Consider the following 57671-nt stretch of genomic DNA (forward strand, 5'->3'; position numbering starts at 1 on the left):
TCACTTTGGGCGACAGGTACTGACTGATAAAGCTTTCATCTTTAAAGTTCTGCATGGCAAAATGCAGCGTTTCAAGCCAAGGGCTGCCCGCAATATCCGGAAACCATTCTTTGTCTTCTGCAGTGGGCTCCTCACAAATACGCCGCAAATCGGTAAACATGGCAAAGCCAAGTGCATAAGGGTTGATGCCGGAATAATGCGGACTGTTGTATGATGGTTGACTGACCACATTAGTGTGGGTGTGTAAAAACTCCAGAATAAAGCGCTCAGTCACTTTCCCTTCATCAAATAGGTGTTGCAAAATGGTGTAGTGCCAGAAGGTCGCCCAGCCTTCGTTCATCACCTGCGTTTGCTTTTGTGGATAGAAATACTGCGATATTTTACGCACAATGCGAACCAGTTCACGTTGCCATGATTTCAATAGAGGGGCATTTTTTTCAATGAAGTAGAGAATGTTTTCTTGTGGCTCTGAAGGAAAGTGCTGTCTTTGTGAACTATCCACACTCGGCTTAGTTGGGATGGTGCGCCACAACTGGTTGACTTGAGATTGCAGATAATCTTCGCGCTCTTGCTGCCTTTTCTGCTCTTCTTCCATCGAAATTTTTTGTGGTCGCTTGTAGCGATCGACACCGTAATTCATCAGAGCATGGCAGGAATCCAGAGTATCTTCTACTTCGCTGATACCATATTTTTCCTCACAACGGCTGACGTACTCTTTAGCAAAGAGTAAATAATCAATAATAGACGATGCATCGGTCCAGGTTTTAAACAGATAATTACTTTTAAAAAATGAGTTATGGCCGTAACTGGCATGCGCCATGACCAAGGCTTGCATGGTGATGGTATTTTCCTCCATCAGATAAGCAATGCAGGGGTTGGAGTTAATGACAATTTCATAAGCCAGCCCCATGTAGCCACGTTTATAATTTTGTTCTGTCTGAATAAATTTCTTACCATACGACCAATGATAGTAGCCCAGCGGCATGCCAATACTGGAATAGGCATCCATCATTTGTTCTGCAGTGATCACTTCGATTTGGTTTGGATAGGTATCGAGCTGATAGTATTCAGCAACTCTACGGATCTCTTGATGATAAGCATCCAACAACTCGAAGGTCCAATCCGGGCCATCAGATAGCGGCGTGATTTTCGAGCGAGCTTTGGCCATTACAGTACCTCCAGCAAGCGTTATGCAGCCTGTTTTTTAAAGAGTTCACGGAACACTGGGTAAATATCAGCGACTTCTTGGATCGGTTGAATGGCAAAATGATCAAACTCAGCTAAAAGACTTTCGTATTGCTGCCATAAACTCTGATGTGCTCTGGGGCTGATTTCGATGTATGCATAATAACGCACCAAGGGCAGTAACTGACTCCTCAGAAGCTGCGCGCACAACGGGCTATCATCGGTCCAGTTATCACCATCGGATGCTTGAGCGGCGTAGATGTTCCATTGCTCAGGATCATAGCGATCCGCGATTATGCTCTGCATCAGCTTTAACGCACTCGAGACGATGGTGCCACCGGTCTCTTGCGAATAAAAGAATTCCTGCTCATCGACCTCTTTAGCTTGGGTATGATGGCGGATATAAACTACATCGACGTTTTTGTAGCTACGACGAAGAAACATATATAACAATATATAAAATCGCTTCGCCATTTCTTTGGTCGCTTGGTCCATCGAGCCAGATACATCCATTAAACAAAACATCACTGCTTTGCTGGTTGGCTCTGGCCGTTTTTGATAATTGCGATAGCGCAGGTCGAAAGTGTCGATAAAAGGGACGGCGGTGATGCGTTGCTTCAGCTGTTTTATTTGATCCTGAATGAGCAAAAGTCGGTGCTGATCTGGCACAGGGGCTTGCTGCAATAGCGCGAGTTCCTGCTCCAGCTCAGCCAGCTCACGTCGCTTGCCTGCTGACATCGCTATACGGCGAGCTAGAGAGCCGCGTAGGGAGCGAACAATATCAATATTGCTCGGCACCCCTTCAGCACGATAGCCGGCTCTGACTTGCTTGTATTGTACTAGTTTGTCTAGCTGGTTTTTCTTTAGGTTAGGTAGTTCTAAATCTTCAAACAACAAGTCGAGGTATTCGTCTTTCGAAATAGAAAAAACAAAGTCATCAGAGCCTTCGCCATCAGCACTGGCATCTCCCTTACCACTGCCCTGGCCTGTTCCTCCATCAGGGCGTTTTATGCGATCGCCCGGGCTGAATTGGTCGTTGCCAGGGTGGACAATATCCCGGCGACCGCCTTTGCCATGATGAAACATTGGTTCACTAATGTCTTTACTCGGAATGGTGATGCTTTCTCCGCTATCAACATCGGTGACACTTCGTTTACTCACGGCATCAGACACTGCTTTTTTGATTTGTTGCTTATAGCGCCGCAGAAAGCGCTGCCGATTGACAGCACTTTTGTTTTTGCCATTCAGCCGACGATCGATAAAATGCACCATACTGCCTCCAGACCGAGATTACTGCGACTTACGAACGCGTAAATACCACTCGGATAATAAGCGCACTTGTTTACGGGTGTAGCCTTTCTCCATCATGCGATTGACAAAATCATCATGTTTTTTCTGATCTTCGGTCGAGGTTTTGGCATTAAATGAAATCACAGGTAGCAGTTCTTCTGTGCTGGAGAACATTTTTTTCTCAATGACGGTTCGCAACTTTTCATAACTGGTCCAGACTGGGTTTTTACCATTGTTTTTTGCTTTGGCCCGCAAAACAAAATTGACGATCTCGTTACGGAAATCTTTTGGATTACTAATACCCGCTGGTTTTTCTATTTTCTCCAACTCTGAGTTTAGGGCAGAGCGGTCAAACAACTGCCCGGTCTCTGGATCACGGTACTCCTGATCCTGGATCCAAAAGTCGGCATAAATGACGTAGCGATCAAAGATATTCTGGCCATACTCTGAGTACGACTCTAAATAAGCGGTTTGAATTTCTTTGCCAATAAACTCAACATATTTAGGCGTCAGATAACCCTTTAAATGCTCAAGCAATCGTTCTGCCATTTCGGCTGGGAATTGCTCTCGTTCTATTTGTTGCTCCAACACATAAAACAAATGCACTGGGTTGGCTGCCACTTCGCTGGAATCAAAGTTGAATACGCGCGATAAAATCTTAAAGGCAAATCGAGTGGAAAGCCCAGTCATGCCCTCGTCTACACCAGCGTAATCACGGTATTCCTGATAGGATTTTGCTTTGGGATCGGTGTCTTTTAAGCTCTCACCGTCATAGACCCGCATTTTGGAGTAGATGCTGGAATTTTCGGGCGATTTTAACCGGGATAGCACCACGAACTGGGCTAAACTGGATAAGGTGCCAGGCGCACAAGGCGCTTCTTTTAGTTCGGAGTGCTCGATCAGTTTATGATAGATGTTCTGCTCTTCTGAGACGCGTAAACAATAAGGGACTTTGACAATATAAACCCGGTCTAAAAAGGCTTCGTTATTTTTGTTGTTCTTAAAGGTTTGCCATTCAGATTCATTGCTATGCGCTAAAATCATGCCATCAAAAGGCAATGCGGCTAGTCCTTCGGTTCCATTGTAATTTCCTTCCTGGGTCGCGGTCAGAAGGGGATGCAACACCTTAATAGGTGCCTTGAACATCTCTACAAACTCCATCAGGCCTTGATTGGAACGACAGAGGGCGCCGGAATAGCTGTAAGCATCAGGATCATTTTGGGCGTAATGTTCCAATTTACGAATATCTACCTTGCCGACTAAAGCAGAGATGTCTTGGTTGTTTTCATCACCCGGTTCAGTTTTGGCAATGGCAATTTGATTCAGAATGGAAGGTGTGCGTTTGACTACCCGGAACTCACTAATATCGCCATTGAACTCATGCAGTCGTTTACTGGCCCATGGTGACATAATGGTCGAGAGGTACCGTTTGGGGATGCCATATTCCTCACTTAAAATTTGTCCATCCTCTTCAACATTAAATAAACACAGTGGATGGTCATAAACTGGTGAGCCTTTCAGATAATAAATAGGCACTTGCTGCATCAGGAATTTCAACTTTTCTGCCAGTGATGATTTCCCACCACCGACAGGACCCAATAAATAGAGTATTTGTTTTTTCTCTTCCAGCCCTTGAGCGGAATGTTTCAGATACGCCACAATTTGTTCAATGGCATCCTCCATACCATAAAACTCAGAAAACGCTGGGTAGCGATGGATCACGCGGTTAGAGAATAAGCGACTTAACTGAGGATCATTTGCGGTATCAATGAGTTCTGGTTCACCGATGGCCATAAGCAGCCGTTCTGCAGCACTGGCAAAACAACTTTTATCGGTTTTGCACAGTGACAAAAACTCCTGAATACTAAATTCTTCCTCTTTAGTCGCTTCGTATCTGGACTTGTAGTGCTCAACAATGCTCATATGCACCTCCGATCAGCTCACGAAAAAGGTCAACACATCCTACTTAAGGTTAGACAGTAAAAATTGAGTTCGCTCAAAAATCTCAGAAAATTATGCAGATAATCTGCAGCCATTCTGTCCTTTTGGTATGGGATCCTATACGCAGGCTGAAAACGATGGATCAAAAAAGCCCGACTCATGAGTCGGGCTTTTTTCAGAAGACGCGGGTATTAAGCGCTAAAGTTTTTGCTGGCAAAGTCCCAGTTTACTAAGGCCCAGAATGCATCGAGGTAAGTTGGGCGAGCATTGCGGTAGTCGATGTAGTAGGCATGCTCCCACAAGTCGACGGTCAGCACTGGCGTTAGGCCTGTGTGGGCCAAAGGCGTGTCGGCATTGCTGGTATTCACGATATCCAGACTGCCATCGGCTTTCTTCACCAACCAGGTCCAGCTAGAGCCAAAGTTGTTGACGGCTTTATCATTAAAGGCCGCTTTAAAGTCAGCGAAAGAACCCCATTTGGCGTTAATGGCATCAGCTAAAGCGCCAGAGGCTTCACCGCCACCATTCGGGCTTAAACAATGCCAGTAGAACGTATGGTTCCAGACTTGAGCCGCATTGTTAAAAACACCACCTTCAGAGGAACGCACGATTTCTTCCAGAGACTTTCCTGCATAATCAGTGCCTTCAATCAGGCCATTTAACTTCACGACATAGGTGTTGTGGTGTTTGCCATAGTGGTACTCTAAAGTCTCTTCAGAGATATGTGGGGCAAGCGCATTTTTTGCATAAGGTAATGCCGGTAGTTCAAAAGCCATTTTTTTTCTCCATTCGCGTTGTTAACGTTGTCTGCACCAGTTAGACTACAATACCCGAGTAAAATACTCAAGTTTTAGCCGCAGCCAAATTTTAGCTGAGGGTTGCGCGTTAAACACCAAGCTATACTTGATGATGATGCTGGGTTCTGTTTACCAAGATTGGGTCATTGTACGGAAAAACAAGGGGCTACCCGATGAATTCCTCTGCGCTTCGAGGTACAATGACACCATTATTCACATGCATTAGAGGCCGTAACCATGGACACCATTGATAGAATTAAACAGCAAATTGCTGAAAACTCGATCCTTTTATACATGAAGGGATCACCAAAATTGCCTAGCTGTGGTTTTTCTGCTCAAGCAGTGCAAGCGCTAATCAGCTGTGGTGAACAGTTTGCTTTTGTTGATATTTTGCAAAACCCGGATATACGCGCTGAGCTGCCTGCTTATGCTAATTGGCCGACATTTCCACAATTGTGGGTGGATGGTGAGTTGGTTGGTGGGTGCGATATTATCCTTGAGATGTTCCAGCGTGGCGAGTTACAACCTTTAATCAAAGAAACTGCGGCGAAGTACAGCCAGGGTGAAGCGGCTGCTGAATAACCAGCTTTTCACCGGCTGTAGGTTGTTATGAGTAAAAAAACCGCCTCGGCGGTTTTTTTATTGGGAGATGCTTGCTGAACTGTCAACCCGGTTGTCATCAGATGGCTCGGTTGCCTGAGCCAGGGGCCAGCCTCCTAAATCCTGCCATTGGTTGATGATGTAGCAGAACAGCTCAGCTGTTCGTTCGGTATCGTAAAGTGCGCTATGGGCTTCGTTGTTGTCAAAGTCGATACCAGCTTGCTTGCAGGCTTTAGCCAGCACGGTTTGTCCCAATGCCAGTGCGGAAAGGCTGGTCGTATCGAATGAAACAAAAGCATGAAATGGGTTTCGTTTGAGGTTGATCCGAGCGACAGCTGCATTGAAAAAGCTTTGATCAAAAGCGGCGTTATGCGCCACAATCACTGAGCGTTGGCAACCGGCTGCTTTTTGCGCCTTCCGCACCGCTTTGCAAATTTCAGTGATGGCTTCACGTTCTGTCACAGCTCCACGCAATGGATGGTAGGGGTCGATGCCATTGAAGGCCAGTGCGCTGGCTTCGAGGTTGGCGCCTTCAAAAGGCTCGACATGAAAATGCAAGGTTTCCATCGGATGGATGCGTCCTGCTTCATCCATGGTCAACAAGGTGGCCGCAATCTCCAGCATGGCGTCAGTTTGCGGATTAAAGCCAGCGGTTTCGATATCAATCACTACGGGATAGTAGCCTCGAAATCGTTGTGATAGTAAAGAAGTTGCCTGAGTCATAATGCTGCCTGCTATGCTGAATAGATGTATTATGCCAAAAAATGCAGCTTGGGTCTTGTCTCGGCACAGTGTTTGCTAGGTTTTTACACAATAGTAGGTTAAACAGGATAAGCGGTTATGTGGCGTACACTGATCTTCGGTAGTTTGCTGGTGTTAAGCCATTCGGTGTGGGCGAGTCAAAGCTATGTGCGGCAATATTCTGCCGCCTTAGAACAATCTGACTGGCAATTGCGCCACAATTCACCTCTGCGCTGTGAAATAAGCCATCCGATCCCTGGTTTTGGCGAAGCGGTCTTTCATAGTGAAGCAGGCAAAGAACTCAATTTATGGTTCGAGTTGAAAATGCTGCGCTTGCCCGATGGATACGATTTGGCCGAGGTGTTGTCGATCCCGCCACGTTGGCGTCCGGGGGAGCAAGCTCGAGCGATTGCCAGCATGCGTTTATTAAAACAATTCAATGGTGATTTACCAAAGCAAGCTGCGTGGAATATGTTGCATGAATTGGAGCGGGGCTATCAACCTACCTTTTATTTTTCTGATTGGCATCAGCCGGAAGATAAAGTGGTTGCTAGCTTAAATCCGGTGCAGTTCCCGGCTATTTATCAACAATTCAATCAATGCATTTCGATGTTGTTGCCTTATCGCTTCGAAGACATCGCTTTTACCGTGTTGAGTTATGAGGTAGGTGGGGACCAATTGACTCGTGAGTCTCGGCGTCGCCTGGCGGCCATTGCTGAGTACTTAAAGTATGACGATGCGATTGAGCAAGTACAAATTCAAGGATATACCGATAGTTACGGTGGCCGCTGGATGAATGAGCAGTTATCGGTGCAACGAGCGGAGAAAGTGAAACGGTTTTTTGTCGATGCAGGGCTGGCAGAAAACCGAATCGATGTGGATGGTTTTGGTCAACGTCGTCATGTCGCGCCCAACCAAACTATTCAAGGAAGGGCCACGAACCGTCGGGTGGTAGTGCAGATGACACGGCCTTAACTTTCTGGCGCCAATACCATCAAATCAACTTGCTGCCAGTCTTGTTGCGATGAAATAATGACTCGGATACGGTGTGGCGCTTGGATAAATTGCATTTCTAATTGGCCATAACGTGTCGTCTCATAGGTTGGGCTACCAAATGCCTGCCGATACAGCTGGGCCAGTTCAGCCTGATCGTGCTGACTAAAATAACTTAAAATAGCGGGCAGTTTATCGTCAAGGCGAGCAAACTCGCGGGCATCGTCTGCTTGTGGCCACTCGCTAAAGTCGATAGTGGCATAAGCTGGCTGTGTGGCGAAAAAAAACACAGCGGTAAGGAAGGCGTATTTCATTTTAGACATGGGTTAGTCCTTGAATATTCTTACGAGGGTTAGCTTACACCATGATTTCAAATGGCGATATAGCGCTCATACAACTGCATGGCTGCCAATATTTTATCACCGGTAAAAGGCTTTACGATAAAGGTAGCTGCGCCACAACGAATACTTTCTTTGACGTTTTCCAAGGTGCTGACACCACTGACCATGACAATAAAACAGTCTGGTTTCAGTGCTTTAAATTTTTTTAATAACTCAAGTCCTGAGGCATCTGGCAACTCTATATCTAAAAACACAATAGAGGGCATTTGCAGACTAAATAAATCCATGGCTGCGGATGCTTTATTGGCATTAAAAAAAGTAAATTTTCGTGGCTTAAGATTCGTTGTGTTGTAGATGGCCATGATGTTGTTACGAAGCAATTGCCGGGTGTAGTCCACATCATCGACCAGCAAGATTTTACGCTCACTCATGGCTGGCCTCCTGAATATGGTGCAGTAGCTGTTCAGTAGCTGCAGTTAGTGCTGCATCGGTTTGACCGTCTTGGATCGCGCGCTGTACCTGATCGGCGGCTTCGCTAAGCTCTGGGAAACCGAAGCTCCCTGCCGTCCCTTTCAGTTGATGGCTCAGGCGTTGCAGTTCAGACCAGTCTTTGGAGTGATTGGCTTGCTCAAGCTGGTGTCGAGCTAAAACTAAACCCTGTAAGAACTGTTGCTGTAAATCGTGGCTTATCACTAATTCAACGGTTGGTCGGTGAGTCTCTTTTTGAAGCAGCTGTTGTAAGGTTTGCTCGTTAAGTGGCTTTTTTAAAACGGTGGTAAATCCTGCAGTAGCCACGTCATCAGCAGACATAGCGATAATAGGCCGGTCATAACCGAGCTGTCTCAGTAGGGTCATGGCCTGAATGCCATCACACTTTGGCATATGAATATCCATCAGCAGAAGATCGTATTCATAGCTCAGTGCGAGGCTAACGGCCTCTTCACCATCGCAAGCTGGAGCGACAATTGCTCCCATACTTTCGCATTGCAGCTGCAGTAACTGACGAAGGAAGTCATCATCTTCTGCCAGGATCAGACGAACCGGTTCGGTCACAGGATACCCCTCTATCAAGCAAGTCATAAGCCATGGAGCACTAACTTTTACCATCTTGCGATAATTTGATACAGGAAACAAGCGCTTAGTTTGACTGCCTGGTAAGGTAACGTTCCGCGCATAGGGCTTGGTGCCAATCAAGAGGCAATGGAGAAGGCTCTGCTACCAGTTCACAGGCTAAGGCTTCTGCCAACAAAGGTGCAAAAAGTAAGCCTCGGGCACCCAAGCCGGTTAACACATAGCAATACTGTTTTTGCTCTAGCCAACGACCGAACAAGGGCAAGCGATCGGGCACGGTAGCGCGAACGCCTGTTCTTGCTTCCCTGACCTTGCTGTGCTCTATCCAACGGGGCTGCTGCAAGCTTTGCTCTACTAACCGAAGGTTATCGTCGTTGTCTTGGTCGAATATGGCCTCATCAGAGCGGCTGCGATCAAACGTAGCTCCGACGGCGTGCAAGCCTTGCCAGGCTGGCGTCAGATAGCCTTTATGGCAGAGTACCGTTTTGAGTGGGGCAAGTGCAGCTTGTTCAATGTAGCTGACTTGGCCACGGATCCCAGTGATAGGAAGCGGCTGGCCAGTGAGCAACTGATTGGTTTGATGCCCGAGCGTCAGGACCAAATTAGATGCGGTAATGCCAGGTTGCCCGGGCGCTTTGATGGACCAGAGGCCTTGCTCTGCATGCAGCTGTTGAACTGGCCAGTTTAAATGAAGGGTAAAATTAGCTTGCTGCTGTAAAAAGTCGCCAGCTGCTTGACAAAACTGCTGCGGGCTAAGCCAACCGCCAGCAGGATATAAGATAGCAGGAAAGGGTAGTTCAACTCCTGCCTGACGTGACGCTTGTTGTGGTGTTAGTGTTTGCACCAGTTTGTCTGGCCAATGGCTGGCTATTTTACCATGGCGTTTGAGCAATTGAGGGGTACAGGCCTGGTGCTGAACACCGCACCAATCATGGGCAAAAGAAAAGGGCTGCTTCGGGTAGTAACTACGTGCGAATTGAAAAGCAGCGGCTTGGATCAAGCTTGGCTTTGACGGTTCAGCATGCAAGTTGGGGTATAAGGCACCTTGTCGATTCTTGGATGCGCCTGCCGCCAATTCTGCATCGGCGCAGAGCAATGTCACCTTACAGCCTTTTCTCAATAAAGCCTGACTCAGACAAACGGCAGCTAAACCACCACCAATGATAGTGATGTCTTGCCGAACAACCTGCTTGTGCTGGTTGTTGTTGCGCTCTGCATGGGGTTCGCTATTCATGCTGGTTTCAGTCACAGCATCGGTTGCTTGCTCTTGCCATACCGCCGTTATCATCTCGCGTTTTCGGCCAAACCCTTTGACTTTTTGAACACTAAAACCGGCTGCTTGTAAGCCTCTCTTGACAAGACCTGCCGCGGTAAAGGTGGCAACGGTTGTCCCTTTTTTACTGTGTTTGGCGAGTTGTTGAAACAGCTCAGGTTGCCACATGTCTGGGTTTTTGCTCGGGGCAAAACCATCCAAAAACCAGGCATCTATGGCGACATGCGCATCGCGTTGCGGCAAGCTTTCCAGTACATCACCAAACCATAAATCCAAGACTACTTGGCCGTCATCAAATGTTAGCCGGTGACAGCCTGAGGTGGCTACCGGATAATCACGCAGTAATGCTTGGCACTCTCCATCAAATCCAGCTAAGCTACTCAATGCTTGGGTTAAATCTGTTTGGCTTAACGGGAATTTTTCAAAGCTGGTAAAGTATAAACGCTGGCATCTTGCTTCAGGATGCTGTTGGCGAAATTGCCGAAAACGTTGCCATGCCAGCAGAAAGTTGCTGCCAGTCCCAAAACCAGTCTCGCCGATATGAAAGAAGGTAGCGCTATGTTGTTGCCAGCGCTCTGGCAAGTGATTGTGCTTTAGAAAAACAAAGTCGGTCTCGGCCAGGCCGCCATCATTGGAAAAATAGACATCATCAAACTGCTTAGCAATTGGAGTCCCTTGTTCATTAAAATAAATCGAAGCGTGCTGAACCGTTTTCATGCCGACCTTTTATAAAATAGACTTGTAGTTTGATAACATAGACTCCAAAATAGCAGTCAGAGTACAAGTGTTCGCTGAAAGCTGACCACTTGGGCGGTAAAAATTTGTAGAATGTGACAAATTATAAAGCAATCAGGGTCGGTACTGCGAGTACCGAAACAGGAGTTTACATGAAAAGAGCAGTTATCACCGGTATGGGCATCGTTTCAAGCATTGGCAACAATCAGCAAGAAGTGCTGGCGTCATTGCAGGCTGGCCGTTCTGGTATCACTTTCTCGCAAGAATTTGCCGATATGGGCCTGCGTTCGCAAGTATGGGGCGATTTAAAGATTGACCCGTCCAGCATGATTGATCGCAAAGCCATGCGTTTTATGGCTGATGCTGCAGCCTATGCATATATTGCCATGCAAGAAGCGATGGATGATGCCGGGCTGAGCGCTGAGCAGATCTCTGATCCTCGCATTGGTTTGGTGGCTGGCTCTGGCGGCGCATCGTCCAAAACGCAAACCGAGGCTGCAGATACCTTACGGGAAAAAGGCGTCAAGCGGGTTGGGCCTTATGCCGTGCCTAAAACGATGTCGAGCACCTGCTCTGCCTGCTTAGCGACTCCATTTAAAATCAAAGGCGTAAATTATTCTATTAGTTCGGCTTGTGCTACCAGTGCTCATTGTATTGGTCACGCGGTCGAGCTGATCCAGCTGGGTAAGCAAGATGTGGTGTTCGCTGGTGGTGGTGAAGAGCTGCATTGGACATTAGCCATGGAGTTTGATGCCATGGGTGCGTTATCAACCAAGTACAACGAGACGCCGGAAAAAGCCTCTCGCACCTATGATGCCAACCGTGATGGATTCGTCATCAGTGGCGGTGGTGGCATGGTAGTAGTGGAAGAGCTGGAGCATGCCTTAGCGCGAGGTGCCAATATCATTGCTGAAATTGTTGGCTACGGCGCAACATCTGATGGCTTTGATATGGTCGCCCCAAGTGGCGAAGGAGCGGTGCGTTGCATGCAAATGGCAATGCAGGATTTAAAAGGCCCGGTCGATTATGTCAATACGCATGGGACCAGTACCCCTGTTGGTGATGTCAAAGAATTGGCTGCTATTCAACAGGTGTTTGCTGGCCAATCTCCGGCTATCAGTGCAACTAAAGCCATGACCGGCCACTCGTTGGGTGCGGCCGGTGTGCATGAAGCGATCTACTCCTTATTGATGCTAAAGCACCAGTTTGTCGCTCCATCCATCAACATTGACCAGTTGGATGAGGCTGCAGCAGGCCTCAATATTATTACCAAAGCGACAGAGCAGCCTTTAACAACGGTGATGTCGAACAGTTTTGGCTTTGGCGGTACCAATGCCACTCTGGTGATGAAGCGTTATCAAGGGTAAACTAAGCACTAGCGTGATAGATAAAAACCATCGCTAAAGCGGTGGTTTTTTTATGCAAGAAACCAGGGCCTGTTGACCTTTGCTGTTTATATTTTGTTCGATCTGGCGGTGCTTTGATCGCGAAACGAGGAGCGTAGTTTAGTGATTCTAAATAAGTGACGAGTGACAAAGAGCAGAGCGTCGCCAGACGAACCCTTCGGGCAGCGCTTGGCTGGCATTTCTACTGCGTTAAAGCTTGTTTCATGTAGAATAACTACACCTTACAACCTTTGCCTTGCATAAATACCAGCCAACCAGCTGCAAAAACAAACAGCAAAGGTCAACAGACCCTAGTGATACTTAACAAGGACCGGATCTGCATGAAAATTTATGCCGATGAAAATATGCCCTATGCGCAGCAGTTCTTCGCTGACTTTGGTGAGGTGCGGCTTTTTGCCGGTCGGGAATTGACTGCAGAGCAATTAAGCGATGCTGATGTTTTACTGGTGCGATCCATTACCCAGGTCAGCGCTGCTTTGCTCACACAAGCGAAGCAATTGCGCTTTGTTGGCACCGCCACCATCGGCACCGATCATATTGATCAGGCGTATTTAGCGGAACACTCTGTTGCTTTTAGCAGTGCTCCGGGCTGCAATGCCCGGGCGGTGGTTGAATACATTGTGAGTGCTCTCTTCACTTTAGCGGAGCGTTATCAATGGCAGTTGCGTGACAAAGTGATTGGTATTGTTGGGGTTGGCAATATTGGCCGACGCCTCGTCGACGTATTCAGTGCGCTGGGTTGTCAACTGCTGTTGTGCGATCCATTACGTGCTGAAACAGAGCCCGACTTTCCGCATTGCCCGTTCGAGCAACTTGTGCAACAGGCCGATGTGTTGAGCTTTCATGTGCCACAATGCCAGCAAGGACCTTATGCCACCCGGCATCTGATCAATCAACAGACATTGGTTCAGTTGAAACCAGATTGTGCCTTGCTCAATGCCTGTCGCGGCAATGTGTTTGATAATCAAGCGCTGTTGAATGAAGCGCAAGCTGGCCGTCTGCGGCCACTGGTGCTCGATGTATGGGAGCAGGAGCCTGATATCTTGTTGCCTTTATTGCCCTATGTCGATATCGCCACAGCCCATATTGCCGGTCATAGTGTGGAAGGGAAAGCGCGTGGTACTGAAATGCTCTATCAGCAGCTTTGCCAGTTGTTGGGCGAGCCTGTGGTGCATAGTATCGACGCGTTTTGTCCGCCTGCGGCGGTGAGTGCCATCGAAATTCATCGTGATTTTGGGCTTCCAGATGTCCAAAATCTATTTAAATTAGTATATGATGTGCGACGGGATGATGCATTGTTGCGTCATTATATTGAAACGCAAGGATTTGACTGGCTTCGAAAGCATTACCCGCCTCGACGGGAATGCAGCACGGTACGGGTGTTAGGAGACCAGCTGCCAGACTGGCTTTATGATTTAGGCTTTAGCCGTCCATAACGAATAAGAGGAAGAGAACATGGCTCAGCAGTACAATGTTGCCGTTTTGGGTGCTACCGGCCTGGTTGGCCAGCACCTTATCGAGCTTCTGGAACAACGTGACTTTCCAGTCAATGAATTATTTCCCCTGGCCAGCAGCCGTTCTGCCGGTACCAGCGTTAATTTTCGCGGTAAGAAAGTCAAGGTATTGAATGTTGAAACCTTTGACTGGACTCAAGCTCAGATTGGTTTGTTTTCAGCCGGTGGCAGTGTATCTGCACTCTATGCACCTAAAGCAGCTGAGGCCGGTTGTGTGGTGATCGACAATACCTCGCATTATCGGTATGAGCCAGATATTCCTCTGGTGGTGCCTGAAGTGAATGCGGCAGCACTGGCTGATTTTCGTAATCGCAATATTATTGCCAATCCGAATTGTTCCACCATTCAGATGTTGGTGGCTTTAAAGCCGATTTATGATGCGGTTGGCATCAGCCGTATCAATGTGGCTACCTACCAATCGGTTAGCGGCGCTGGGCAGCAAGCGGTGGAAGCATTGGCCAAAGAAACGGCGCAGTTAATGAATGGCCGCCCATTAGAAGAAGCAGGCGCCTTTAGCCGCCAAATCGCTTTTAATGTGATTCCGCAAATTGATGTGTTTATGGATAACGATTACACCAAAGAAGAGATGAAAATGCACTGGGAAACCCAGAAAATCTTTGGTGATGACAGTATTGCAGTAAATGCAACCGCTGTACGGGTGCCTGCTTTTTATGGCCATGCCGAAGCCGTGCATATTGAAACGCGGATGCCGCTGGATGCTGATCAGGCTAAAGCCTTACTTGCTAATGCTCCGGGTGTGGTATTGCTGGAAAATAATGCCGACTTCCCGACTCAGGTCAGCCATGCTGCGGGTCACGATGACGTCTTTGTTGGCCGTGTGCGGAAAGATTTATCGCATGAGCTAGGGTTGAATCTGTGGGTCGTTGCCGACAATATTCGCAAAGGCGCTGCTACCAACAGCATCCAGATTGCAGAGCATTTGATCCGGGATTATTTATAATTTTCGGTCACTCACTCCTGTGCCGATAAAAAACCGACATGACGTCGGTTTTTTTATGTGCTCAAGATAGGTGCTGCGGTATGCTTGCTGGTGCAAAGTAAAGTTCTGATTTATAGTGCCGTTATAAAGCTAGCGGGCTTACGAATGTTGGCTGCGAAATGACAAGCGAGTAGCAAGTTATTTAATGGAACATTTTTTGCATTGTTTTATTTGCATTAGTTTAATGGAACACCTTTTGCGTGATGTATACATATAATGTCATGCTAGCATCACTTACGAACAATTCGAAATCATAGGATCACGGCTGGATAAAGCGGATCCGCTCACATTCGTGCAAAGACCGGTTGGATTAGGACACATACATGCAAAGTTGGCGAATTATCATTCTCATTTGTCTTGTCAATTTATCGTCAGTGGCGTTTGCCAGCGACACCGGTACTCCTATTCGTGGTCCGAAAGCCTTGGATCAGCAAAGCCGCATTCAGCAGTTAGGTCCTATTACTCCAACCGATACGCTGTGGCGTCTGGCTCAGCAAGTTCGCCCTGAGTCGGGTGTTGATATGTATCAGGTGATGTATGCCTTATATCTGAAGAACCCAGACGCATTTTTAGATAATAACTTTAATCACTTACGCACCGGCGCTATGCTGGAGGTGCCATCCATTCGTGAGATGCGGGCGGTCGATCCTACCGAGGCAAGACAAAAATCAACTGCTGATGATCAAAGCTGGGCCCGCCGTACTCAGGCTATTCGGGCAGAAGCTGAGCAAACGCCAGCGGTAGTTAGCCAAGAGTTGCAACAAAGCATTGATCGTATTGAGCAGGAGCAACAGCAACAGTTGCAGCAGCTGCGTTATCGCTTTGGAGAGTCCATGATGCTGGTAGAAGGCATCATGGAAGAAAACATGAGCATCAAATCAACTTTGGATGCTGTGCAACAACAACTAGACCTGTTGAAACAACAGCTGGAGCAGGATGCTGCTGTTCAGCAACAATTGGAAGCTTTGGTGCGGGAGCAAGGCGAGTGGGTCGCACAGCAACAAGCCTTGATGGATGCCAGAGCAGAGCAGGGTTTTTCCGCTTTCTGGCAACAGCTTGCCGCTAGCCCCGCATTTTGGGCTGTAGCGGCATCAGTGCCTGCGCTGGCCTTACTGTTAGCACTGTTATTTTGGGTCAAGCGCCGCAGTAAGCGTGCGGAAAAAACCATTGAAGACGCTACAGCTGAGCCAAGTGGCTCCGCGCATTATCAATCGCCTTTACCAGATGTGGATGAAAGTAGCGATCTGGATGATTCGTTATTTAGCCTCGATGACTCGTTGCTGGATGATGCTTTTAATGATGATGTTGATGATAGCCCAGTCGATTTAAGTGATGACTTGTTGGACGATGACGTCTTACTGGATGACAGCTCAGCCGGTGATGACAATTTGTTTGATGAAGATGACAGCTTGCTTAGTGATGATTCGTTGCTTGATGCAGAGTCACTGTTGACTGATGATGATCAGCCTGATGCCTCTTCGGATGATGAGGCTGAAACCGCGGATGCAGATAAAGCGTTCGATCCAGATAATATTTTATCAGGCAATGATTTGGATTCTTTGTTTGCGGAAGCTGATGATTTGGATGACACGCTGGACCAAGCCGATGACAATGATCCTTTTGCTGAAGATGAGTTGTTGGAAGAGATTGAACTTGATATCCCAGATGATGAGTTGCCTGATGATCAAACAATCACTAAAGAGGATGATTTCAGCGATTGGGCCGATGATGTGGTTGATGAAGATACAGACCTCAATGCTGCAGAAGAAGGCGATACGAAGAATAGAAGCCAGTCTGAACCAGAGTCTGATGATACTGAATTAGAAGCGAGTGAGGGAGGCCAGTCTGCCTCGCAGCAATCCGAAGCTGATGAAGAGCGATTTGATAGCTCAGAGTTGGATGCCTTTGCTGAGTCGTTGGTTGATGAGTCTCTAAGTGATGATGACGAGATAGCTCAAGATATATCGCTTGAGCAGGGTGATGAGGATGTGCGACAAGAGCTGCAGCCAGATCAGTCCTCTGTAACTAATGACGACATGGACGATGCTGATATTGATGCATTGTTTGATGCGCCGGCTACCGATGAAGGTGCAAATGATAGTGAAGTTTTATCTGTAACCAATGATGAGATGGACGATGCTGATATTGATGCATTGTTTGATGCACCCGTTACCGATGAAGACGCGGATGACGAACTTTTATCAGAAGATGATGATGTAGCTGCCGGAACGGCAGAGACTGAGCAAAAAATAGAAGCCGCAGCAGAGGCTGAGTATTTAAATGATTATGCGGATTTGGAAGATGAATTTCCTGCCGATGATAGTGCCGATGCTGATGCAGAGCAGGGCCCGGATTTAGTTGATCAGGATGATGAATCCGTTGCACCATTATCAGCTGCGGCCCGCTCGGTAGAAAACCCCAGTGAAGTGCTGGATGACTACCCTGAACTTGAACTCAATGAACAGGATGAACTGCTAAATGACGAGAGGGTTGATGATACGGATGCGCCAGACGAAACCAGTGCTGTTGAGTTAAATGAAGCTGACGATATTGAGCTAAGCGACACCGATGCTGCTGAGCTGGATGAAACTGATGATAGTGAGTCAAGCGATGCTGAGCATGAAAGTACTGAACTAGAGAATACTGATTTTGATGAGCTATTGTCTGAGCTCGAAACCATGGCGCAGCGAGTGGCGACTCATGATGCAGATGTTGACAGTACCTCTGCCGACACTGGACCTGATGCTGACAAACTGGTTGCTGATGATGAGTTTCAGGATATTGATCAGTTATTGGCACAGGCATCTGAAAAATCACCGGATGAGCGACAAGACTTCACCATGGATGTCGATGTTTCAGATTATCAGGATATGCTGACGTCAGATTCTTCACCAGCCGATCATGACAATGAGTATGCGGCTCAGCTTGATCTCATTCGAGCGTACTACGAAATCGACGATCAGGAGAGTGCAGAACAGGCTATTAAAGCGATCTTAGCTTCTGATGCCCCGGATGCAATCAAAGACGAGGTGACACAGTTGCAACAAGCCCGGCAAGACGATGAACCGACATAATTTTGCTGAACCATCGCGATCAGGTGCCTGAAACTCGCATCTTACGCATGCTTGGGTATATAATTCTCCTCAACGTTTGACATCAGCCTGCTGCCATTATGGTGCAGGCTGATTTTTTAATGAATGCAATCTGAGGTGTAGATGCGTATTGCGCTTGGAATAGAATACGATGGGTCTGGTTTTTTTGGCTGGCAACGCCAACGTGAAGTCGCGACCATACAGCAGCATGTAGAACAAGCCTTATCGCAAGTCGCTGCTGAGCCTATTTCGACGCAATGTGCAGGCAGAACCGATGCTGGGGTACACGCAACCGGTCAAGTAGTTCACTTTGATACCGATGCACATCGTGACATGCGTGGCTGGGTGATGGGGGCCAACAGTAACCTGCCTGCAGGTATTGCCGTTAGGTGGGCTCAGCTTGCGTCTGATGACTTTCATGCCCGTTTTTCAGCGACCGCCCGGCGTTATCGCTACATAGTTTTGAATCAACCCTTTCGGCCTGCCATTCTTGGTGGAGGGCTGAGCCATTACCATATGCCGCTTGATGCTGAGCGCATGCATGCAGCCGGGCAATGTTTATTAGGTGAGCATGACTTCAGTGCCTTTCGTGCAGTTCACTGCCAGTCAAACAGTCCAAACCGACATCTACTTGAGTTAAAGGTGCAGCGATTGCAGAACTATGTCATTTTGGATATCAAAGCCAATGCCTTCCTGCATCATATGGTTCGTAATATTATGGGCTCTTTGCTTGAGGTCGGGATGGGCAAGCAGCCGATTGAGTGGGTCGCCGAGCTTTTGGCTGGTCGTGATCGCACCAAAGCAGCCGCAACCGCAAAGGCCGGAGGCCTGTATTTGGTGGCGGTGGACTACCCTGCAGAGTTCGCATTACCAACCTCAGCAGTGGGGCCGCTGTTTTTACCCGAACAACTGGACTGACTACTAAGACCAGTTTTTTATATTACCATGCGCCGTTTTTGTGCTTTAATAGCTACCGTTTTCTTGAATTTCGGTGCATTTAACACCAATTAGCCAGGCTTTCCTGCACTGCACAGCCGAATAGGAATCTATATGAGTTGGTTAGAAAAGATCCTTCCCCGAACGTCAACGTCGTCACGTCGTAATATTCCTGAGGGCGTGTGGACCAAATGCACGGCCTGCGATGCCGTTTTATACAAAGCGGATCTGGACCGTCAGCTAGGTGTCTGTCCCAAGTGTGATCATCACATGCGTGTCAGTGCCCGTGATCGCTTAACGATGTTTTTGGATGCGAACACAGGAACTGAGCTAGCGGCGGACATGGAACCCCAAGACATTCTAAAGTTTAAAGACAGCAAACGTTATAAAGATCGAATTGTTGCCGCACAAAAGCAAACCGACGAAAAAGATGCCATGCTGGTGATGCATGGCCAGTTAAAAGGCATGCCAGTGGTTGCCTCTGCCTTTGAGTTTAATTTTATGGGTGGCTCCATGGCATCTGTTGTTGGTGCTAAATTTGTTAAAGGCGTTGAATATGCTATCGAGCACCGGGTGCCTTACATTTGTTTCTCCGCCAGTGGTGGCGCCCGTATGCAAGAGGCATTATTGTCTTTGATGCAAATGGCCAAAACCAGTGCAGCCCTGGCAAAACTAAGTGAGCAAGGCTTGCCATATGTATCAGTGATGACCGACCCTACCATGGGCGGCGTGTCGGCAAGTCTGGCCATGTTAGGTGATATCAATATTGGTGAGCCTAAAGCGTTGATTGGTTTTGCTGGCCCTCGGGTGATTGAGCAGACCGTGCGGGAAAAATTACCGGAAGGATTCCAGCGTAGTGAGTTCCTGTTGGATCATGGTGCCATCGATATGATTGTTGACCGCCGTGAAATGCGCGATACAATTGCCCGATTAGTCGCTAAGTTTATGCAGCTGCCTGCTCCAGAACAAGAGTGAATCAGCTGCTCAGGGTACTCTACCTACTATTATGACCATTGACCTTCCTATCAGCAGCCAATCGTGCCAGACACTGGATGATTGGCTGTGCTATATCGAGCAAAGCCATCCTCAACATCAGATAGAACTTGGTTTAGACCGGGTGCTTCAGGTCGCTCGTAGAGCTGACTTGCAGCAACTGCCGGGCCAGGTTGTGTTGATTGCTGGCACCAATGGTAAAGGCACTACCGCACGTTGCATGGAGCAGCTGTTGCTGGACTCAGGACGCAGTGTTGCGGTCTATAGCTCACCTCATCTTGTACATTTTCGCGAGCGTTTACGTATAAATCAGCAGGATGTTGCTGATGAAAAGTGGGTCGAGGCCTTTGCCTTTGTCGAGCAGCTTCGAGAAAGCATCGATCTCACTTACTTTGAGTTCACGACCTTGGCCGCCTTTTATTTGATTAAAACACTTCAGCCGGATCTAGCGCTGGTTGAAGTCGGGTTAGGTGGTCGTTTGGATGCCACCAATATTGTGACACCTGATCTGAGCGTATTAACCACCATCGACTTGGATCATCAGGACTGGCTTGGTAGCGACCGTGAAGCCATTGGTCGGGAAAAGGCTGGGATATTTCGCGCCAATCAGGTTGCCGTGGTGGCTGAACAGAATGTTCCAGCCAGTGTATTTGCAGTTGCCAGCGAAAAAAACAGTCAGTTACTTTGTGCTGGCAGGGATTACAGCTGGCAGCAAGCTGAACACAGTTGGCAATGTGTGCTGGGACCCGAGGTGTTATCTGAGCTGCCATTGGTGCAACTGCCCTTGCAAAATTGTGCCACTGCTTTGATGGCACTGCAGCAGCTGCAATTATTACCCGCTCAAGAAGTCGTTCGTCGGTCGTTGGCTCAAGTGCAATTGGCAGGGCGTATGCAATGGTTGCAACATCAACCGGCTATTCTACTCGATGTCGCTCACAACCCTCAGTCGATTGCTTACTTAGCTCAACAGTTGGCAACAATGAAATCCAGGTTCCGTCACATCCATGCGGTCTGTGGTATGCTGCAGGATAAAATCAAACCTGACGCATTAGCTGCATTGCAATCTTTGGTTGAGCATTGGCATCTGGTTAGCTTGCCAGCGCCCCGTGGTGCGACTGCGCACCAATTGCAGGCTGTCGTCCCCCAAGGGCAGCAAGTTAGCCTGTATAACGATGTGCTCAGTGGCTATCGGCACGCGGAATCTGTCGTATCAGACGATGACTTATTGCTGGTATTTGGCTCTTTTGTTACTGTGTCAGCGGTATTAGCATATACATCACCACCGGAGGCGAAATGACCCGTGCTTTTAAGCAGCGCTTACTTGGCGCCTGTATTTTAATGATTGCAGCCGTTGTGTTTCTGCCAGACTTACTGGATGGAGATAAACAGGTGCTAAAGGATGATTTCGAACAGATCCCGGCTCGACCAGAGTTTGCTGGTGTACAAGAGCAGCACGTGTTTGATAGTGAGGTCGTGCAACAGCGTCGCGCCGAGGCCATGGCTGAACAAAGCTCAGATGAGCTACCGTTGGATGCAGCGTCATCTTCAGATGAAGCAGAGACTTTGCCATCACAGGATTATGCCCAGGTGACGCTCAATGGTGACCGTGCCGAGATAGAAAGCTCGTCGCCTCCAACCGATACTGCCAATAGAGGCAACCCCGCCTTAACGGAGCAAGCGTGGACGATTCGGGTCGGTAGTTTTGGACAAGCCAGCAATGCGGATGCATTGGTTAAAAAGTTGCAAGAGGCTGGCTTTCGAACCTATACCCGCCAAATCACCAACAGTAGTGGTGTGCAGTTGACCAGTGTATTTGTTGGCCCGGATCTACGCCGCAGTGAGCTAGAGCAGCAAGTAGCTGCTTTACGTGAGTTGACTGGGGTAGAACAACTCCGTGTTAGTAGTTATCAGCCACTGGAAAATAATTAGGCAATATCTGCTGATTTTGGTAGAATGCGCGCCTTGAACGGGTATCCAGTGGTATTTCATGGTTTGGATTGATTTTGTCATACTGGCGATCATTGCACTGTCGACTGTGATCAGTCTGGTGCGTGGTTTTGTCAAAGAAGCCATCTCCCTGATCGTCTGGATTCTGGCTTTTTTTATCGCCAGTTATTATTACCCCTATCTGGCTGCCTTCTTTACCACCCTGGATGATGAAATCCTTCGCAATGCACTCGCCATTGCTATTCTGTTTGTCTGCTCGCTGATCCTCGGCGCTCTGGTCAACTTTTTAATTAGTAAGCTGGTACAATCCACCGGCCTAAGCGGTACTGATCGCGTGTTAGGGCTTATTTTTGGTGCCTTAAGAGGCGTATTACTGGTGAGCGCGATCCTGTTTTTTGTCGATGCCTTCACTGGTATTGCTACCACCGAATGGTGGCAGGCATCCCGGTTAATTCCAGAATTCAAATTTATCATCGAATGGTTCTTCGATTACTTGCAGAACCATTCAAGTTTTATGCAACAGCCCTAATATCTTTTTGCTGTGGTATTAGTTTAAGGCGAGGAAAAATCAATGTGTGGTATTGTTGGTATTGTTGGTAAGTATCCGGTTAATCAGGCGCTGTATGATGGCCTGACCGTATTGCAACACCGGGGACAGGATGCTGCTGGTATCGTGACGGTCGATCACAACACGCTTCGCTTACGAAAAGCCAATGGCTTGGTCAAAGATGTATTCCATACTCGCCATATGCTGCGGCTGTCAGGCAATATTGGTATTGGCCATGTGCGTTACCCTACAGCTGGCTCATCCAGCATCGCTGAAGCACAACCCTTTTATGTGAACAGCCCCTTTGGTATTGCCATGGCCCATAACGGCAATATGACCAACTCTGAGCAACTGACAGAAGATATTTTTAAGCATGCTCGCCGTCACGTGAACACCACGTCTGACTCTGAAATTCTGCTCAATGTGTTTGCTAATGAGTTGCAACTAAACAATAAGCTATCACTTGATGCGGAAGATATTTTTGCTGCCGTCACCACACTGCATCGTAAGGTACGTGGTGGCTATGCCGTAGTGTCCTTAATCATTGGTCACGGTCTGGTGGCATTCCGCGATCCGAATGGCATTCGTCCATTGGTGATAGGTAAACGTGAAACGGAAGCTGGCACCGAGTATATGGTCGCATCGGAAAGTGTAGCCCTGGATACCGATGGGTTTAAAGTCATGCGCGACGTGTATCCTGGCGAAGCGATATACATTACCGAAGAGGGTGAGTTATTTAGTCAGCAATGCGCTGAAAATCCTGGCTACAGCCCTTGTATTTTTGAGTATGTGTATTTCGCGCGGCCAGACTCTACCATCGATAATGTTTCTGTCTATGCATCACGCGTTGCTATGGGTACCCGCCTGGGTGAAAAAATTAAACGGGAATGGTCGCATCTGGATATTGATGTAGTGATCCCGATCCCGGAAACCAGCAATGATGCCGCTTTGCAAATTGCTCAGGAGTTGGGTTTACCGTATCGGCAAGGTTTTGTGAAAAACCGTTACATCGGTCGTACTTTTATTATGCCGGGACAGGTAGAGCGGAAAAAGTCGGTACGCCGAAAGTTAAACGCCATTACGCAAGAATTTAAAGGTAAAAATATCTTACTGGTTGATGACTCTATTGTTCGTGGAACTACCTCACAGCAGATCATCGAGATGGCACGCGAAGCAGGAGCTAAAAAGGTCTACTTTGCTTCAGCAGCACCTGAGGTTCGTTTCCCTAATGTGTATGGCATCGATATGCCATCGGCAAACGAATTGATTGCGCATGGCCATGATGTGGATAGCATCTGTGAAAACATTGGCGCGGATGGTCTGATTTTCCAATCATTGGACGATCTGATTGCAGCCGTTCGCTCTGAAAACCCAGAAATTAAGCGCTTTGAAACCTCGGTGTTTGATGGTGTCTACGTGACCAATGATATCGATCAGGACTATCTGAATCGATTGGATCAGCTCCGCAGTGACGGAGCCAAAAATCGCAACGCAGCGATGGCGATGGCGACCAATCTGGAGACCTATAACGAAGACGATTGAGCTTCTGTTTCACAGTAAAAAAGCCGCTGATGCGGCTTTTTTACTGTGTCAGAAATGGTTAGTGAGTAAAGGCCGGGCCAAAGCCTGAACTCCACAAAATCGCCGTCGTGGTAAGCACACAAACCAGCAGTATTAAACCACAAGTGACCACGGAACTGGCATAAATAAAGCCTCGCTCTTCTGGAATATGCATGAGGATGGGCACTCCAACATACAACAGATAAACCGAGTAGGCCAAGCCGACTAAACCAACAGACATGACAAACCACAGCTCAGGATACAGAGCAGCAAAACCGACCATAAACAATGGCGTCGATGTATAAGCAGCGAGTTCCAACGTTTGGGTATAGGTCGGCTCAGAGCCGAAGGTATGTGCCATCCAGTGCGCCAGAAACGCCAGGACGAATACACCAGCGATTAAAGCAGCATACATGGCAACTGATAGCATCAGAGCACTATCTGCGGTGAGTTTGATGGTATCGCCAACACCAATGCTCCAACCAATATGCACCGCAGAGTAGTACGCGCAAATTGATGGGATCAGTGCCACAATCAGTATATGGGCTAGACTATAACGAAAACTTTCATGACGTTGGTCAATGGTATGCCACTCTTCTTTCGGGTGGGCATACAGTCCCCATAAATGGTTAAGTATCATAATTATTATCCTTAGGTACAACTTACCACTGCATTGCAGAGGCCAGCCTCCGCAGAACTATACCGAAATAAATACTTGGTATATGTCAGTTATGGCCAAATTTAGTGCTAGCGTCAAGTGGTGTTGCATAAAATTTGATCCGGATCAGGTTTAAACCTGTGAAACTCGTATCTTGCAGTGACTTGGGTATAATGTAATGCTTTGTTCCAGGGTAAACGGAAACGCATGTTGCAGTCTGAATATCAGTCGTTATTAGTCCCGATCCAGCGGTTCCTTGCGTGCCCCACACCGGCCGCCTGGATTAAACGCGCGCAAGATCCGCAGCAGCTCGAAGTGCTGTTAACAGATCATTTGGTGTGTGAGTTAAAAGCAGCGCAAAGTGCCATGTATCTGATCCGTAAATATGCGGTTGATGGGCAAAGTGGCGAAGCGTTGTTGCAGTGGCTCAAGCCGTATGAAGATTTTACCTATCGTCAGCAGGGAGATTGGCGTGCTCTTGCCGATATTAAACTGAAAAAATCCATGTTGCCTAAGGCCAACTCACAGTATGGCCAGGAGTTGATCGATAAAATGGTGTTGCTAATCAAAGAAGAGCTGCATCACTTTTATCAGGTATTGGAAATGATGCAGCTGCAGGGCATTCAGTACCAAAAAATCACCTCAAGCCGCTATGCCAGGGGACTGTTGCGACACGTTAGTACCTACGAGCCTGCAGCATTAATTGATAAGCTGATTTGTGGCGCCTACATTGAAGCCCGTTCCTGCGAACGTTTTGCTCAGTTAGCACCACACCTGCCTGCTGCATTAGCAGATTTTTATTGCTCACTACTGCGTTCTGAAGCCCGTCATTACCAGGATTACCTGCAATTAGCCCAACAGATCGCAGGGCATGATATTAGTGAAAGAGTGACTTGGTTCGGGCAGGTTGAAGCTGAGTTGATTTTATCGGCAGATGAAGACTTTAAGTTTCATAGTGGCGTACCAGCCTGAGCTTAAGTGAATGGCAGATTGCGCGATAGCAGTAAGCTTTGTTATGGATTGTTTGAAAAATAACCAGTGTTCGGTTAAGCTTAGCTTAAGCATCGACGGACTATGATGCTGTTAAACGCTTCGATAGGTGAAGGAGACACACCATGAATGTATTACCACAGTCAGAACAACCATCCAGTACCACCACCCCTGAACAGGATTTCTACCTGCAGCCCAGAGTTCACTTTGGTGAAGCGCCTTGCTTATTAGCGGGCAATAAACCATTTGCGGAACGCCCCGAGCTGGAACCCACAGCGGTGCTTGGCTACAACTAAACTATTGGCATCTTTTGCCCGGTCTGGGAACTAAGCTTCATTTTCAACCAAGGGTTGAAAATGAAGCTGCCAGTCATCGGCACTGACGGCTAAATAGCTGCTTTGCTGATACCAGTCGCCAAGGACATAGCGCCTGGCGTTTTGTTGCCCGATAGTCAGTTCATGCACAGCCGGTCGATGGGTATGGCCATGGATCAAGTGACGCACCCCTGCGACTGCCATCACACGCTCTACTTCGGAGGGCGTGACATCCATAATGGTGTTTTGCTGGTTTTGCATCATATTGGCTTTGTGGCTAGCGCTCTTTTTGCGAGCTTTAGCAGCCAGATGCTGTCGAAACCACAACGGCATGGCCAGCATTAGGTTCTGCCACCAGCGTTGATCCCACCAACGGCGGAACTTCTGATAAGCCACATCGAGCGTGCACAAGCTGTCGCCATGCATAATGAGGGTAGGTGTGCCATACAAATTGATGACTTGATGCGCTGGCAGCAAAGTCATACCGGCACGTTTGGCATAGGCATCGCGCAGTAAGAAATCACGATTGCCATGAATAAAGTATATGGGGAGCTGGTGGCTCAGTTGCTCTAACGCAACTGCTACTTGCTCAAGCAACGGCTCTGGGTTGTCATCGCCTATCCACACCTCAAACAAATCGCCCAGAATGTACAGCGCTTCAGCCTGATTGGCTTGCTGCTGTATAAACTGCAAAAAAGCGCTGGTGATGTCGGGTCGTTCAGCGCTTAGATGCAAATCAGCGATAAACAGCGTATGCGCTTTAGTCATTCAGCTCAACACGTTCGATGATGACAGCTTCAGTGGGTACGTCAGCATGACCGGCGTAACGTCCGGTTTTGACGGCAGCGATTTTTTCCATGACATCGAGTCCTTCGGTCACTTTACCAAACACACAATAGCCCCAGCCCTGGCTATTCTCAGCACGAAAATCGAGGAAGTCGTTTTCCGCCAGATTGATAAAAAACTGGCAGGTGGCAGAGTGCGGATCAGAAGTGCGGGCCATCGCGATAGTGCCGATACCATTGTGCTCTTTGTTGTTGGCTTCATTCTTAATAGCTGCTTTGGTAGGCTTTTGTTCCATGTCGGCAGTAAAGCCACCACCTTGAATCATGAAGCCTGGGATCACCCGATGAAAAATAGTGCCATCAAAGAAACCTTCTTTGGCATAATTTAAAAAGTTTTCCACCGTAGCCGGGGCTTTATCGGCAAACAATTCCAGTTTGATAATGCCAAAATTGGTGTGCAAGCTAACCATAACAGACTCCTGAAATACTAAAATAAAAAATCTATTGTAACTTTTTTCTGGTGATAAGCACAGACAACAGCATAAGTTGTGTGGTGAGCACAGGAAATGCATATAGCGCTACAGGCTACGGCAATGATAGACTATCGCTTATTAGTTCCCTTGACAGGCTGGAGTCGCGAGTGCAGATCTTTAATACCCTAAGCAGAAAAAAAGAAACCTTCGAACCTTTAATTCCGGGCAAGGTGGGCCTTTATGTATGTGGGATTACGATCTACGACTACTGCCATATTGGTCATGCCCGTACTTATGTCGCTTTTGACGTGATGAACCGTTATTTACGTTTCTCTGGTTATGACGTGACCTATGTTCGTAATATCACTGATGTGGATGATAAAATCATTAAGCGTGCTGCTGAAAACAACGAAAGCTGTGAAGCGTTAACGGCTCGTTTCACCACAGCCATGCATGAAGATTTTGCTGCTCTTGGGTTGTTGCCCGCGGATATTGAGCCGACGGTAACCGGCCATATGGCAGCAATTATTGACTTAGTGCAGACCTTGCTGGACAAAGGCTATGCTTATGTCAGCAAGGATGGTGATGTGTTATTTGATGTCAGCCGTTATGAAGCCTATGGGGCTTTAAGTCAGCAAAATCTTGATATGCTGCAAGCAGGTGCCAGAGTCGATATCAACGACAACAAAGATGATCCGTTGGATTTCGTGTTATGGAAAATGGCCAAGCCACAGGAACCGAGCTGGGATTCTCCGTGGGGCAAAGGACGACCAGGCTGGCATATTGAGTGCTCCGCCATGAGTGCCTGCCATTTAGGGACGCATTTTGATATTCATGGTGGTGGTTCTGATTTGCAGTTTCCGCATCATGAAAATGAGATCGCACAATCCACCTGTGCTCATGGTACCAAGTATGCCAATACCTGGATCCACACTGGCATGGTGCAGGTCGATAAAGAAAAAATGTCGAAGTCACTGGGTAATTTCTTCACCGTGCGTGAAGTATTGGCGAAATACAATGCAGAATCTGTTCGCTACTTTCTGATGTCGAGCCATTACCGTAGCCAGTTGAATTATTCTACCGACAACCTTGAGCAGGCGCATGCTGCACTGAGTCGCTTGTACACCACTTTGCGTGATGTTCCGCCAGCTGATGAAGTGGCGTTAGAGGACGAACTAAGCCAAAGTTATGTGGAACGTTTTCAACAAGCGATGGATGATGACTTCAATACCCCGGAAGCAATGCCGGTATTATTTGACGTGGCACGGGAGATTAACCGTAATAAAGATAGTGATGCTGCCAAAGCGCAGCAGCTAAGCTCTTTACTGCATTTACTGGGTGGTGTGCTTGGTATTTTGCAGGGTGATGCAGAGCAGTTTATTCAGGCTGGCACTAGTGGCCAGGCGGGCGATGATGCTGCTGAAATTGAAGCATTGATTGCGGCTCGTAATGAAGCCCGGGCCAATAAAGATTGGCCAGCGGCTGATGCGGCCCGTGAGCAGCTGACTGCGAAAGGCATTATTGTGGAAGATAAAAACGGCATCACCAGCTGGCGCCGTAGCTAAAAAGCAGCTCTTCAGACAGAAGCCTCTGGTTCTCCATAGGCTTTTTTTATCGCATTTTTTATGGGGATGCGCTCTGACAGCACAATTTTTCTTTTAGTGCTATACTCCTGATCTTACTTAAAAAAAACAAAAGAAGGTTAGGCCATGCGCAACAATCAACCTGTCACTTCTCAGGAACGTACCTTTCCAAGCACTCAAAAATTAATTTCATCTACCGACCTCAAAGGTACGATTAAATTCTGCAATGATGCCTTTGTCGATATTAGTGGCTTCAGCCGGGAGGAGTTAATTGGCCAACCACACAATACAGTCCGGCATCCGGATATGCCTCCTGCCGCCTATGAAAATATGTGGTCCTATTTAAAACAGGGCAAACCATGGATGGGTCTGGTAAAAAATCGTTGCAAAAATGGTGACTTTTACTGGGTGAATGCCTACGTTACCCCAGTGCATCAACATGGCAAAGTGGTGGGGTATGAGTCGGTACGCGTGTGCCCGGATCGAGTGGATGTGGAGCGAGCTGAAGCGTTGTACCAACGAATGAGGGACGGTCACGCATCGGTTCCGTTGACAGCAAAAATACTCCAGTTGATAAAAGTCAGCTGGTTCCCTGTCACTTTATTAGGTATCGCTGCAGTACTCTGGCAGTTGGCGTCATTACCAGCAGCATCGGTGTTTTTAGCGTTAAGTACGCTACTGAGCTATCTGTATGCGCAATGGCAAGCAGGTCAGACTTTACAGCAACTCGAAGCGCTGTTGCCACATGCCTTTCGCGATCCATTAGCCATGAAATCTTACAGTGATGCATCGGGGACACAAGCTTCATTTCAGGTGGCTATTCAGGCCGAACAAGCGCATTTAACAACGGTACTGACCCGAATTGAAGAAGCCTCCAGCCGGGTCTCTGATTTTTCTAATGAGGCAAAGCAGGCTTCGGAACAAGCAACAGAGCAGATTGATCGCCAGCAGCAGGAAACAGAACAAGTGGCGACTGCGATGAATGAAATGACGACCACCATTGCTGAAGTGTCGGTGCATGTACAAGAAACGGCTTCACAGGCTGATGATGCGGATAAGTTAGCTCAGTCAGGCTTACAAATTGCCAAAGAAACCCGTACCGCTATTGTCCATTTACAGCAATCGGTCGATCAGATCAGCAACTCCGTGCAAGATCTGGCGACGCAAACTGGCAGTATTGCCAAAGCGGCACAAATTATTGAACAAATTGCTGATCAAACCAATTTGTTGGCATTGAATGCTGCAATAGAAGCTGCGCGCGCCGGTGAGCAAGGGCGGGGTTTTGCGGTGGTTGCCGATGAGGTCCGTCAATTGGCGGCTCGAACGACCGAGTCGACCAAAGATATCCATGGCATTATCACTGAGTTGACCAAAAAAGCAGAATCGGCAGTGAGCGTGGCTGAAGCCGGGCAGCGTGATGCCGAGCAGGGTGTTTTGAAAGTGGCCGATGCGGAAAAAATGCTCGATGGTATTAGTCAGGCCATCAATAGCATTGCTGCCATGGCGCTGCAAATGGCGACCGCAGTTGAAGAGCAGTCGCACGTCGCGGATGATATTAACCGGCAGGTGGTCAATATCTCAGAGCTGGCTCAAGATAGTTCTGGTAAAGGACAGCAGGCGGCGAAGAGTGTGTATCGCTTGCAAGATACGGCCAATGATTTAAAAGACCTGGTGCAGCGATTTAGTCGGGCGAAGTAGAGATATCATGTAAGTACGTTGTGCCTCCGTGCTGATGAAAGGCACGGAGGTAAAAGCGAGTTTGTTAGTTATCGTGATAGCGCTCACAGGCTTCTAACGTATTTTCAATCAGGCAAGCCACGGTCATTGGTCCTACGCCGCCGGGCACGGGGGTAATGTAAGAGGCATGCTGAACTGCTTCTGCAAAACCAACGTCACCTACCAATTTGCCCGATTCAAGGCGGTTGATGCCTACATCAACTACCAAGGCTCCCTTTTTTATCCAGTCACCGGGTATAAAGTCGGGTTTGCCAACGGCAACCACCAATAAATCCGCCTGACGCACATGGTACTCTAAATCGCGGGTGAAACGGTGACAAATGGTGGTAGTGCAACCTGCCAGCAGTAGCTCTAATGCCATGGGCCGACCAACGATGTTGGATGCACCAACGACCACAGCATGCAGGCCTTTAATATCTTGTCCTGTACTTTCCAGTAGCGCAATGATGCCTTTGGGGGTGCACGGTCGGAGTGCCGGCATGCGTTGAGCCAGTCGGCCAATATTATAGGGATGAAAACCATCGACATCTTTATGCGGATGAATTCGTTCCAGAATAACTGAGGCATCTAAACCAGCAGGCAAGGGCAATTGCACCAAAATACCATCGACTTGTGGATCTTGGTTGAGAGTATCAATTAAATCCAATAATTGCGTTTCGGTACTGTCGATTGGTAAGTCATAAGAAAATGATTGAAAGCCGACTTCCTCGCAACTTTTGCGTTTGCTGCCCACGTAGACTTGTGAGGCTGGATCTTGTCCTACCAACACGACGGCTAAACCCGGAGTGCGCTTTCCTTGTTGCAGGCGCAACTGCACTTTTTCAGCAACCTTGGCTTTAATAGCTTGGGCAACGGCTTTACCATCGATCAATTGGGCAGACATAGAAACTCTCTCAGGGGACGAATGGCAATATTTTCTCATAGCCAGCGGCTTAAGGCTAGTTGCAGATCCAACGTTAGTAGCCAAAATAATCTGAGCTTTCACAGGCTCGGCAAGTTGTGAGGATAGACTTGGTATAAATAAGCAGCAATCAAGAAGGGGATTGAAAAAAAGGTTTGACGATACCCGACCTTAGCGTTAATATTCCGCCCCGTTGCAGCGATGCAGCACAGTGTCGGTGATTGGCGCAGCTTGGTAGCGCACTTGGTTTGGGTCCAAGGGGTCGCAGGTTCAAATCCTGCATCACCGACCATTTATTTCTACCCGTGTAGGCGTTTGACATGTGCGCCCGTAGCTCAGTTGGATAGAGCAACGGCCTTCTAAGCCGTGGGTCATAGGTTCGAATCCTATCGGGCGCGCCATTCAGGTGCAGGTAACAGGTTTTATTGTGGTGGTTGTAGCTCAGTTGGTAGAGCCCCGGATTGTGATTCCGGTTGTCGTGGGTTCGAGCCCCATCATCCACCCCAACTTTCCAAAATGTCGGTGATTGGCGCAGCTTGGTAGCGCACTTGGTTTGGGTCCAAGGGGTCGCAGGTTCAAATCCTGCATCACCGACCATTTCTCCCTACTAATTTTTTGAATAGTAATTCTTAGTTTTGTGCTTTGTAGCACGGCGCTGGATTGCGGATCTTTTTCCGGAACACGCTGTGAACCCATCCGTGGGCGCTCTTGACACGCCGTCCGGGCGTGTCAGGTTTCCGGAAAAAGTCCATCCATCCATCCAGGCCTTAACCTTATGCAGCCAGTTTCTGACACAAACGCAGCAAGGTCTCCAGCGCTACACCACTGGTTTTTACCGGGTGGTACGCCAGCCCAATCCTACGTGTTAACCCCGTCATATTAATCGGCCGCAGCAATACATCCTGTCGCTGGCGCAATTGCTCAAAATCCGGTACCAAAGCGCAGGCAACGCCTGCGGATACCAAACCCAATGCGTACTCGATGGTCTGAATGTCGGCCCGGATATCCGGCTCAATGCCTTGACGAACCAACGCCGGATACAGCCGCTGCCAGGCCTCACAGGGGGTGCGCTTAATCAAGGCCAATTGGTGAAAGTCCTGCAATTCAATCATTGGTTTTAATGCCAGTGGGTATCCTGCTGGCAGTGCCAGTTGAAATTGATCGTGGTACATGGGCTGAAACTGTTCACCACTTTTCAGTAACTCTTCGGTAATGATGCGGGCGTCGCAGCTGTCATCCGGCTCCACCAATTGCAATTCAAGTCCCGGCAGCTGCACACTGAACTGACGTAACAGATCACTCATTCGTTCGACTCCAAGTGCCCGCACCAGCCCTAAACGAAAGCGAATTTTATCCACTGGCTCGGTAAAAGAGCGCTGCAATGCCTGAAACTGACTGAGTAAGCGACAGGCATGTCCATACAGCCGCTCACCATCCTCGGTTGGGGTGACTCCTTTAGGCAGACGTTTAAACAGCGTGACATCCAGTTGCTGTTCCAATTGGCGGATAGCAGCTGACAGCGATGGCTGAGCAATAAAGCACTGACGAGATGCTGCGCTAACACTGCCTTGTTCATACACCGCAACAAAGTACTTCAAATGGCGTATATCCATAGTTTAAATCTATACCTGCTACAGGATTAATATATTTTAACTTTACACTAAGGCTGGCTAATCTGGCTATAGAGTAAGTTATGTTTGTTCACCCTGAGGATAACCGCGCCATGAGTAAACCCGTTTTTAACTGGCAAGACCCATTCAATCTATCGGATATGCTGACAGAAGAGGAGCGGATGATCCGCGACAGCGCGCATCAATATTGTCAGGATCAATTGATGCCACGTATTTTACAGGCCAATCGTCATGAGCATTTTGATCGCCAGATCATGAGTGAACTGGGAGAGTTAGGTCTGCTTGGCGCGACATTGCCCGAGGAATATGGCTGCGCTGGTGTTAATCATGTTTGCTATGGTTTGGTTGCGCGCGAAGTTGAGCGGGTTGACAGTGGTTATCGCAGTGCCATGAGTGTGCAGTCCTCGTTGGTGATGCATCCTATTCATGCCTACGGTACCGAAGCACAACGCCAGAAATACCTGCCGAAACTGGCCACCGGTGAGTGGGTGGGTTGTTTTGGTTTAACTGAGCCGGATGCCGGCTCTGATCCTGCCAGCATGCGTACTACCGCGAAAAAAGTCGCCGGTGGTTATGTGCTGAATGGTAGCAAGATGTGGATCACCAATTCGCCCATCGCGGATGTATTCGTGGTCTGGGCCAAGCTCGAAGGCGAGATCCGAGGCTTTGTGCTGGATAAAGGCATGAAGGGGCTGACGGCACCAAAAATTGAAGGCAAGTTTTCACTGCGCGCTTCGATTACAGGCGAGATTGTGATGGATCAGGTTGAAGTGCCTGAAGATGCATTATTACCCAATGTCAGTGGGTTAAAAGGGCCTTTTGGTTGTTTGAACAAAGCTCGCTACGGCATCGGCTGGGGTGCATTGGGAGCTGCTGAGTTTTGCTGGCATGCCGCCCGCCAATACACGCTGGACCGCATCCAATTTAATCGACCACTGGCTGCAACTCAATTGGTACAGAAAAAACTAGCTGATATGCAAACCGACATCAGCCTTGGTTTGCTGGGTTGTCTGCAAGCTGGTCGAATGATGGATGCTGGTGTGCTGGCGCCAGAGACCATTTCGCTGATTAAGCGCAACTCTTGTGGCAAGGCACTGGAGATTGCCCGCATCGCTCGTGATATGCATGGTGGTAATGGGATAGCTGACGAATATCATGTTATCCGGCATGTGATGAATTTAGAAGCGGTCAATACTTACGAAGGCACTCATGATGTTCATGCCTTGATCCTTGGGCGGGCTCAGACTGGTTTACAAGCCTTTAGTTAATCAGCTGATACCGCTTGGAGCTATCTGACGGATTGCTTCGGGCTGATTTTGGCAGGAGTACGCATGGCTGTTCAACAACACCCTTGGTTCATCGGTTTTCTGCAGCAGATCAGAGACGGACAATTACCAGAGACGGCAACCGGGCTGGATGGTTTAACCGCTGCGCAGTTGTTTGACTTGTTTGAAACGCAGTGGCAGAGCCGTTTATTGGATTTACGCTCGCGTTTGATGCAAGCCAAAGGCCAAAGCTTTTATACCATTGGCAGCAGTGGTCATGAAGCCAATGCTGCTGTTGCGGCAGCTTTACGCCCAACTGATCCTGCTTTTTTACATTATCGAAGTGGCGCCTTTTTTCTGCAACGAAGCAAGCAAGTGCCGGGGCAAACGCCTTTGCACGATATGCTATTGTCCTTTGCGGCGTCATCAGATGACCCGATCTCAGGTGGTCGTCATAAGGTGCTCGGCAGTCTGGCGCTAAACGTACCGCCACAAACCAGTACCATTGCCTCGCATTTACCTAAAGCCGTCGGCACTGCTTTTGCCATCGCGCTTAGTCAGCGTTTGCATTTTGAGGGGCAGTGGCCAGCCGATAGCATTGCCTATTGTAGCTTTGGTGATGCCTCGCTCAATCACTCCACTGCGCAGGGGGCTTTGAATGCGGCAAGCTGGACGGCATTTCAGCAGGTGCCTTTGCCGATGCTGTTTGTTTGTGAAGATAATGGCCTCGGTATCTCTACCCCAACACCGGTGGGCTGGGTGCAACAAAGCTTAACGCAACGCCCTGAACTAAAATACTTTGTCGCTGATAGCCGTGATATCGCTGGTTGTTATCGGGTGGCCTGTGAGGCTGCCAACTATGTGCGGCGTAAGCGTAAGCCTGCGGTATTGCATTTGGCGACAGTGCGTTTGTTTGGCCATGCCGGTTCGGATGCGGAAGTGGCCTATCGTAAAAAAGAGCGTATTGCCGATGAACTTGCACTGGATCCGTTGGCCTTTATCACCGCTCAGGTGCTGCAACAGGGCTTGATGTCAGCGTATCAGCTAGCCGATTGGTTGGAGCAACTCGACAGCCAGATAGAGCGGATCGCCGATGTGGCGGCAAGCCGGCCGAAATTAACCTCAGCAGCCGCCGTGATGGCCTCGATTGCGCCGGTACGACCGGTAAGCCCTGCTCCAGCTTTGCTGAGTGAGGGGGAGCGTACAGAGCTGTTCTCATTCGACAAACACAACCTGAATAAACCCCAGCATCTGGCGAAACTTCTGAACTGGACTTTGCATGATCTGATGGCGCAATACCGCCACATCGTGATGTGCGGTGAAGATGTGGCGAAAAAGGGTGGGGTCTATAATGTCAGCCAGCATCTGGTGCATGCCTTTGGTTACAATCGCGTGATCAATACCTTGCTGGATGAGCAAAGTATTCTTGGTTTGGCGATTGGCTTGGCGCAGCAGGGGTTTATTGCCATGCCGGAAATCCAGTTTTTGGCCTATGTACACAATGCGGAAGATCAGATCCGTGGAGAAGCCGCTACCTTGCCATTTTTCTCCAACGGCCAGTATCACAATGGCATGGTGATCCGCATTGCAGGGTTAGCCTATCAAAAAGGCTTCGGTGGCCACTTTCATAATGACAATTCTTTTGCCGTGTTTCGAGATATTCCGGGACTTATTTTGTTATGTCCTTCGCACGGTGAGGATGCGGCTTTGTTACTGCGTCAGGCCGTGCAGCTAGCGCATCAGCAAAAGCGACTGGTGATTTTTTTAGAGCCTATTGCTTTGTATATGACACGGGATTTGCTGACTGCTGGTGATGGCGGCTGGCTGCGGGACTACCCGACGCCAGACTGCAGTGTGCCGGCTTTGGGCGAGCCTGCTGTCTATGGTGACAGTGATGAGCTATGCATTATCAGTTATGCCAATGGCTATTATTTGTCGTGTCAGGCTGAAGCTGAGTTACGTCAGCAAGGGGTTCAGATCCGCTTGATTGATTTACGCTGCCTGATCCCTTTGCATATCGACGCTATTATAACTGCGATAGGCTCATGTCAAAAAGTGCTGATTGTCGATGAGTGCCGCCGCCGAGGCTCCGTCAGTGAAGAGCTGTTTACCTTACTGCATGAAACCAAACCCAATACCTTCCAGGTAGAGCGGATCACAGCAGAAGATAGTTTTATTCCGCTGGGAGCCGCAGCCTATCAGGTGTTGCCGTCAGCTGAGCAGATCAAACAACAGGTACTGAGCATGCTAAACCGTCAGCCACAGGAGCAACAGGCATGAAAAAAACGGCTGTGCTGGTCTGTCCTGGGCGGGGCACTTACAATAAATCAGAACTTGGCAGCATCCAACGGCTGCATAATGATAAAGCGGCGACTTTACAGCAGTTTGATCAAGCACGCACAGCGCTTGGGCTTGCTAAGGTCAGCGAACTGGATCAGCAGCCACACTATTCCAGTCGTGTGCATCAGCAGGCTGAAAACGCGGCAGGGTTGATCTTTGCGGCCGGAGTACTGGATTATCAGAGCATTGATGTCGAAAAGTACGATATTGTGGCGATCACAGGTAACTCGATGGGTTGGTATACGGCGTTATGTTGTGCTGGCAGTTGGCAACCTAAAGCCGCCATGCAGCACGTCAGTCATATGGCTCGGCTAACTGCAAACGCAGCAGGAGCTCAGTGTATCTACCCGGTAGTTAATGCAGAATGGCAGCCAGATGCAGCCAAACAACAAGCGGTTAGGGCGGTGTTAGCAAAGTATCCGGGAGAACTATTCCCGTCCATTCAATTTGGTGGTTATGCTGTGCTGGCTGGAACCGAAGCCGCCGTACATGCTGCGGTTCAGCAATTGCCGAAAGTAGATGATCGCTTCCCGATGATACTACCTGGTCATGCTGGTTTTCATTCACCGTTGATGCAAGAGGCCGCTCAGCAAGCATTGCTCGATATACCTTCGCAAGCATTCAACCGACCTCAGCAACCACTGATCGATGGCTGCGGTCATATCTGGCAGCCATTTTCAACGACTGCTGAGGCATTGCAGCGCTATACCTTAGATAGACAAGTGCAAGGGCATTTTGATTTTTCGCTGGCGCTGGAGGTGGCTATGAAAGAGTTTGCACCCGATCATGTTATTTTGCTCGGGCCGGGTTCAGGGCTGGGTGGCGCAGTAGCGCAAACGTTGATCCGCTTAAATTGGCAGGGCATAGATTCAAAACAAGATTTTGTGCAGCAGCAAGCATCCAATCAGCCATTGGTGCTATCGATGGCAATACCTGAGCAGCGAGCCTTGCTACTCCTCTAACAGGATGTTGGCTAAAGTATTTAATTCTGTAATTTTATTACAGAATTATTATGCGTATTGTCAAGTCATTCCGCTTAAAAATTAACCAGTTAATTTATTTGCCTGAATAAATATCTGTTTATTATGGATATTTTTTCTTGTTATTTTGTCTATAAGCTGTTCATTTTCTGTCAGCCACTGGAGCTAAGTTACAATTTTTGCTATCATGCCCTCGGTTTAAAGAACGGAGGAGATATGTTGAACCCATCCTGGCGTCGCATAGTGCTAAAAGTAGGTAGCGCTTTAATTGCGCCAGACCACCAAGCTGGTTGTAGTGAAAAATACCTTGGTCCTATCGCTGATTATATTCGTAAATGCCGTGAGCAAGGCATTGAAGTTATTCTTGTTTCTTCTGGCAGCGTAGCTGCAGGTCGACATCATTTCAATTTTAACCATCATCGTGTACCGATTGCCTTAAAACGGGCGATGGCAGCGGTTGGCCAAAATCAAATGATGAATTTCTGGTCAAATTGTTTCGACTTCCCGTGTGCTCAGGTCTTGCTGACTCATGGCGACTTGAGTGATCGGGTTCGTCATGTCAATGTGCGCAATACCTTAAGACGTTTGCTTGATCATCAGATTTTACCCATTGTGAATGAGAACGACACCATCGCAACGGAAGAAATTAAAGTAGGTGACAATGACAACCTGGCCGCTATGGTAGCGACGGTTGCTGACGCAGATGCTCTGATCATTTGTTCGGATATTACCGGGCTGTTTACAGCGGATCCTAATAAAGATCCATCAGCTAAGCTGATTCCGGAAGTGCGGACCATTGATGAGAGCATTTATAAACTGGCCGGTGGATCCAGTTCGAGTGTCGGTACCGGTGGTATGCGTACCAAAATACAGGCGGCTGAAAAAGCCACAGCTCATGGTGTAGATACCCTGATTGTGGATGGTCACCAACAGGATACTTTTACCCGGCTATTAGAGGGGTATAACCCAGGTACCATTTTATATGGTCACAAAGACCCCATGTCAGGCAAAAAACACTGGGTTCGTCACACCCTGCGGGCCAAAGGTGAAATATGGGTTGATGATGGCTGTGTCAAAGCATTACGCAATCAAGGCGCTTCACTACTGTGTAGTGGTATTGTAGATGTTCGCGGTGAGTTTGAGCCGGGCGATGCTGTTATTGTCCGCTGTGGTCTGGGCAAAGTATCCATCGCCAAAGGCGTCAGCCGCTATAGTGCCCGTGAACTGTTTACCATCAAAGGCCAGCAAACGAGTGAGATCGTAGAAAGCTTGGGCGACAGTGCGCCTGGTAACGCTTACGAAGTAATTCACCGTGATGAAATGACTTTATTGGAGAGATTATGAGTACCCTTAGCGCGGCGCAATTAGCCGCTCAGGCTGCCAAAGCAGCCAAAGCTGTCGCCCATTTGTCGACAGAACAAAAGAATTATGTGTTGCAAAGCATGGCCAACGCCATTCGCTCAGCAACCCCTGCTATTTTAACCGCCAATGCTGCTGAACTGGACATCGCGAAAACGAATGATACCAGCCCGGCGATGCTGGATCGTTTAACATTAAATCCTGAGCGGATCGAAGCCATGGCTGCTGCCATCGAACAAATTATTCATTTACCAGATCCGGTTGGCAGCAAACGCTTTATTGAAGAGCGTCCTAATGGCATTCGCATTGAAAAACGCCGCATTCCATTAGGTGTGATTTGCATGATTTATGAAGCCCGGCCCAATGTCACGGCCGATGCTGGCGCCTTGTGCTTTAAATCCGGTAATGCTGTTATCTTGCGTTGTGGTCGTGAGGCCATTCAAACCAGTATGGCGATTGCTAAAGCCATGCATCAGGCCTTGGCTGAGCATAATTTACCGGAAGATGTGGTCACCATTGTGCCCGATCCAGATCGTCAGTTAATGCTTGATTTAATTCAGCAAGATCAATTCATTGACTTGGTGATCCCTCGTGGCGGCGAAGGGCTTATCCGCTTTGTCACCGAGCATAGCCGGGTACCCGTGATCCAGCACTTTAAAGGCGTTTGTCATTTATACATTGATCAAAGTGCTGATCTCAATATGGCCTTAGAGTTACTGGTGAATGGTAAAGTACAGCGCCCCGGTGTATGTAATGCTTTAGAGGGCTTATTGGTCAACAAACATCAGGCTGCTGATTTCCTGCCGATGGTTGCAGCCGCTTTTGCCAAACATCAGGTGAAAGTGCATGCCTGTGATCGTAGTATCAGCTATTTTGAAGGTGCTGAGCCGATTGCTGAGCAGGATTTTGGCCAGGAATATCTGGCGCCTGAGATTGCCATTCGGGTGGTGGATGATTTAGACGCTGCTATGGCGCATATTGATCAGTTTGGTAGCTACCACACTGAGGTGATCTGTACGCAGGATCAAGCCAGCGCCGATACCTTTATCAATCAGGTGGATGCGGCTGTGGTCATGCACAACGCTTCGTCACGCTTCTCAGACGGCGGTGAGTTGGGCTTAGGTGCTGAAATTGGCATCTCAACTAGCAAACTGCACGCATACGGCCCGATGGGCTTAGAAGCCCTGACCACCGAGCGCTTTGTCGTCACTGGCCAGGGCCAGACGCGTTAAGTAGTCAAAAACTTTATTTCGTTGTAAAGCCACCTTCGGGTGGCTTTCTTTTTCAAGGCATTATGCACATGAATAGGGTTCCGTGAATGAAACTCATGCTAGGGGCTCGACGTGGAGATTTTCGCCCGCTATAATGCCGCGTCCTATTTAACTACAAGTCTGTTGAGCTGCGGCTCTGGCGAGAATCAGGCTCGATTATTTCGGCGTTCTTTAAGCGCCTGAATTTGATTTTGAGGTAACAAGATGCAAGTTTCTGTGGAAACCACCCAAGGGTTAGAGCGCCGCTTAACCATTACAGTACCGGCCGAGGCCATTCAGTCTGAAGTTAAAAACCGTTTGCGTGATCTGGCCAGGCGTCAGCGTATTGATGGTTTTCGTCCAGGCAAAGCACCTATTTCGATTATTCAAAAACGTTATGGTCAAGCTGTGTTGCAGGAGGTCGCTTCTGAGCAAATGCAGCGTCACTTCTACGAAGCTATTGTTGCAGAAAAGCTAACCCCAGCGGGCTCACCGTCTTTTGCTCCTGAGGCACTAGAGGATGGTAAAGACCTGCAGTTTGCGGCGACCTTCGAAGTGTACCCTGAGGTCGAAGTTCAGGCGCTGGATAAAGTAGAAATTAGCAAGCCGGTCGTTGAAATCAGCGATAAAGATCTGGATAAAATGCTGGATACGCTGCGTAAGCAACACGCGAGCTGGGCTGAGAAGAAAGGCAAGGCGGCTAAGAAAGACCGTATTACCATGGATTTTGTGGGTAGTATCGATGGTGAAGAGTTTGAAGGTGGTAAAGCGACCGATTTCGCGCTGGAACTGGGCCAGGGTAAAATGATCCCTGGCTTTGAAGATGGCCTGATTGGCAAAAAAGCCGGTGAAGAGACGACGCTTGATGTTACTTTCCCAGATGATTACCATGCAGAAAACCTGAAAGGTAAAGCGGCTAGCTTTGCCGTTACCGTTAAACTGGTTGAAAAACAAGTGCTGCCTGAACTGAATGACGAGTTTGCAGCACTGTTCGGTTTAGCTGAAGCAACGGTTGATGCACTGAAAGTTGAAGTACGCAAAAACATGGAACGTGAGCTGAAGCAAACGGTTCGTGGCAAAGTAAAAGAGCAGGTTATTAAAGGCCTGCTGGCGAATAACGAAGTTGACGTGCCTTCTTCACTGGTAGCTGGCGAAGTTGAGGTTTTGCGTAAGCAAGCGATGCAGCGTTTTGGCAAGAACATGGATCCATCTCAGCTTCCTGAATTACCGGCTTCTTTGTTTGAAGAGCAGGCTAAAGATCGCGTAAAAGTCGGTTTGTTGCTGGGTGAAATCATCAAAGTAAACGAGCTGAAAGTGGATGAAAAGCGTGTCCAAGAGCTGATTGAAGATGTGGCTTCTGCCTATGAAGATCCACAAGAAGTAGTGCAGTACTACAACAGCAATCAAGAGATGTTGCAAAGCATGCGCAATGTAGCGTTAGAAGATCAAGCCATTGAGTTTGTCTTGAGTAAAGCGACGGTAACTGAAGAAGCCGCTAAGTTCGATGACATCATGAACCCTCAGCAGGCGGCCAATTAATTTCCATTCTGAAACCTTGTTTCGGATGGCCACTTAGCATTGACTTCTGTGGGTAAGGCAGTTTTAATGGCTCGGACATTTTGTTCGGGCCATTTTATTTTCAGGCGGACTACCGCCAGTCGTTAGGATACTATCTATGTCGTTACAGAGCACTCAGCATCAGGATTTGATCAACGCTTTAGTCCCCATTGTCATCGAGCAGACCGCCAAGGGCGAGCGCTCATTTGATATTTATTCCCGTTTACTGAAAGAACGCGTGATCTTTTTAACCGGGCCGGTTGAAGATTACATGGCAAACCTGATCTGCGCTCAACTGTTATTCCTTGAGTCTGAGAATCCAGAAAAAGATATTTATATCTACATCAATTCGCCTGGTGGTTCTGTCACTGCAGGCATGTCTATTTATGATACCATGCAGTACATCAAGCCTGATATTGCCACTGTATGCATGGGGCAAGCGGCCAGTATGGGGGCTTTCCTGTTATCTGGTGGCGCCAAAGGCAAACGGTTTTGTTTGCCTAATGCCCGGGTCATGATCCACCAGCCTTTAGGTGGTTTCCAAGGCCAAGCCACCGATATAGAGATCCATGCCCGTGAGATCCTCAGTATAAAAGAGAAGTTAAATCGATTAATGGCTGAACATACCGGCCAAACGTATGAAAAAATCTGCCATGATACCGAGCGGGATAACTTTTTAACCGCACAAACTGCTTTGGATTACGGGTTGGTGGATTCAATTTTGACGCGAAGAGACGCGAAATAATAGCGTTTATTTGCTATTGTATTAAGAAGCAAGGTGTTCAATATGTTGTTGAGCACGAGGTGGAAGAGGAAGTTACATGTCTGATAACCGTACTGACGGTGACAAAGGCGGTAAATTGTTGTACTGCTCATTTTGTGGCAAATCACAACATGAAGTGCGCAAGCTGATCGCTGGCCCGCAGGTCTATATCTGCGATGAATGCGTGGATTTGTGCAATGATATTATCCGGGAAGAAATCAAAGACATTTCACCCAAGCGTGAAGCAGATAAGCTGCCTACGCCCCATGAAATTCGCACCAATTTAGATGATTATGTCATTGGTCAGGATCATGCCAAAAAGGTATTAGCTGTTGCTGTGTATAACCATTACAAGCGATTACGCAGTGCTAACAGCAAGCAAGAGGTTGAACTTAGCAAAAGTAATATTTTGCTGATTGGCCCAACCGGTAGCGGTAAAACTCTACTGGCAGAAACCTTGGCCCGCTTGCTGGATGTGCCTTTTACCATGGCCGATGCCACCACTTTAACGGAAGCTGGCTACGTGGGTGAAGACGTAGAAAACATCATCCAGAAGCTGCTGCAAAAATGCGATTACGATGTCGAAAAGGCACAACGTGGCATTGTCTATATCGACGAAATCGACAAGATTTCGCGCAAATCTGATAACCCATCCATCACACGTGATGTGTCGGGGGAGGGCGTGCAGCAGGCATTGTTAAAGCTGATAGAAGGGACCATTGCATCGGTTCCGCCACAAGGCGGTCGTAAGCATCCGCAGCAGGAGTTCCTGCAGGTTGATACGTCGAAGATCCTGTTTATCTGTGGTGGTGCTTTTGCTGGCCTCGATAAGGTGATTGAACAGCGTTCAGCCAAGGGCTCAGGCATTGGTTTTGGTGCGGAAGTGAAAAGTAAAGAAAGTACCCGCAGCATTACGGAGTCCTTTAAGGACGTTGAACCGGAGGATTTGGTGAAATACGGCTTGATCCCGGAGTTCATCGGTCGTTTGCCGGTCGTGGCTACGTTGACTGAGTTGGATCTGGACGCATTGGTGCAGATATTAAGCTTGCCTAAAAATGCTCTGGTGAAACAGTTTGGCTCCTTATTTGAAATGGAAGGGGTAGAGCTGGAGTTCCGGGACGATGCTCTGAAAGCCATTGCCAATAAAGCGATGGAGCGGAAAACCGGCGCTCGTGGTCTGCGTTCCATTGTCGAAGGGGTATTATTGGATACTATGTACGACTTACCGTCGATGGATGATGTCAGTAAAGTGGTGATTGATGATACCGTTATTCGTGGTGAATCTGATCCAATCCTTATTTACGAACATAAAGATCCAGCAGTGGCTGAATCGCACTAGATAGTCTACACCATGGTTATAAGCTATGGTTTAGCTCGGGCAGCATTCAGGCTGCCCGATTTATTTTTACCATCAGTTAAAAATAAAAGCAGTCTCTGGCAATTGAAGTTCCGACAACCGGCCCCATATCATCTAATATCCGTTTGCATCTACATGCACTTAATTCGAGAGAGAATCAATGACAGAAGAACACATTGAACGTCGTCATATGCCGGTATTGGCCCTGCGCGATGTGGTGGTTTATCCGCATATGGTGATCCCATTGTTTGTCGGCCGTGCTAAATCCATAAAATGCCTGGATGCCGCGATGGACAACGACAAGCAAATTTTTCTGGTGGCACAAAAAGATGCGGCGCTGGATGATCCAAAAGCGGACGACTTATACAGCATTGGCACCGTGGCTACTATCCTGCAGCTGTTAAAATTACCGGATGGTACCGTCAAAGTGCTGGTTGAAGGCAGTCAGCGTGGCCGCTTGCATCAGTTTACGGAAACGGAAGATAGCTTTGCCGCCGATGTTGATATGATTGAATCGGTGGAAGTGGATAGCCGTGAGCAGGAAGTATTTTTACGCTCTGCCATTAATCAGTTTGAAGGCTACATTAAACTGAATAAAAAAATACCACCTGAGGTACTGACCGCGCTAACGGGTATTGATGATGCGGCTCGATTGGCTGACACCATGGCTGCTCATATGCCACTGAAAGTTGAAGACAAGCAAAAAGTGCTTGAAATCACCGATGTGACCGAGCGGCTGGAATACCTGATGGCGATGATGGAAAACGAAATTGACATCTTGCAGGTTGAGCGTCGTATTCGCAGCCGGGTGAAAAAGCAAATGGAAAAAAGCCAGCGCGAGTACTATCTGAATGAGCAAATGAAAGCCATTCAGAAAGAACTTGGTGAGCTGGAAGATACGCCGGATGAGTTTGAAGCTTTAAGCAAAAAAATTGAGCAGGCAAAAATGCCTGTTGAAGCAGCTGATAAAGCGAAAGCAGAATTGCAGAAGCTGAAAATGATGTCACCTATGTCAGCGGAAGCTACCGTGGTGCGAAGCTACATTGAGTGGTTAACCAATGTACCGTGGAAAAGCCGTAGCAAGGTGAAGAAAGATTTAGCAGCGGCGGAAAACATCTTAAATGCTGACCATTATGGTCTGGAGAAAGTCAAAGAACGCATTATTGAATACCTCGCCGTGCAGCAGCGGGTGAATAAATTAAAAGGGCCTATCTTGTGTCTGGTTGGCCCGCCTGGGGTGGGTAAAACCTCATTGGGTCAGTCTATTGCCAAAGCTACCGGCCGTAAGTACATGCGTATGGCTTTGGGCGGTGTTCGTGATGAAGCCGAAATTCGTGGTCATCGCCGAACTTACATTGGCTCTATGCCGGGTAAGATTATCCAAAAAATGTCTAAGGTAGGCGTGCGTAACCCGCTGTTCTTATTAGATGAAATTGATAAGATGGCGTCTGATTTTCGTGGTGATCCATCCTCCGCCTTGCTTGAGGTGTTGGATCCAGAGCAGAACACCAGCTTCAGTGATCATTATTTAGAAGTTGATTACGATTTATCGGACGTGATGTTTGTGGCGACATCAAATAGCTTAAATATTCCAGCACCCTTGTTGGATAGAATGGAAGTGATCCGCTTGTCGGGCTACACCGAGGATGAAAAGCTCAATATTGCTAAGCAACATTTGATCTCGAAGCAAGTCAGTCGCAATGGTTTAAAGCCAGAAGAAATTGATATCACGGATGAAGCTATTGTCGGCATTATTCGTTACTACACTCGTGAAGCCGGAGTTCGTAGTCTGGAGCGGGAAATCTCTAAACTATGCCGTAAAGCAGTAAAAGAAATTTTATTGCATAAAGACACCAAAAAAGTGGTGATTAATCAGAAAAACTTAGAAACCTTCCTTGGGGTTCAACGTTTTGATTATGGTAAAGCGGATGACAGCAATCGTATCGGTCAAGTCACCGGCTTAGCATGGACTGAAGTCGGTGGTGATTTGCTGACCATTGAGGCGGCTGCAGTAGTTGGCAAAGGTAAGTTGACCTACACCGGCTCTTTGGGTGATGTGATGAAAGAGTCAATTCAGGCTGCAATGACGGTTGTTCGCAGCCGTGCTGAGATTTTACGCATCAATGATGACTTTTATGAGACGCGTGATATCCATGTGCATGTACCGGAAGGTGCGACGCCGAAAGACGGGCCAAGTGCAGGGATTGGCATGGTCACGGCCCTGGTCTCCAGTTTAACGGGTAATCCGGTGCGGGCTGATGTCGCCATGACAGGTGAAATTACCTTGCGTGGTGAAGTATTGCCTATTGGCGGCTTAAAAGAAAAGCTACTTGCTGCTCATCGCGGTGGGATTAAACGAGTCTTGATCCCGCACGATAACTTGCGTGATCTGAAAGAAATTCCAGACAATGTGAAAGCAGACCTGGAGATTAAGCCGGTAAAATGGATTGATGATGTGCTGGAACTTGCTTTGCAGGAGCCAGTAAGCAGATTCCAACCGGAAATTTTGCCAAAAAAAGCAGCAAAAAGTGCAAAAATTGAAAAAAATGCGCATTAGGGGCTTTTCATTCTCCATGGCTGTGCTAAGTTAACCAAAGTTCTCTAGCCCTTACCCAATAAGGGCTAGGCTCAAAGTGGAAAAATAGTTGTATTAAGCTCTCTTCTGCTTGCAAGCGCTCTAAATGCTTGATATAACAAGAGCGCGTAATTACAACATATATACGTATAGTTGTTGAAAACAATAACAATTGAAGGGGATGATATTGTGAACAAGTCTCAACTTATCGACAAAATTGCTGCTGGTGCAGATATTTCAAAAGCCGACGCAGGTCGTTCATTGGACGCGTTCATTAACGCTGTAACCGAAGCTCTGAAAGAAGGTGACTCTGTAGCATTGGTTGGTTTTGGTACCTATTCTGTTCGTGATCGTGCTGCCCGTACTGGCCGCAACCCACAAACTGGTGCCACCATCCAGATCGCTTCTGCTAAAATTCCTTCGTTCAAGCCAGGTAAAGCGTTAAAAGACGCTGTAAACTAAGTATTGGTTTGCTCGGCGCGCCGGGTAAATTAGTCAGGCTCATGCAGGTGGATGGTTCTTATGGCTAAATTAGCCAAAGTTCCTAGGAATAGAAATTTTTAGTTCCCTGCCAGTCAGCCAAGGCTTCAATCAGAAAGGCGCATCTGTTAAGATGCGCTTTTTTTTTAAGTCAACAATTGAGTTGAATACAGAGATAAACTGGCAATGTTAGAGAAAATCAGAGAAGGTTCGCAAGGATTAACGGCCAAAATCATTCTGGGTTTAGTGATCCTGACATTCGCCCTCGCCGGAGTGGGCGGTTATCTTGGTTCTAGCCAGGAAACCCCTGCCGCTGAAGTGAACGGTGAAGGTGTGACTCGAGCAGCCCTAGAGCAAGCGTATCAAAACGAACGGGCTCGAATGGAGCAACAGTTTGGCGATATGTTCGAAATGCTGGCATCCGATGCTAGTTATATGGCTGGTTTTCGGGCAGACGTTCTGGAGCGTTTGATCGATGAAACCCTGCAAAAGCAATATGCAGCTGAGTTAGGCTTGCGGATAAGCGATGATGCAGTACGGGATTTGATCCGTTCCATGCCTGAGTTTCAGGTGGCAGGGCAGTTCAACAATGATCGCTATTTGGCATTACTACGACAGGCAGGTCTGCAGACGGCTGAGTTTCGTGACATGTTGCGTGAGCAAATGGCCCGCCAGCAATTAATCCAGGGATTGATTCTGTCTGAGTTCTCTATTCCGGCAGAGATGCAGCGCTTACAAAAGCTGCAACAGCAGAGCCGGGATATACAGTTTGTTAAATTTGCCGCTGCTGATTTCATTGATCAAGTTGAGCTCGATGAGAGCATGATCGAAGAATTTTACTATGATCGACTGAGTCAATATGAGGCGGAAGAGAAAATTGCTGTTGAGTACATTGAATTATCGGTCGAGAGTATTGCTGCTGACATTCAGATAACTGAACAAGATGCACTGGCATTTTACGAAGCCAACCAAACGTTGTACGGTACGGAAGCTCGCCGTCAGGTCGCACATATTTTATTTGAAACCATGCAAGACGATGCGGATATTGCGGCTAAAGCAGAGGCGACCTTAGCCGAGCTTCAAGCTGGAGCTGATTTTGCTGAAGTAGCAGCACAGCAATCCGATGATGCTTTTTCAGCAGCTGAAGGTGGTGTATTGCCTTGGCTGAATCGTGGTGATATGGAAGCTGCATTCGAAGATGCGGCTTTTGCTTTGTCTGAAGAGGGTGAGTTGAGTGCAGTGATACAAACCAGCTTTGGTTACCATATTCTGAAATTACATCAGTATGAAGCTGCGACTCTAAAAGATTTTGCTGAGGTCAAAGACGAAATCATCCAGACTGTTCAGCAGGAACGCGCTTATGATCGCTTTTTTGAAATACAGCAACAGCTTGCCGAAGTTAGCTTTGAAGTGCCGGATAACCTGGTTGAAGCAGCAGATGTAACGCAATTACCATTGCAGCAGCAAGCTTTGTTTTCGCGGATGCAGGCTCCGGCACCATTTAGTCATCCACAACTGTTGCAAACCTTGTTTAATCTGAATTTTATTGCTGATGGCTTGAATAGTGATTTGATAGAGGTTGGGCCTCAACACATGGTAGTAGCACGGGTTACTGAACACCAGCCAGCTCGCACTTTACCGTTAGATGAAGTACGCGAACAAGTCGTTGCTGAGCTACGTCAGCGTAAGAGCTCTGAACTTGCTCGTCAGCGTGCTGAAGCATTACTCGAAACCTACCAGCAAGAGGGAGACCTCATGGCGTTGATGGCTTCAGCTGGTCTGGAGCTCACTCAGGCACCATCAACATCTCGTTTTGGTGGAAGCTTGGATGCAGAAGTTCGTGCCAGTGCGTTTGCATTAGCGCGTCCGACCGATGAACAACCGGTCAGCGTAGATCTGGCTCAGCTGGCTAGTGGTGATATGGCATTGGTGGCAGTAACCGCTGTGCATGATAGTAGTGCAGTGGATACCCCTTCTGCAGACGATCTGGAGCGTTTGGCTAATCAGCAGGCGCAACAAGTTTATGAAGCCATGGTGGCAGCACTAAAAGCCGATGCAAAAATTGTTCGGCAACGCCTGGAGTCATCAGAACCTGGCTTCTGATCCTTTACTGGCTTAAAAACCCTGAGCTTCGTTCTCAGGGTTTTTTTATGGCAATAGCATCCTAGCTCATACCCATCAATTTACGAGTATGAGCGTGCTGTGGTTGTGTTAAGAGCTGTTCTGTTGGTCCTGATTCAACCACTTGCCCATGTTGCATCACGATGCAATGATCACTGATGTGCCGAACTAACCGTAGATTTTTGCTGATCAGCAGATAGGCGAGGCCTTTTTGTTGTTGTAACTCCAGCAATAAATTGACAATTTGAGCACGTAAGGTTGGATCCAGCACCGTCAGGGCTTCATCTAAAATCAGTAACTTTGGATCCAGAATTAATGCTCTGGCTAAAGCAATACGTTGCTGTTGGCCTGCTGAAAACATGTGTGGGTAAAAATCGATGTGTTCATCCATTAAACCCACTTGTTGCAAGCTTTCCAATACTTTTTGCTGGCGCTGCAAGTTATCCAGTACAGTACTAAAGCGCAGTACATCCGTTAGCATATCGCCTATTTTCTGGCTTGGGTTTAAAGCACGCTCGGCATCTTGAAACAGATAGCGGATCACGTGATTGTATTTGCGGTAATTGGTCATGGTGACTACTTTGCCGGCCAAGCGGATCTCACCCTGATCCGGTTGTTCAATGCCAACCAGAACTTTGGCTAAGGTACTCTTACCTGATCCTGTTTCACCAACAATAGCCAAGGTTTTACCAGCATGCAGTTGAAAACTGATGTTCTCAAGTGCTTTAATGGTTTCCTGTCGGAACAGACCGTGCTGTTTGCGATAGGTTTTGCACAGCGCAGTGACTTCTAACAAGCAGCTCATCAAGATCCCTTCCGTTGTAGTGGGAAATGGCAGCTGTAAAAGTGCTGCTGTTTGCTTTGTAAGCTGGGGGTATGAACACACTCTTTGCGTGCGTTCGGACAGCGCGGCCCTAATCGACATCCCACCGGGAGATGCTGCAATGTAGGGATGCTACCAGGCAGCGCATACAGCATGCTTTTCGCCGGTAGGTCGGGCTGAAACTCTGGTACACTTTTAATCAGTGCATCGGTATAAGGGTGATATGGCTGCGCTAAAACTTGAGAGGTTTTACCCGACTCAACCAATTGGCCACAATAGAGGACCGATAAATTATGTGTGTAGCGGGCAATGCTGTCGAGCTCATTGCTGATTAACAGCACCGACATCCCTTTCAACTGATTCAAACTGGTAATTAATCGAAAGAGCTGCGCTTGAGTGCTGCTCTCGAGAGCAGTCGTTGGTTCGTCGGCGATTAATAACTTAGGGTTTTTTGCTATGGCCATGGCAATCATGACCTTCTGGCAGACTCCTTCGGACAACTGATAAGGATAACTGCTCAGTACCGCAACATGATCTTTAATCCCTACTTTGTGCAGCAGGGCGATCGCCTTTTTCTTTTTGCGACTCTCTCGGCCCCACCAGCTACCTTTGATGACATCATTTGGGATAGATTCTTGCAATTGTTCGGCAATCAATGCGGTCGGATCAAGGCACTTACTTGGCTCTTGATAGATCATCGCGATATCACGACCAATTATTTTGCGTTGTTGATCGAAGGACAATTGCAATAGATCCTGCCCAAACCAATGGAAGCGATCGGCCGTGATGCGCCAGCGCTGATTCAACACATTCACAATCGCTTTCGCAATCAGACTTTTGCCAGAGCCTGACTCGCCCACCAAACCTCTGATCTCACCTTCTCGCAAGTTAAGATTAACTCGGTCAACTGCTCTGACTAAACCATGATTGGTTTCCAGCTCAATGGTCAGGTTACGTATATCCAGCAATAACATTAGCTTTCCTGCCTTTTACGTATGGCGGCTCTTAAACCATCGGACACCAGGTTCACGCTAAGTACTGCCACAAAAATCAACAAACCGGGTAAGGCGATACTCCAAGGGGCTAAATAAATCAAATCCAAGGCATCGGCTACCATTACCCCCCATTCAGCGGCTGGTGATTGAGCCCCTAAGCCGAGAAAGCCGAGTGCAGCAATATCCAGAATCGCAGTCGATAGTGCCATACTAAACAAAATCGTCAGTTGTTCCCAAATATTAGGTAAAACGACATTACGCAATATTTGCAGCTGATTTGCGCCATCGAGCCGATAAGCAATGACATAATCTTGCTCAAGCTGTTGCTGAATGGCGTTACGTATGCCGTGCACAAATTGTGGCAGCAGTGCGAGCATAATCGCCCAAATGGTATTGATGAGCCCGGGGCCAAGAATAGCGACGATAATGATGGCGAGTAACAGCGATGGAATAGTTAGCGCTAAATCCAGCATATGATTAAAAGCGCTAGCTCGAAAGCCTTTACTCATACCAGCTAAAACGCCGAGCAATAAGCCCAGTATCATGGCGCCTAGCACTGTGATGATGGCGATACCAAAAGTATAGCTTGCCCCCTTAATGAGACGTGAGAGTACATCGCGTCCTAAGTCGTCGGTGCCAAGCAAAAAGCGGACTTGTCCCTGCTCATCCCACGAAGGCGGCACTAACAAAGCATCGGGGTTCTGTAAGTATGGATCATAAGGTGTGATCAAAGGGCCAAGTAGTGCGGTCAGGGCAAAAAAGCAAAATAAAATGAGGCCGAGTACGGCTGCATGTTGCTGTCGAAAGACCGACCAGAGTTGATACAGCGGGCCATGCTCTGCTTTGCTATGCAACCAGTGAAACTTAACCATTAAATTGCTTCCTTGCCAGAGGGTTTAGCAGGGTATGCAGTATATCCATCAGTATATTAACCATGATGACCAAGGTTGAGATGACGAGCAGTCCCCCTTGAATGGCTGGATAGTTGCGTTGATTGATGCTATCGAGTAACCAGAGTCCGATCCCTGGCCAAGAAAAAATGAGTTCAGTGATCATAGCCAATGTAACCAAAGTACTAAATTGCAAGCCTAGCTGGCGCAGTACTGGCATCATGGCGTTACGCAAACCGTGTCGGTACAACACCTGGCTGCGACTCAACCCTTTGGCTCTGGCGGTTTTAATATAGCTCTGCTGCCACACGCCCAGCATGGCATCACGAGTAAAGCGGATCATCACGGTAGTTGGGAAGGTAGCCAAAACCAAGGCCGGTAGTAACAAATGGCGCAGTGCATCGATCATCGCTGCTTGCCAGTAAGGCTGTTTTGAGAGCATGATATCTGGCAGCATAAACCCTGTGCTTGCCGGGATCTCAAACAGAACACTAATTCGACCCGAGGTCGGCAGCCAACCCAGTGTAATACTAAAAAGCATGATCATCAGCAAAGCCCACCAGAAAATAGGCACTGAATACCCCACCATGGCGACGCCTGAGATAAAACGACCTGACCAATGCTGAGCTTTAATCGCTGCGATCAATCCAAGCGGCACGCCGACCACAAAAGAGATTAGCAGCGCATAAGCGACTAGCTCTAAAGTTGCCGGAAAAACCTGAGTCAACTCCGTGATGATAGGCTGTTGACTCGATAAAGATAGCCCCCAATCGCCTTGTAGGATCCGCGATAAAAACGCAAAGTATTGCTGCAGGTAGCCTTGCTCAAGTTGGTATTGCTGCACTAAGGCAGGCAATAGCTCATCACTGGGCTGGCTAATACCGCTGAAGTTGGTTAATGGGTCGCCAGGAAATAAATGCCCCAAGCTGAATGCAAAGCAGGTGAGCGCAAAGAAGACAAACAGCAATAAAAATAACCTGCGTATTAAAAACTGCCAGATCATGGCTCTTTCCTGGCATCAGCTAAAGAAATCCCACCATAAGGGTTGATACTAACACCACTGATCTGGTGATTCAGCGCCTGAAAGCGTTTCGAGTGGGCAATGGGAAATAAAGGGATGTGTTCTGATAAATAGTGCTGAGCTGCCCAGTAATAATGTCGACGGATGCTTTGATCGTCTGTTAACAAAGCCTGTGCCAAAATAGCATCAAAGGCAGGGTCGCACCAATGGGCTCTGTTGGTGCCGCTATCAATGCCGCTGCAGCTGAGCAGAGGGCGAAAAAAGTTATCTGGATCGGTATTATCCGCATTCCATCCCAACAACACCGAGTCATGCTCACCTTGTCGTAGCTGGCGTCGAAATGCATTCCATTCCAGAGTGACGATACTTACCCGTACCCCTATCTGCGCTAGATCGGCTTGAATCATCTCCGCCATTCGGGTGGCATTGGGGTTGTAGAGGCGCTGTACCGGCATGGCCCAGATATCCATACTAAATCCAAATGGGTAGCCTGCCTCGGCCAATAACTCTCTGGCCGCCGTTGGATCATAAGGCACGGACATAACTGCAGGGTTAAATCCCCATGAAGTCGGGGGAAGCAGTGAGTGAGCGGTGTGGGCATGGTTGTAATACACCGCTTGTAAAATGGCGTCACGGTTGATAGCCATTGATAAAGCACGGCGAACTTTGGCTTGATCGAATGGCGGCTTTTGGGTGTTGAATGCCCAAAAGCCTACATTCATGCTGGTTTGTTCCTGAACTTTGACGTCGTCTCGCTTGCTGATGAGTTCCAGTTCAGCAATTCGGGGATAGGCGGTAATATCACACTCATGGGTCAGGAGTTTAGCCATTCGTTTGGCGTTATTCGGCTCGATATCAAACACCAATTGCTCAAGGCTAGATGCTTGCCCCCAGTATTCAGCATGGCGGTAATAGCGTAAAAAGACATCTTTCCGATACTCTCTGAATTTAAAAGGCCCTGTACCAATCGGGTGTGAATCGATACGTTGTGGTTGCTGCTGTTTGAGTAATTGATCGGCATACTCCGCAGAATGGACCACTGCGAAATCGGTCGCGACATTGGATAGAAATGAGCTATCACGTTGACGCAAATAAAATACCACCTGATCTGGGGTAGGGGTGGTAATGCGCGCTACCCGCTGATGCCACTCAACTGTTTGAAAGTAGGGGTACTCGCCACCACTGACGGCATGAAACGGATGCTCACTGTTCATCACCCGCTCAAAACTAAAACGCACATCCGTTGAGTTTAAAGGCCGGCTCGGTTCAAAATAATCAGTGTGATGAAACTGAACATCAGGCCGCAGGAAAAAGGTATAACTCAAGCCGTCCGAACGTATTTCCCAATGGGTGGCCAATGCAGGAATAAAACGACCGTCCTCAGGATCAATGTCGACTAAGCGATCAAATAATTGGCGGCTGGTTGCATCGATAGTAGTGCCTGAAGTCACCAGTTGAGGGTTCAAGCTCTCAGGCGATCCTTCCAGACAGTAGACCAAACCTGAGCGAACTTCAGCGGGCATATCCGGCTGACAGGCACTCAGTAGTATCATCGCTGCTAGTTGAACAGCCGTCGATATGGAACGCTGTGACTTTTTTTTCACTGGCTTGCCTTTATCATGATCAAACTGCATCTTGTTGCTGGCTGTCAAGCAGTTGGTACTTTTTCATGTAACCCCGTAATTGATGATAGGTCAGGCCGAGACTTTCTGCGGTTTTTTTCTGGTTAAACTGGCAGGCCGCCAAAGCTTGTTTCAGCAAGGATACCTCATAGTGTTGCGACATTGATTTAAAATCATGTGGCTGATCTGGATCGAAGTGTGGTTGAGCCGCACTATGAGCTTCCTCAGTACGAGCGATGTCAGCCGGGTTTGTGTGCGTTGCGGGTTGATCTGAGTTTGACGCTGGTTGCAGCGAACTCCGGCGATCATGTGTTTTGACTCGGGTCTGAGGCCGAAAGGGCGATTGGAATGGATCGAGTAAAATATCATGCACCGGTACGTAGGGGTTATTGGTGCGATAGACACTACGTTCCACCACATTTTTTAATTCCCGTACATTGCCAGGCCAATCATAATCAAGCAGTACTTTTTTTGCTTTTTCACTGAAGCCACTGAACAACTCAAACTCCAGTTCACGTGCCATATTAATAGCAAAGTGTTCTGCCAGCATCAAAATATCGTCGCGGCGTTCCCGCATAGGGGGCAACGTAATGACATCAAACGCCAAGCGGTCCAATAAGTCAGCCCGGAACTCCCCTTGTTCAGCTAGTGTCGGCAAGTCTTCATTGGTGGCACAAACCAGCCGGACATCAACTTTGACCGGGCGGCTACCACCGACACGCTCGAATTCACCGTACTCAATCACACGTAATAACTTTTCTTGCACTAAGCTTGGTGTGTTGGCCAGTTCGTCTAAAAACAAGGTACCGCCATTGGCTCGCTCAAAGCGACCTTCATGGCGTTTACCTGCGCCGGTAAAAGCTCCTGCTTCGTGACCAAACAATTCGCTTTCCAGTAAGTTTTCATTTAAGGCGGCACAATTTAGTGTCAGGTAGTTTTGATCCCAGCGCTGTGATAAAAAGTGCAAGCGGGCTGCGATTAACTCTTTACCGGTGCCACGCTCACCAATAATCAGTACAGGCTTATTCAATGGGGCGGCCTGCGAGACTTGCTCCAATACGGTAAGGAAGCTATTGGATTGACCAAGCAAGTTGTCTTGTTGTTGTGATTGGCGCATAGCATCTATTTGGTAGTGAAAATGACTAAATTATAGTGTATTTCATTATGATGCATTGCAAAAGCAGTTTCTTGAATTATCTTTAATTATATTCAAATCAATGCATTACTGGGTTTTGAAAAGTTGGCAAGGAAACTGAATGGTACTCCATATCAAGTATTTTAAATCCTAGCGAACGAAGAGGTACTACAGATGGGTATTTTTAGCCGTTTTACTGACATTGTAAATTCAAATCTGAATGCTTTACTGGATAAAGCAGAAGATCCGGAAAAAATGGTACGACTGATTATTCAGGAAATGGAAGACACTTTGGTTGAGGTCCGTTCATCATCGGCCAAAACCATTGCTGAGAAAAAAGAATTGCAGCGTGTGATGAATCGTTTAAACGATGAAGTCAATGATTGGCAGGGCAAAGCTGAGTTGGCATTATCGAAAGAACGGGAAGACTTAGCACGCTCTGCTTTAATTGAGCGAGAAAAAGCGGCTGAACAAGTCGGGGTCGTGGATGCAGAAATTACCTTGCTGGATGAGCATATTGGCAAGCTGCAGAACGAAGTGTCGCAACTACAGGATAAACTGGCTGACGCGAAAGCACGGCAAAAGTCGATGTTGATGCGCCAAAAAACGGTGGCATCACGGTTGGATGTGAAAAAGACACTGCACAGCGATAAACTGAACGATGCCATGCATAAGTTTGAGCGCTACGAGCAAAAAATTGACTCGATGGAAGCGCAGGTCGAGTCCTACGATTTGGGCAAAAAGACACTAAAAGATGAGTTTGCTGAGCTGGCTGCTCAAGAAAAAATAGATACGGAACTGGCGGCTCTGAAACAAAAAGTAAGCCAGAATAAAAGCAAAGACGCATAGATCGTATAGGAGGAGCCCGTAATGGGGATTCAGGAAATGATTTTTGTGCCCATGGTCTTATTTATGATCTTTGTGGCACCACTGTGGGTCATTATGCATTACCGCAGTAAAAATAAAATGGGTCAGGGATTGACCGATACCGAGTTGGAGCAGTTGAATGAACTGGCTAGAAAGGCGGAAAAAATGGCTGATCGTATTAAAACGTTAGAAGCTATTTTAGATGCAGATAGCCCCAACTGGAGGCAGCAACATGACTAAGCCAAGAAAGGAACTATTGCGGGATGATACCCATGGCAAGATTGCCGGGGTCTGTGCTGGCGTAGCAGACTATTTTGGTTGGGAAGTGTGGCTGGTTCGGATCATCACTCTGTCGGCACTCTTTCTGGGATTGGGTAGTTTTGTCTTGGTGTTGTATTTTGCCGGCTGGGTGGTGTTGGGGAAAAAATCCAAAGTCAAAGCGGCATCGAGTCGAATGGACTCAAGCAAATCCAGCGATGAAGAGGATCGTGTTGAGGTGAAAACCCGGGTCTGGCAACGGGGCGAGGCACCAAAAGAAGCGTTAAAGCATTTGCATAATAAATTTAATGGTTTGGAGTTACGGCTACGGGATGTGGAGCGCCACGTTACATCCAACCGTTTTCAGCTCAATCAGGAGTTTAATAACCTGTAGTGTCCAGAGATATTTTCCATTCAGACAGCAAGCCGTCTGGCTTGCTTCACTTTTTCAGCCATTCTGCTATTGCTATGCAACCCTTTTAGTCTGTCGAAAGATGCAGTATGCAAAACAAAAAACTCAATCTGGCTACTCAGTGTATTCATGCCGGTAAAGTACCGAATGAGCATGGCACCTTAGCCACGCCTTTGTATCAAACATCCACCTTTATTTTTGATAATGCAGAACAAGGGGCGGCTCGCTTTGCAGGTGACGAAGCCGGCTATATTTATACCCGCTTGGGTAACCCGACCACCCGGGAGCTTGAGCTGAAAATTGCGGCGTTAGAAGGCATGGAGGATGCGGCAGCTACAGCGACCGGTATGGCGGCTGTATCAGCGGTCACTCTGGCATTTTTACAGCAAGGTGATCATATGATTTGCAGCAAGGCGATCTACGGCTGTAGTTTTGCTTTGTTCAGCCATCAGTTTGCCCGCTATGGCATCGAGGTGAGCTTTGTCGATATGACCGATCACGCTGCTATTGCAGCTGCACTGCGGCCGAATACCAAAATGCTGTTTGCTGAAACACCGATTAATCCGA

The 57671-nt window shown here is 47.9% G+C and carries 51 protein-coding genes and 4 tRNA genes (2 of these 55 only partly in view); 35 read left to right on the forward strand and 20 right to left on the reverse strand.

Annotated elements, in window-relative coordinates:
- The 4 genes from Q3O60_RS02020 to sodB form a co-directional block, all read right to left on the reverse strand.
- Nucleotides 1-1168: the 5' portion of a SpoVR family protein gene (locus Q3O60_RS02020; protein WP_305892228.1), read on the reverse strand. The gene continues 347 nt to the left of window position 1, outside the view; only the first 1168 of its 1515 coding nucleotides appear in the window; its start codon is at nucleotides 1166-1168; its stop codon lies off the left edge, out of view.
- Nucleotides 1169-1188: 20 nt separating this feature from the next.
- Nucleotides 1189-2457, reverse strand: a complete 1269-nt coding sequence (locus Q3O60_RS02025) for a YeaH/YhbH family protein (protein WP_305892229.1) — start codon at nucleotides 2455-2457, stop codon at nucleotides 1189-1191.
- Between the two features lie 18 nt (nucleotides 2458-2475).
- Nucleotides 2476-4398: a PrkA family serine protein kinase gene (locus tag Q3O60_RS02030; protein WP_305892230.1), complete on the reverse strand. Its 1923-nt coding sequence runs from the start codon at nucleotides 4396-4398 to the stop codon at nucleotides 2476-2478.
- Between the two features lie 209 nt (nucleotides 4399-4607).
- Nucleotides 4608-5192 carry a superoxide dismutase [Fe] gene (sodB, locus tag Q3O60_RS02035; RefSeq protein ID WP_305892231.1) on the reverse strand — a complete coding sequence of 195 codons (585 nt, stop codon included), beginning with the start codon at nucleotides 5190-5192 and terminating at the stop codon, nucleotides 4608-4610.
- 258 nt (nucleotides 5193-5450) lie between these two features.
- Between sodB and Q3O60_RS02040 the strand changes: the two genes are divergently transcribed.
- Nucleotides 5451-5795 (forward strand): Grx4 family monothiol glutaredoxin, encoded by a 345-nt coding sequence (locus tag Q3O60_RS02040; RefSeq protein WP_305892232.1) that lies wholly within the window; start codon nucleotides 5451-5453, stop codon nucleotides 5793-5795.
- A gap of 57 nt (nucleotides 5796-5852) precedes the next feature.
- Here the strand turns inward: Q3O60_RS02040 and rnt are convergent, their stop codons facing one another.
- Nucleotides 5853-6536, reverse strand: coding sequence for a ribonuclease T (gene rnt / locus Q3O60_RS02045; protein ID WP_305892233.1), 684 nt, complete (start codon nucleotides 6534-6536; stop codon nucleotides 5853-5855).
- A gap of 117 nt (nucleotides 6537-6653) precedes the next feature.
- On the opposite strand from rnt, the gene Q3O60_RS02050 reads away from it, so the two are divergent.
- Entirely contained in the window at nucleotides 6654-7529 is an 876-nt protein-coding gene (locus Q3O60_RS02050) for a flagellar protein MotY (protein ID WP_305892234.1), read from the forward strand.
- Here Q3O60_RS02050 and Q3O60_RS02055 read toward each other — a convergent pair.
- The 4 genes from Q3O60_RS02055 to mnmC all read right to left on the reverse strand — a co-directional run bounded on the left by Q3O60_RS02055 (nucleotide 7526) and on the right by mnmC (nucleotide 10949).
- Entirely contained in the window at nucleotides 7526-7870 is a 345-nt protein-coding gene (locus Q3O60_RS02055; RefSeq protein ID WP_305892235.1) for a hypothetical protein, read from the reverse strand. The two genes, Q3O60_RS02050 and Q3O60_RS02055, sit on opposite strands and share 4 nt — an antisense overlap.
- Nucleotides 7871-7917: 47 nt before the next feature.
- Entirely contained in the window at nucleotides 7918-8319 is a 402-nt protein-coding gene (locus Q3O60_RS02060) for a response regulator (RefSeq protein ID WP_305892236.1), read from the reverse strand.
- Nucleotides 8312-8941, reverse strand: coding sequence for a response regulator (locus Q3O60_RS02065; RefSeq protein WP_305892237.1), 630 nt, complete (start codon nucleotides 8939-8941; stop codon nucleotides 8312-8314). Before Q3O60_RS02065 ends, Q3O60_RS02060 begins: the two co-directional genes overlap by 8 nt.
- 85 nt (nucleotides 8942-9026) lie before the next feature.
- A complete protein-coding gene (mnmC, locus tag Q3O60_RS02070) occupies nucleotides 9027-10949 on the reverse strand; it encodes a bifunctional tRNA (5-methylaminomethyl-2-thiouridine)(34)-methyltransferase MnmC2/FAD-dependent 5-carboxymethylaminomethyl-2-thiouridine(34) oxidoreductase MnmC1 (RefSeq protein ID WP_305892238.1) in 1923 nt (640 codons plus the stop codon).
- Between the two features lie 170 nt (nucleotides 10950-11119).
- On the opposite strand from mnmC, the gene fabB reads away from it, so the two are divergent.
- From fabB to purF, 10 genes are all read left to right on the forward strand, one after another.
- Nucleotides 11120-12334: a beta-ketoacyl-ACP synthase I gene (gene fabB / locus Q3O60_RS02075; protein ID WP_305892239.1), complete on the forward strand. Its 1215-nt coding sequence runs from the start codon at nucleotides 11120-11122 to the stop codon at nucleotides 12332-12334.
- A 359-nt stretch (nucleotides 12335-12693) separates the two neighbouring features.
- On the forward strand, nucleotides 12694-13809 hold the full coding sequence (locus Q3O60_RS02080) for a 4-phosphoerythronate dehydrogenase (RefSeq protein ID WP_305892240.1): 1116 nt from the start codon (nucleotides 12694-12696) through the stop codon (nucleotides 13807-13809).
- 19 nt (nucleotides 13810-13828) lie between these two features.
- A complete protein-coding gene (locus Q3O60_RS02085) occupies nucleotides 13829-14848 on the forward strand; it encodes an aspartate-semialdehyde dehydrogenase (protein WP_305892241.1) in 1020 nt (339 codons plus the stop codon).
- A 362-nt stretch (nucleotides 14849-15210) separates the two neighbouring features.
- Nucleotides 15211-17961: a FimV/HubP family polar landmark protein gene (locus Q3O60_RS02090; protein ID WP_305892242.1), complete on the forward strand. Its 2751-nt coding sequence runs from the start codon at nucleotides 15211-15213 to the stop codon at nucleotides 17959-17961.
- Between the two features lie 141 nt (nucleotides 17962-18102).
- Nucleotides 18103-18897, forward strand: coding sequence for a tRNA pseudouridine(38-40) synthase TruA (gene truA / locus Q3O60_RS02095; RefSeq protein WP_305892243.1), 795 nt, complete (start codon nucleotides 18103-18105; stop codon nucleotides 18895-18897).
- A gap of 132 nt (nucleotides 18898-19029) precedes the next feature.
- The gene (gene accD / locus Q3O60_RS02100; protein ID WP_305892244.1) at nucleotides 19030-19890 is read left to right on the forward strand and encodes an acetyl-CoA carboxylase, carboxyltransferase subunit beta; all 861 of its coding nucleotides are present in this window, start codon (nucleotides 19030-19032) and stop codon (nucleotides 19888-19890) included.
- Between the two features lie 31 nt (nucleotides 19891-19921).
- Nucleotides 19922-21205 (forward strand): bifunctional tetrahydrofolate synthase/dihydrofolate synthase, encoded by a 1284-nt coding sequence (folC, locus tag Q3O60_RS02105; protein WP_305892245.1) that lies wholly within the window; start codon nucleotides 19922-19924, stop codon nucleotides 21203-21205.
- Nucleotides 21202-21837, forward strand: a complete 636-nt coding sequence (locus Q3O60_RS02110; RefSeq protein WP_305892246.1) for an SPOR domain-containing protein — start codon at nucleotides 21202-21204, stop codon at nucleotides 21835-21837. Before folC ends, Q3O60_RS02110 begins: the two co-directional genes overlap by 4 nt.
- 58 nt (nucleotides 21838-21895) lie before the next feature.
- A complete protein-coding gene (locus Q3O60_RS02115; protein ID WP_305892247.1) occupies nucleotides 21896-22384 on the forward strand; it encodes a CvpA family protein in 489 nt (162 codons plus the stop codon).
- Nucleotides 22385-22426: 42 nt separating this feature from the next.
- The gene (gene purF, locus Q3O60_RS02120) at nucleotides 22427-23944 is read left to right on the forward strand and encodes an amidophosphoribosyltransferase (protein ID WP_305892248.1); all 1518 of its coding nucleotides are present in this window, start codon (nucleotides 22427-22429) and stop codon (nucleotides 23942-23944) included.
- A gap of 58 nt (nucleotides 23945-24002) precedes the next feature.
- Here purF and Q3O60_RS02125 read toward each other — a convergent pair whose 3' ends face one another.
- Nucleotides 24003-24602, reverse strand: coding sequence for a Yip1 family protein (locus tag Q3O60_RS02125; RefSeq protein WP_305892249.1), 600 nt, complete (start codon nucleotides 24600-24602; stop codon nucleotides 24003-24005).
- A gap of 225 nt (nucleotides 24603-24827) precedes the next feature.
- Between Q3O60_RS02125 and miaE the strand changes: the two genes are divergently transcribed.
- Together miaE and Q3O60_RS02135 are read left to right on the forward strand one after the other, a co-directional pair.
- Nucleotides 24828-25592, forward strand: coding sequence for a tRNA isopentenyl-2-thiomethyl-A-37 hydroxylase MiaE (miaE, locus tag Q3O60_RS02130; RefSeq protein WP_305892250.1), 765 nt, complete (start codon nucleotides 24828-24830; stop codon nucleotides 25590-25592).
- Nucleotides 25593-25735: 143 nt separating this feature from the next.
- A complete protein-coding gene (locus Q3O60_RS02135) occupies nucleotides 25736-25906 on the forward strand; it encodes a hypothetical protein (protein WP_305892251.1) in 171 nt (56 codons plus the stop codon).
- 30 nt (nucleotides 25907-25936) lie between these two features.
- On the opposite strand, the gene Q3O60_RS02140 is transcribed toward Q3O60_RS02135, so the two are convergent.
- Together Q3O60_RS02140 and Q3O60_RS02145 are read right to left on the reverse strand one after the other, a co-directional pair.
- The gene (locus tag Q3O60_RS02140; RefSeq protein WP_305892252.1) at nucleotides 25937-26692 is read right to left on the reverse strand and encodes a UDP-2,3-diacylglucosamine diphosphatase; all 756 of its coding nucleotides are present in this window, start codon (nucleotides 26690-26692) and stop codon (nucleotides 25937-25939) included.
- Nucleotides 26685-27179 carry a peptidylprolyl isomerase gene (locus Q3O60_RS02145; RefSeq protein ID WP_305892253.1) on the reverse strand — a complete coding sequence of 165 codons (495 nt, stop codon included), beginning with the start codon at nucleotides 27177-27179 and terminating at the stop codon, nucleotides 26685-26687. Before Q3O60_RS02145 ends, Q3O60_RS02140 begins: the two co-directional genes overlap by 8 nt.
- A 170-nt stretch (nucleotides 27180-27349) precedes the next feature.
- Between Q3O60_RS02145 and cysS the strand changes: the two genes are divergently transcribed.
- Together cysS and Q3O60_RS02155 are read left to right on the forward strand one after the other, a co-directional pair.
- Nucleotides 27350-28747: a cysteine--tRNA ligase gene (gene cysS / locus Q3O60_RS02150; protein WP_305892254.1), complete on the forward strand. Its 1398-nt coding sequence runs from the start codon at nucleotides 27350-27352 to the stop codon at nucleotides 28745-28747.
- A 144-nt stretch (nucleotides 28748-28891) separates the two neighbouring features.
- On the forward strand, nucleotides 28892-30463 hold the full coding sequence (locus Q3O60_RS02155) for a methyl-accepting chemotaxis protein (protein WP_305892255.1): 1572 nt from the start codon (nucleotides 28892-28894) through the stop codon (nucleotides 30461-30463).
- Between the two features lie 64 nt (nucleotides 30464-30527).
- Here Q3O60_RS02155 and folD read toward each other — a convergent pair whose 3' ends face one another.
- Nucleotides 30528-31385, reverse strand: coding sequence for a bifunctional methylenetetrahydrofolate dehydrogenase/methenyltetrahydrofolate cyclohydrolase FolD (gene folD, locus Q3O60_RS02160; RefSeq protein ID WP_305892256.1), 858 nt, complete (start codon nucleotides 31383-31385; stop codon nucleotides 30528-30530).
- Nucleotides 31386-31618: 233 nt separating this feature from the next.
- Here folD and Q3O60_RS02165 point away from each other — a divergent pair.
- The 4 genes from Q3O60_RS02165 (at nucleotide 31619) to Q3O60_RS02180 (ending at nucleotide 32000) form a co-directional block, all read left to right on the forward strand.
- A tRNA-Pro gene (locus Q3O60_RS02165) sits at nucleotides 31619-31695 on the forward strand.
- 32 nt (nucleotides 31696-31727) lie between these two features.
- Nucleotides 31728-31804 (forward strand) — tRNA-Arg (locus Q3O60_RS02170).
- 29 nt (nucleotides 31805-31833) lie between these two features.
- Nucleotides 31834-31909 (forward strand) — tRNA-His (locus Q3O60_RS02175).
- Between the two features lie 14 nt (nucleotides 31910-31923).
- Nucleotides 31924-32000, forward strand: a tRNA-Pro gene (locus Q3O60_RS02180).
- A gap of 176 nt (nucleotides 32001-32176) precedes the next feature.
- Here the strand turns inward: Q3O60_RS02180 and Q3O60_RS02185 are convergent.
- Nucleotides 32177-33016 (reverse strand): LysR family transcriptional regulator, encoded by an 840-nt coding sequence (locus Q3O60_RS02185; protein WP_305892257.1) that lies wholly within the window; start codon nucleotides 33014-33016, stop codon nucleotides 32177-32179.
- A gap of 110 nt (nucleotides 33017-33126) precedes the next feature.
- On the opposite strand from Q3O60_RS02185, the gene Q3O60_RS02190 reads away from it, so the two are divergent.
- The 11 genes from Q3O60_RS02190 to Q3O60_RS02240 all read left to right on the forward strand — a co-directional run bounded on the left by Q3O60_RS02190 (nucleotide 33127) and on the right by Q3O60_RS02240 (nucleotide 49063).
- A complete protein-coding gene (locus tag Q3O60_RS02190) occupies nucleotides 33127-34302 on the forward strand; it encodes an acyl-CoA dehydrogenase (RefSeq protein ID WP_305892258.1) in 1176 nt (391 codons plus the stop codon).
- Nucleotides 34303-34365: 63 nt separating this feature from the next.
- A complete protein-coding gene (locus Q3O60_RS02195; RefSeq protein WP_305892259.1) occupies nucleotides 34366-36579 on the forward strand; it encodes a thiamine pyrophosphate-dependent enzyme in 2214 nt (737 codons plus the stop codon).
- Nucleotides 36576-37601 (forward strand): malonyl CoA-ACP transacylase, encoded by a 1026-nt coding sequence (locus Q3O60_RS02200; protein WP_305892260.1) that lies wholly within the window; start codon nucleotides 36576-36578, stop codon nucleotides 37599-37601. The genes Q3O60_RS02195 and Q3O60_RS02200 overlap by 4 nt, the downstream gene beginning before the upstream one ends.
- Nucleotides 37602-37835: 234 nt before the next feature.
- A complete protein-coding gene (proB, locus tag Q3O60_RS02205) occupies nucleotides 37836-38963 on the forward strand; it encodes a glutamate 5-kinase (protein ID WP_305892261.1) in 1128 nt (375 codons plus the stop codon).
- Complete coding sequence (locus Q3O60_RS02210; RefSeq protein ID WP_305892262.1) at nucleotides 38960-40210, forward strand: glutamate-5-semialdehyde dehydrogenase; 1251 nt, start codon at nucleotides 38960-38962, stop codon at nucleotides 40208-40210. The genes proB and Q3O60_RS02210 overlap by 4 nt, the downstream gene beginning before the upstream one ends.
- Before the next feature lie 243 nt (nucleotides 40211-40453).
- Nucleotides 40454-41767 (forward strand): trigger factor, encoded by a 1314-nt coding sequence (gene tig / locus Q3O60_RS02215; protein WP_305892263.1) that lies wholly within the window; start codon nucleotides 40454-40456, stop codon nucleotides 41765-41767.
- 136 nt (nucleotides 41768-41903) lie between these two features.
- Nucleotides 41904-42530: an ATP-dependent Clp endopeptidase proteolytic subunit ClpP gene (gene clpP, locus Q3O60_RS02220; protein WP_305892264.1), complete on the forward strand. Its 627-nt coding sequence runs from the start codon at nucleotides 41904-41906 to the stop codon at nucleotides 42528-42530.
- Between the two features lie 76 nt (nucleotides 42531-42606).
- Complete coding sequence (gene clpX / locus Q3O60_RS02225; RefSeq protein ID WP_305892265.1) at nucleotides 42607-43887, forward strand: ATP-dependent protease ATP-binding subunit ClpX; 1281 nt, start codon at nucleotides 42607-42609, stop codon at nucleotides 43885-43887.
- Nucleotides 43888-44065: 178 nt separating this feature from the next.
- Nucleotides 44066-46462 carry an endopeptidase La gene (gene lon / locus Q3O60_RS02230; protein ID WP_305892266.1) on the forward strand — a complete coding sequence of 799 codons (2397 nt, stop codon included), beginning with the start codon at nucleotides 44066-44068 and terminating at the stop codon, nucleotides 46460-46462.
- A gap of 207 nt (nucleotides 46463-46669) precedes the next feature.
- Nucleotides 46670-46942 carry a nucleoid-associated protein HU-beta gene (gene hupB / locus Q3O60_RS02235; protein WP_305892267.1) on the forward strand — a complete coding sequence of 91 codons (273 nt, stop codon included), beginning with the start codon at nucleotides 46670-46672 and terminating at the stop codon, nucleotides 46940-46942.
- A 204-nt stretch (nucleotides 46943-47146) separates the two neighbouring features.
- Nucleotides 47147-49063, forward strand: a complete 1917-nt coding sequence (locus Q3O60_RS02240; protein WP_305892268.1) for a SurA N-terminal domain-containing protein — start codon at nucleotides 47147-47149, stop codon at nucleotides 49061-49063.
- Nucleotides 49064-49124: 61 nt separating this feature from the next.
- On the opposite strand, the gene Q3O60_RS02245 is transcribed toward Q3O60_RS02240, so the two are convergent.
- The 6 genes from Q3O60_RS02245 to pspF are packed head-to-tail and all read right to left on the reverse strand — an operon-like array spanning nucleotide 49125 to nucleotide 55549.
- Nucleotides 49125-49886 carry an ATP-binding cassette domain-containing protein gene (locus Q3O60_RS02245; protein ID WP_305892269.1) on the reverse strand — a complete coding sequence of 254 codons (762 nt, stop codon included), beginning with the start codon at nucleotides 49884-49886 and terminating at the stop codon, nucleotides 49125-49127.
- Entirely contained in the window at nucleotides 49886-50878 is a 993-nt protein-coding gene (locus Q3O60_RS02250; protein WP_305892270.1) for a peptide ABC transporter ATP-binding protein, read from the reverse strand. The genes Q3O60_RS02245 and Q3O60_RS02250 overlap by 1 nt, the downstream gene beginning before the upstream one ends.
- Nucleotides 50878-51771: an ABC transporter permease subunit gene (locus Q3O60_RS02255; protein WP_305892271.1), complete on the reverse strand. Its 894-nt coding sequence runs from the start codon at nucleotides 51769-51771 to the stop codon at nucleotides 50878-50880. Before Q3O60_RS02255 ends, Q3O60_RS02250 begins: the two co-directional genes overlap by 1 nt.
- Nucleotides 51764-52792, reverse strand: coding sequence for an ABC transporter permease (locus tag Q3O60_RS02260; protein ID WP_305892272.1), 1029 nt, complete (start codon nucleotides 52790-52792; stop codon nucleotides 51764-51766). The genes Q3O60_RS02255 and Q3O60_RS02260 overlap by 8 nt, the downstream gene beginning before the upstream one ends.
- The gene (locus tag Q3O60_RS02265; protein WP_369812614.1) at nucleotides 52789-54444 is read right to left on the reverse strand and encodes an ABC transporter substrate-binding protein; all 1656 of its coding nucleotides are present in this window, start codon (nucleotides 54442-54444) and stop codon (nucleotides 52789-52791) included. The genes Q3O60_RS02260 and Q3O60_RS02265 overlap by 4 nt, the downstream gene beginning before the upstream one ends.
- Entirely contained in the window at nucleotides 54434-55549 is a 1116-nt protein-coding gene (gene pspF / locus Q3O60_RS02270) for a phage shock protein operon transcriptional activator (protein ID WP_305892273.1), read from the reverse strand. Before pspF ends, Q3O60_RS02265 begins: the two co-directional genes overlap by 11 nt.
- A gap of 192 nt (nucleotides 55550-55741) precedes the next feature.
- On the opposite strand from pspF, the gene pspA reads away from it, so the two are divergent.
- The 4 genes from pspA to megL all read left to right on the forward strand — a co-directional run.
- The gene (pspA, locus tag Q3O60_RS02275) at nucleotides 55742-56416 is read left to right on the forward strand and encodes a phage shock protein PspA (RefSeq protein ID WP_305892274.1); all 675 of its coding nucleotides are present in this window, start codon (nucleotides 55742-55744) and stop codon (nucleotides 56414-56416) included.
- Between the two features lie 21 nt (nucleotides 56417-56437).
- Nucleotides 56438-56674 carry an envelope stress response membrane protein PspB gene (gene pspB / locus Q3O60_RS02280; protein ID WP_305892275.1) on the forward strand — a complete coding sequence of 79 codons (237 nt, stop codon included), beginning with the start codon at nucleotides 56438-56440 and terminating at the stop codon, nucleotides 56672-56674.
- Nucleotides 56667-57086 (forward strand): envelope stress response membrane protein PspC, encoded by a 420-nt coding sequence (gene pspC, locus Q3O60_RS02285; RefSeq protein WP_305892276.1) that lies wholly within the window; start codon nucleotides 56667-56669, stop codon nucleotides 57084-57086. Before pspB ends, pspC begins: the two co-directional genes overlap by 8 nt.
- Before the next feature lie 107 nt (nucleotides 57087-57193).
- Nucleotides 57194-57671, forward strand: the 5' portion of a protein-coding gene (gene megL / locus Q3O60_RS02290) for a methionine gamma-lyase (RefSeq protein ID WP_305892277.1). 728 nt of this gene lie beyond the right edge of the window; only the first 478 of its 1206 coding nucleotides appear in the window; it begins with the start codon at nucleotides 57194-57196; the stop codon falls past the right edge of the window.

Origin of the sequence: Alkalimonas collagenimarina (assembly GCF_030717845.1) — a bacterium.
In the GTDB taxonomy this organism is placed as follows: domain Bacteria; phylum Pseudomonadota; class Gammaproteobacteria; order Enterobacterales; family Alteromonadaceae; genus Alkalimonas; species Alkalimonas collagenimarina.

Excerpts from the sequence above, each read along its gene's own strand:
- Q3O60_RS02025 (WP_305892229.1), bottom strand. The coding sequence starts at position 2,457 with ATGGTGCATTTTATCGATCGTCGGCTGAATGGCAAAAACAAAAGTGCT.
- Q3O60_RS02030 (WP_305892230.1), bottom strand. The coding sequence starts at position 4,398 with ATGAGCATTGTTGAGCACTACAAGTCCAGATACGAAGCGACTAAAGAG.
- sodB (WP_305892231.1), bottom strand. The coding sequence starts at position 5,192 with ATGGCTTTTGAACTACCGGCATTACCTTATGCAAAAAATGCGCTTGCC.
- Q3O60_RS02040 (WP_305892232.1), top strand. The coding sequence starts at position 5,451 with ATGGACACCATTGATAGAATTAAACAGCAAATTGCTGAAAACTCGATC.
- rnt (WP_305892233.1), bottom strand. The coding sequence starts at position 6,536 with ATGACTCAGGCAACTTCTTTACTATCACAACGATTTCGAGGCTACTAT.
- Q3O60_RS02050 (WP_305892234.1), top strand. The coding sequence starts at position 6,654 with ATGTGGCGTACACTGATCTTCGGTAGTTTGCTGGTGTTAAGCCATTCG.
- Q3O60_RS02055 (WP_305892235.1), bottom strand. The coding sequence starts at position 7,870 with ATGTCTAAAATGAAATACGCCTTCCTTACCGCTGTGTTTTTTTTCGCC.
- Q3O60_RS02060 (WP_305892236.1), bottom strand. The coding sequence starts at position 8,319 with ATGAGTGAGCGTAAAATCTTGCTGGTCGATGATGTGGACTACACCCGG.
- mnmC (WP_305892238.1), bottom strand. The coding sequence starts at position 10,949 with ATGAAAACGGTTCAGCACGCTTCGATTTATTTTAATGAACAAGGGACT.
- fabB (WP_305892239.1), top strand. The coding sequence starts at position 11,120 with ATGAAAAGAGCAGTTATCACCGGTATGGGCATCGTTTCAAGCATTGGC.
- Q3O60_RS02080 (WP_305892240.1), top strand. The coding sequence starts at position 12,694 with ATGAAAATTTATGCCGATGAAAATATGCCCTATGCGCAGCAGTTCTTC.
- Q3O60_RS02085 (WP_305892241.1), top strand. The coding sequence starts at position 13,829 with ATGGCTCAGCAGTACAATGTTGCCGTTTTGGGTGCTACCGGCCTGGTT.
- Q3O60_RS02090 (WP_305892242.1), top strand. The coding sequence starts at position 15,211 with ATGCAAAGTTGGCGAATTATCATTCTCATTTGTCTTGTCAATTTATCG.
- truA (WP_305892243.1), top strand. The coding sequence starts at position 18,103 with ATGCGTATTGCGCTTGGAATAGAATACGATGGGTCTGGTTTTTTTGGC.
- accD (WP_305892244.1), top strand. The coding sequence starts at position 19,030 with ATGAGTTGGTTAGAAAAGATCCTTCCCCGAACGTCAACGTCGTCACGT.
- folC (WP_305892245.1), top strand. The coding sequence starts at position 19,922 with ATGACCATTGACCTTCCTATCAGCAGCCAATCGTGCCAGACACTGGAT.
- Q3O60_RS02110 (WP_305892246.1), top strand. The coding sequence starts at position 21,202 with ATGACCCGTGCTTTTAAGCAGCGCTTACTTGGCGCCTGTATTTTAATG.
- Q3O60_RS02115 (WP_305892247.1), top strand. The coding sequence starts at position 21,896 with ATGGTTTGGATTGATTTTGTCATACTGGCGATCATTGCACTGTCGACT.
- purF (WP_305892248.1), top strand. The coding sequence starts at position 22,427 with ATGTGTGGTATTGTTGGTATTGTTGGTAAGTATCCGGTTAATCAGGCG.
- Q3O60_RS02125 (WP_305892249.1), bottom strand. The coding sequence starts at position 24,602 with ATGATACTTAACCATTTATGGGGACTGTATGCCCACCCGAAAGAAGAG.
- miaE (WP_305892250.1), top strand. The coding sequence starts at position 24,828 with ATGTTGCAGTCTGAATATCAGTCGTTATTAGTCCCGATCCAGCGGTTC.
- Q3O60_RS02135 (WP_305892251.1), top strand. The coding sequence starts at position 25,736 with ATGAATGTATTACCACAGTCAGAACAACCATCCAGTACCACCACCCCT.
- Q3O60_RS02140 (WP_305892252.1), bottom strand. The coding sequence starts at position 26,692 with ATGACTAAAGCGCATACGCTGTTTATCGCTGATTTGCATCTAAGCGCT.
- Q3O60_RS02145 (WP_305892253.1), bottom strand. The coding sequence starts at position 27,179 with ATGGTTAGCTTGCACACCAATTTTGGCATTATCAAACTGGAATTGTTT.
- Q3O60_RS02155 (WP_305892255.1), top strand. The coding sequence starts at position 28,892 with ATGCGCAACAATCAACCTGTCACTTCTCAGGAACGTACCTTTCCAAGC.
- folD (WP_305892256.1), bottom strand. The coding sequence starts at position 31,385 with ATGTCTGCCCAATTGATCGATGGTAAAGCCGTTGCCCAAGCTATTAAA.
- Q3O60_RS02185 (WP_305892257.1), bottom strand. The coding sequence starts at position 33,016 with ATGGATATACGCCATTTGAAGTACTTTGTTGCGGTGTATGAACAAGGC.
- Q3O60_RS02190 (WP_305892258.1), top strand. The coding sequence starts at position 33,127 with ATGAGTAAACCCGTTTTTAACTGGCAAGACCCATTCAATCTATCGGAT.
- Q3O60_RS02195 (WP_305892259.1), top strand. The coding sequence starts at position 34,366 with ATGGCTGTTCAACAACACCCTTGGTTCATCGGTTTTCTGCAGCAGATC.
- Q3O60_RS02200 (WP_305892260.1), top strand. The coding sequence starts at position 36,576 with ATGAAAAAAACGGCTGTGCTGGTCTGTCCTGGGCGGGGCACTTACAAT.
- proB (WP_305892261.1), top strand. The coding sequence starts at position 37,836 with ATGTTGAACCCATCCTGGCGTCGCATAGTGCTAAAAGTAGGTAGCGCT.
- Q3O60_RS02210 (WP_305892262.1), top strand. The coding sequence starts at position 38,960 with ATGAGTACCCTTAGCGCGGCGCAATTAGCCGCTCAGGCTGCCAAAGCA.
- tig (WP_305892263.1), top strand. The coding sequence starts at position 40,454 with ATGCAAGTTTCTGTGGAAACCACCCAAGGGTTAGAGCGCCGCTTAACC.
- clpP (WP_305892264.1), top strand. The coding sequence starts at position 41,904 with ATGTCGTTACAGAGCACTCAGCATCAGGATTTGATCAACGCTTTAGTC.
- clpX (WP_305892265.1), top strand. The coding sequence starts at position 42,607 with ATGTCTGATAACCGTACTGACGGTGACAAAGGCGGTAAATTGTTGTAC.
- lon (WP_305892266.1), top strand. The coding sequence starts at position 44,066 with ATGACAGAAGAACACATTGAACGTCGTCATATGCCGGTATTGGCCCTG.
- Q3O60_RS02240 (WP_305892268.1), top strand. The coding sequence starts at position 47,147 with ATGTTAGAGAAAATCAGAGAAGGTTCGCAAGGATTAACGGCCAAAATC.
- Q3O60_RS02245 (WP_305892269.1), bottom strand. The coding sequence starts at position 49,886 with ATGAGCTGCTTGTTAGAAGTCACTGCGCTGTGCAAAACCTATCGCAAA.
- Q3O60_RS02250 (WP_305892270.1), bottom strand. The coding sequence starts at position 50,878 with ATGTTATTGCTGGATATACGTAACCTGACCATTGAGCTGGAAACCAAT.
- Q3O60_RS02255 (WP_305892271.1), bottom strand. The coding sequence starts at position 51,771 with ATGGTTAAGTTTCACTGGTTGCATAGCAAAGCAGAGCATGGCCCGCTG.
- Q3O60_RS02260 (WP_305892272.1), bottom strand. The coding sequence starts at position 52,792 with ATGATCTGGCAGTTTTTAATACGCAGGTTATTTTTATTGCTGTTTGTC.
- Q3O60_RS02265 (WP_369812614.1), bottom strand. The coding sequence starts at position 54,444 with ATGCAGTTTGATCATGATAAAGGCAAGCCAGTGAAAAAAAAGTCACAG.
- pspF (WP_305892273.1), bottom strand. The coding sequence starts at position 55,549 with ATGCGCCAATCACAACAACAAGACAACTTGCTTGGTCAATCCAATAGC.
- pspA (WP_305892274.1), top strand. The coding sequence starts at position 55,742 with ATGGGTATTTTTAGCCGTTTTACTGACATTGTAAATTCAAATCTGAAT.
- pspB (WP_305892275.1), top strand. The coding sequence starts at position 56,438 with ATGGGGATTCAGGAAATGATTTTTGTGCCCATGGTCTTATTTATGATC.
- pspC (WP_305892276.1), top strand. The coding sequence starts at position 56,667 with ATGACTAAGCCAAGAAAGGAACTATTGCGGGATGATACCCATGGCAAG.